Source organism: Yoonia sp., assembly GCF_036007805.1.
Classification (GTDB): Bacteria; Pseudomonadota; Alphaproteobacteria; order Rhodobacterales; family Rhodobacteraceae; genus Yoonia.
Window position 1 is genome coordinate 1 of sequence record NZ_DASYOK010000135.1, and the last position, 55,528, is coordinate 55,528.

The window sequence follows — 55,528 nt, forward strand, 5'->3', positions numbered from 1 at the left end:
GCCAGAGCACCTGCGGCCCGTAAGGCATTTCCATCATGCTCATCGGGGCCGCATCATGCGTAGATGCAAATGAAGAATGGCCTGCAGGGTGCCAGTCTTGGGTCAGGATCACCGCATCGAAACTGGCCATGGCCGTGTTGATGCCTGCGACAATCTCATCGCCACCCGCGACCGCCAATGCGCCACCGGGGCAGAAATCATTTTGGACATCGATTACGAGTAGGGCATGGGTCATGGCGGGCTCCGAATTGTTGATGGCCGCAAGCTAACCTGTTCGGCCCCGACCTGCGACCGCTTTATTGGATTTGGAAAACAGCGCTTGTCAGTGGCAGCTTATTTTCCTATCTGCAGCCTCTTTCACGCAAGGATCAGGTGGTAGAAATGGCGGTTTTGGGCATCGACTTTGGCACCTCGAACACCGCTGCGGGCATCATGGCTGCCGGCCGCCCGCATCTGATTGCGGTGGAACAGGGGCGCACGACGCTGCCGACTTCGGTCTTTTTTGATTATGACCGCAAGGTCACGACCTATGGCTCAGTCGCCAATGCCGCGTTAATCGAGGGGCGTGAAGGGCGGTTCATGCGGGCCCTGAAATCGGTGCTGGGCACGCCTTTACTGCGTGAGCGGCGCCAGATTGCCTATGAACGCATGACGCTACTAGAGGTCGTGGCGCGGTTTCTGCAAATGATCCGTGAACGTGCCGAGGCAGAGACCGGCCAGAATTTTGAGGTCGCCTTGTCAGGCCGCCCGGTGCGGTTTCATTCCAGCGATCACGCCCGCAACGCGCAGGCCGAGATTGACCTGCGTGAGGCCTATCTTTTGGCAGGCTACAAAGACGTGGCGTTTATGTACGAACCCGAGGCCGCCGCCCTTGCCAGTGGCCCGATAGATCGCGGTGAACTGGGGCTGATCGTGGATATCGGCGGCGGTACGTCGGATTTCTCCATCTTTGAACGCGACGGCGAGACAACGCGAATTATCGCAAGCCACGGCGTGCGCGTTGGTGGTACCGACTTTGACCGCGCGATCAGTATCGCACAAGTCATGCCGCTGTTGGGGCGCGGTGCCGAGGTGCGCAATGCGATGGGCCAAGGGCGGCACACGGCCCCCAACGCAATTTTCAACGATCTTGCCACGTGGCAAAAAATTCCTTTTCTCTATACCCCCGAAAACCGGCGGATGGCGGCGGATTTTGCAAAGCTTGGCGTTGATCCCGCGCTATTCGCACGGCTCAATACCGTTCTTGAGATGGAATTGGGCCATGACATTGCCTTTGCTGTGGAAGCTGGGAAAATTCAACTGAATCAGCCGGATCGCGCGGATGTGGGGATTGATCTGCGCGTGATCGAACCCGCGCTCTGGGCGCGTTTGACCCAAGAGGCGATGGAGAATGTGCTGGCAGATCAGGCCGCACAAATTGGGACCTGCGCGCGCGAAACACTCGCGATGGCCGACATCGGACCGGACCGGATTACCAAGATCGTCTTTGTGGGCGGCTCCAGCCTTCTGACGGTGGTCGAGGATACGATGACAGCGCTTTTCCCGCAGGCCGCGCATGAAAGGGCCGAGGCCTTTACCGCTGTTGCGGACGGTCTGGCAATTGCTGCATCCCGCGACTTGCCCCTTTCGGCGGACAGGCGTATTTGAGTGCCTATGTATACTGTCGCTGCGCTCTATCACTTTACCCGCTTTGATGACCCCGCCGCCCTGCGGGGGCCATTGTTGGATTTGTGCAAGTCCGGCGGGATCATGGGCACCCTGCTTTTGGCGAAAGAGGGGATCAACGGCACGATTGCCGGACCGCGCGCTGGCATTGATGCCGTGCTTGCGCATATCCGCGCCCTGCCCGGCTGCGGCGATCTGGAGTGGAAGGAAAGCACGGCAAGCACGCCGCCCTTCCACCGCATGAAAGTGCGGCTAAAAAAGGAAATCGTGACGATGGGCCAGCCCGATGTCGATCCGGTGGCGCGGGTCGGCAATTATGTGGACCCTGCCGATTGGAACGATCTGATCAGCGCCCCTGACGTGGCTGTGATTGATACGCGCAACGATTACGAAGTGGCGATTGGCACCTTTGAAGGTGCCGTCGACCCCGAAACCAAAAGCTTTGGCGAATTCCCCGCATGGTGGGAAAAGAACAAGCACCGGTTCCACAACAAAAGGATCGCAATGTTCTGTACAGGCGGGATTCGCTGCGAGAAATCAACGAATTACCTGATGGGTCAGGGTGTTGAAGATGTCTATCACCTGAAGGGCGGCATCCTCAAATACCTCGAAGAAGTCCCCCAGGAGCAAAGCAAATGGGACGGCGAATGTTTCGTTTTCGATGCGCGGGTGAGCGTGGGACACGGGCTTTCGGAAGGGCCGCATATCCTGTGCCATGCATGTCGTCGTCCGCTACGGCCCGAAGACCGCGAACATCCGGCGTTCGAGCAAGGCGTATCCTGCCACCAATGCATTCACGAGACGTCAGAGGCGGATAAGAGCCGTTTCCGCGAGCGGCAGAAGCAAATGCAATTGGCCAAGGCGCGTGGCACGCACCATATCGGTGGGGTTTAAGGCCTCAGTATGCACGGTTCGCACCCCTTCATGCCGCAGTTTCTGGCGCTGACGATTGGGCTGTGCGGTGGATTGGCCGCCTATTACTTCGCATTACCTTTGCCATGGATGCTCGGACCGATGGTGGCAAACACAGTGGCCGCGATGCTGCGGGCACCAATCGCTGGCCCGGACAGGCTGCGCCCCTATGTGATCCCCGTGATCGGCGTGATGCTGGGGTCTGGTGTCTCGGCGGACGTGCTGGGGCTATTGGGAAGCTGGCTCATCACGCTGTTGTTGCTGCCACTATTTTTGATCTGCGCGGCTGGGATTTCATATGCCGTTTACCGCAGGCTTGGCGGCTACGATCCGGTGACAGCTTTCTATTCCGCGATGCCCGGGGGGATCAATGAAATGCTGATCCTCGGCGCTGCGGCGGGCGGGGACGAGCGCCGGATCGCTTTGGCCCATGCGGCGCGCGTCTTGATTATCATCGTATTTGTGGCACTGTTCTTTGGTTTGGTGCTGGGTGTGACAAGCGGCGGCGAGGAGGCGCGCGCGCAGTGGATCGGGCTTTATCAGATTACCGCGCTGGATTACGCGATCTTGGGCATTTGCGCTGTGCTGGGCGCGATTTTGGGCAAGTGGCTTGGCCTGCCTGCCGCACCCATTTTCGGCCCCATGATCCTGAGCGGTGTGGCCCATATCGCGGGTTGGGTGACGGTGGCGCCGCCGACGATTTTTGTGATCGCCGCACAGGTGACGATTGGAACGATTATCGGGACACGGTTTGTCGGGGCAACTTTGCGCGAAATCAGAACCGATATCGGGCTGTCGGCGGTCGCATCATTCCTGATGCTGATCGCCGCCGTGGGGTTTGCGGAATTGATTGTCAGAATCAGCGGCATCCCCCTTGCGCAGGCCTTTCTGGCCTTTTCGCCCGGTGGTCTGACCGAGATGTCCTTGCTGACGCTCGCCATGGGCCAGGACGTTGCCTATGTTTCGGTGATGCATATCATCCGCATCACGATGGTCATCGCGCTGGCGCCTTTCCTGTTCACGCTGACGCGGACCAGAAAAGGCTAGCAGGCGCTAAAAATCAAGGTTCTCGACGTTCAGCGCGTTGTTCTGGATAAATTCGCGGCGCGGTTCAACCACGTCACCCATCAGCTTGGTGAACAAATCATCCGCTTCAGCCAGATCCTCGACCTTGACCTGAAGCAGCGTGCGCGCGTCAGGGTCCAGCGTGGTTTCCCAAAGCTGATCCGGGTTCATTTCGCCCAACCCCTTGTAGCGCTGATATGACAGGCCTTTTTCGCCCTCCTCAAGGATCGCCTTGAGCAGGTCAAGCGGGCCGTGGATCGCCTGGCTGCGGTCCTTACGGATCAGTGTAGCAGGCAGGTTGTAAACGTCCTGCAGGCTTTGGGTGAAGGTACCCGTGCGCCGTGCTTCGCCACCGCGCAGCATCGGGCCGTCAAGCGTGCGCACCTCTTCGACACCGCGCAGCATACGGGCCAGCCGCATACCGTGGTCTTGGGTGATGCGCCCTTGCCAGCCGCGTTCCCATTCCAGCGCAATCAGGTTCAGCCGCTCGGCCACGCGATCAGCCGTGCCTTGCAGGTCGTTTTCCACAACACCGGGGACAAAGGCGCCGGCGATGGCGGCCTGTTCGAGAATGTGGCGCGGATAATGCGTCGGGAAGGCTTCCAGCACACGTTTGAGCTGGCGGGCCTCTTCCACGACACGGCGCAGATCAGCGCCTGCGATTTCTTCGCCGTTGCCTTGGCGTAGCATCGCGCCATCAATGCCCTGCTCAATCAGGTATTCATCCATCGCCTGCTGGTCTTTGAGGTAAACCTCGGACCTGCCGCGCGACACTTTGTAAAGCGGTGGCTGTGCGATGTAGAGGTAGCCACCTTCGATGAGCTGCGGCATCTGCCGGAAGAAGAAGGTCAGCAGCAAAGTACGGATGTGCGCCCCGTCGACGTCCGCGTCAGTCATGATGATGACTTTGTGGTAGCGCAGCTTTTCGATGTTGAATTCGTCGCGGCCAATGCCGGTGCCAAGCGCCATGACAAGGTTGCCGATTTCCTGACTGCCGAGCATCCGGTCAAAGCGGGCACGTTCGACGTTCAGGATTTTACCCTTCAGCGGCAGGATCGCCTGTGTGCCGCGATCACGCCCTGTCTGGGCAGAACCACCAGCGCTGTCACCCTCGACAAGGAAGACTTCGGTTTTCGAGGGGTCTTTTTCCGAGCAGTCCTTCAGCTTGGAGGCGTTAAAATTCACGTCCATCGCCGATTTGCGGCGGATTTCGCGGGCCTTGCGCGCGGCCTCGCGGGCGGCGGCAGCTTCAACGATCTTCGAGATGATCGACTTTGCCATCTGCGGGTTCTCTTCGAACCATTCGTTGAGCTTTTCACCCATGAGATTCTCGACGGCCGGGCGGACTTCCGAACTGACCAGCTTGTCTTTTGTCTGGCTGGAAAATTTCGGGTCCGGCACTTTGACGGACAAAACGCAGGTCAGACCTTCCCGCGCATCATCGCCGGTCAGAGACACTTTTTCCTTCTTCGAAATCCCCGTCTCGGTCGCATATTTCGCAATAGCGCGGGTCAGCGCGCCGCGGAAACCGGCCAGATGGGTGCCGCCATCACGCTGCGGGATGTTGTTGGTGAAGGGCAGTACCATTTCGTTATAGCTGTCGTTCCACCACATCGCGACTTCGACGCCGATCTCGTCACGTTCGCCGGTCACATAGATGGGTTCTTCCATCAAAGGGGTCTTGGACCGATCAAGGTATTTCACAAATTCCTTGACGCCGCCCTCATAGAACAGCTCCGATTTGAGCGGCTCGGCAGGGCGCAGATCCTCAAGGATGATGCGCACGCCGGAGTTCAGGAAAGCCAGTTCGCGCAGACGCTTTTCCAGAATGCTGAATTCAAAGTCACGGTTGCTGAAAGTATCGGTCGAGGCAAGGAACGTCACCTCGGTGCCTTTGCGCCCGTTTGCGTCACCCACAACGCGCAGGTGTTCTTTGGTAAAGCCACCTTCGAAGCGTGCGTAGTGTTCTTTGCCATCGCGCCAGATGCGCAGCTCAAGGAAATCCGAAAGCGCATTTACAACCGACACGCCCACGCCGTGCAGACCGCCTGACACCTTATAGGAATTCTGGTCAAATTTGCCGCCCGCATGCAGCTGGGTCATGATGACCTCGGCGGCAGAAACACCCTCGCCCTCGTGGATGCCCACAGGAATCCCGCGCCCGTTGTCGCCAACAGTGACCGATCCATCAGCGTTGATTTTCACATAGACATGGTCGGCATGACCGGCCAAAGCCTCGTCAATCCCGTTATCGACGACCTCATAAACCATGTGGTGCAGACCGGATCCATCATCGGTGTCACCGATATACATGCCCGGGCGCTTGCGTACCGCCTCTAAGCCCTTGAGAACTTTGATGGAATCTGCGCCGTAGTCTTCTTGTTGTTGGGGCTCATTGGCCATGTCGGAAATCCTGTATTCTTCTGCCCAAAATATACGCTTTTGGGGGGCGTTTGTCACGCAAATGGCACAATATTTTGTGGTTTTTGCGGTCTGGCGCTTAGCGGCTCAGGTCAGCCCGATAACAACGCCCACACCGATCAAAAGACAGCCCGCGATGATGTTCATCCGGCGCACTGCAGCGGGTGATTTCAGCACACCGCGCACACGATCCACAGAGGCGGCCAGTACAAGATTTCCGACCAAAGGCACCATGAAACTCAGCGTGCAGATCGCAACCATATCGAAAGGCGTGACCCTGCTCAGATCAAAAAATCCGGGCAGGATACCCATATAGAACAGCGCCGCCTTGGGGTTGCCAACGATGACGGCGACACCGGCCAGAAACCCTGCCCATCTGCCCGGCCGCATCAGCCTGCTGTTGGCATCCAGCCCATGGTCGGCGTTGCGGATCAATGCCGCGCCCATCAGCATGAAGACAAGCACCGCGACGTATTTCAGGACATCCATGAAGCCTGCAAATTCCGACACCAGCCATGCCACCCCCAACACCGCGACCAGCGGCCAAAGAATATCGCCAATCGCCACACCAATCGCGAGCGGCCAAGCCCCCTGAAACCCGCCCGACAGTGACCGTGCGAGAAGCGCAACCCACACAGGGCCGGGTGTCATGAACAAGATGATCAGCGCTCCTGCATAGAGCAGGAGTTCGTAGGCCGAGATTGTCATGCGGTGTCCAACGCCAGGCTGCCGTCGGCGTTCAGGGTCCAGAACGGGTTTTGCGCAACTTCCCAGACGTGACCGTCAGGGTCCGCGTAGTAACCCGAATAGCCGCCCCAAAAGACCTTTTCCGGTGCTTTGAGTGGCGTTGCCCCTGCTGCAAGGGCGGCGGCATAGGCGGCATCGACATCTGCGTCTGTGGTGAAATTCTGCGCCAGCGTGACGGCACCGGTGCCCAGTTTCGCATCAGGCCGCCCCTGATCTTTCGCCAAGGGAGCAAGACCAAAAAGACCAAGCACCATGCCGTTGATCTGGTAGAACACAACTTCCCCTTCGTCATTGGTCGGGGTCCAGCCGAGAGCCGCGTAGAAGGCTTTGGAACGCTCCAGATCCGCCACCCCGAGGGTGATCAATGTGACGCGTTGTGGTGTCATAGTGCATCCCTTTGCGTGACGGTAGATTGTCCGTCTACCTCAGTGATTTCCGCGTATTGCGCCCGCGCGCCGAGTTCGGTGAAAAGTTCGGGCCCTGTGCCGGTCATGAAGGCCTGTGCGCCGAGGCTGCAGATTTCATCATAGAGCGCTGCGCGGCGGCCTGCGTCAAGATGGGCTGCGACCTCATCAAGCAACAGGATGGGTGGCGCACCGAAATCGCGGGCAAGCGCGCGGCCATTGGCAAGGATCAGGCTGATCAGCAGCGCCTTCTGTTCGCCGGTCGAGCAGTCCTTGGCAGGCACGCCCTTGTCGGCAAAGACAGCGTCCAGATCGGCGCGGTGTGGCCCAATCAGTGTGCGGCCTGCCGCCATGTCGCGGGCGCGGTTGTCGGCGAGCGCGGACTGTAGGTCGTCCGGCACCGGCTCGGGGGATGTGAGCGCGAGCGTGGCGGTGGGAAAGGCTGTCGTGGCGGAGGCTTGCGCCGTGGTCAGTGCGTCAATTGCATCATGGCGATTGCGCTGGATAGTGGCGCCCGCCTCGGCCATTTGCGCCTCGATCGCGGTATACCAATGGGCGTCGCGCACCATGTCTTTGAGCAGGCGGTTGCGTTCGCGCATGGCCTTTTCATAGGTCAACACCGCCTCTGCATGGGTCGGCTCGAAACTGAGCGTCGCGCGATCAAGAAAGCGCCTGCGTCCTTCGGCACCTTCGATCCAGAGCCGGTCCATCGCAGGCACCAGCCAAAGAACGCGCCCGATCCGCCCCAAGGCTGTTTGCGGAGCGGCCTTGCCATCAATGCGGAGCTGGCGCGGATTGCCTGCCTCGGCCCATGTTTCGACCTCGTGGGTTTGGTGCAAGGATTGCAGGATACCGGTGATTTTCCAGCCCAAGGCCTCGGGACGGCGCGGCAAGTCCTCGGCCCCTGCGCGGCGCAGGCCACGCCCGGGAGAAAGAAGCGAGACAGCTTCAATGATGTTGGTCTTGCCCGCACCATTGGGGCCGAATATCGCCATGGGGCGCGGATCAAGCGCAAGCGATGCGCGTTTGTGCGAGCGGAAATGCGACAACGTCAGCTCTTGCAGGGCGAGCGTATTCACAAGCGGTTGTCAGGATTTTGGAAAATCCTGCCTCCAAAATTTTGAAAAATTTTGGGCCCCGTCACACGCGCATCGGCATGACGACGTAGACGGCAGAGGTGTCGTTGCCTTCGCGCATCAAGGTCGGATCGCCTGCGGTGTTGAACATGAACACCGCGTTTTCGCGGTCTACCTGGCTTGCGATTTCTAGCAGGTATTTCGCGTTGAACCCGATTTCCAACCGCTCATCGCTATAGGCCACGGCAAGCTCTTCCTCAGCCGCACCGCTGTCAGGTGCATTGACGGAAAGGATCAAACGGTCCTCATCGAGCGACAGTTTTACCGCGCGCGACCGCTCGGATGATACAGTCGCCACGCGGTCCACGGCGCGGGCAAATTCGCTGGCGTCCACTTCCAGCTTGCGGGTATTTCCTTGCGGGATCACACGGGTGTAATCTGGGAACGTTCCGTCGATCACTTTCGAGGTCAGCGTGATATCCGGTGTCGCAAAGCGCACTTTGGTTTCCGACACGGATACCGCAATCTGCATATCGTCATCATCAAGCAGCTTGCGCAATTCGCCCACGGTTTTGCGTGGCACAATCACACCTGCCATTTCGGCCGCACCCGCAGGAAGATCGGCATCAATCCGTGCAAGGCGATGGCCGTCGGTGGCAACACACCGCAGCACTTTGCCGCCTTCGCCATCAGCAACGTGCATGTAGACACCATTGAGGTAATAGCGGGTTTCTTCGGTCGAGATCGCAAATTTGGATTTATCAAACAGGCGGCGCAGCACGGGGGCAGGCGCTGAGAAATTGGCGGCATAGTCAGACGAGGCCATCACAGGGAAATCCTCTTTCGGCAACGTCGCCAGAGAGAAGTTCGAACGGCCTGCCTCGATCGTCAGCCGCCCGGATGCGCCATCTTCGGTCAAGGTGACCAAAGCCCCATCAGGCAGTTTGCGCACGATTTCATTCAGGGTGACCGCAGCAACCGTTGTCGCCCCTGCGCGTTCCACCTTGGCAGGCGCGCGGTCGACGATCTCGATGTCGAGATCGGTCGCGCGGAACTGGACAGTGTCACCTTCTGCTTCGATCAGAACGTTGGCGAGGATCGGGATTGTGTTGCGCCGCTCGACCACGGACTGCGCTTGCGCCACAGCCTTAAGTAGCACCGCACGTTCAATGCTGAATTTCATGTCCCAATCTCCGCATATCTTGGCATCTGACGCCATCGGGACGCAAAATGTACTCTATTTTGCGCCACCCTCAAGCGTTTTCTGGACTGTTGACGATGGGTGTGTCCGCGTCAAGCTTTGGGCCTGTTTTACAGGGCTATTCCTGCAAAGCGCGGCGCAAGAGTTCCAGATCATCGGCAATCTGGCTATCCAGCGCCTTGAGCTCTTCGATCCGCTTGACCCCGTGCATGACCGTTGTGTGATCACGACCGCCGAAACGCCGCCCGATCTCAGGCAGTGAGCGGCTGGTCATCTGCTTGGCCAGATACATCGCGATCTGGCGTGGGCGGGCATAGTTGCGCACGCGCTTGGGGCCGATCATGTCCGACAGGCGGATGTTGTAATGCTCGGAGACTTTGCGCTGGATCTCTTCGACCGTCACCTTGCGGTCCGACGCCTTGAGCACGTCAGACAGGCAATCCTGTGTCAGGTCCAGCGTAATTTCGCGGCCCACGAGCGACGCAAAGGCGAAAAGACGTGTCAGCGCCCCTTCGAGCACGCGCACATTGGTCGAAATGCGGTGCGCGAGGAACTCCAGCACACCATCGGCGATCTGAAGTTCGGGGTATTGGGCGGAGTAGACCTCGACCTTGGACTGCAAAATGCCAAGGCGCAGCTCATAATCTGTCGGGTGCAGGTCCACGACAAGACCACATTGCAGGCGGGATTTGATCCGCTCTTCAAGGTCCTTGATTTCACCCGGCGCGCGATCAGCAGAAATGATGATCTGTTTCTGACCATCGACAAGCGCGTTGAAGGTGTGAAAGAATTCTTCCTGCGTGCTGTCCTTGCCGCCGATAAACTGCACATCATCCACCATCAGCACATCGACCGAGCGGAAGAGCTGTTTGAAGTCCATCATCTTGCGTTCACGCAATGCGGTGATGAAGCGGTACATGAACTGCTCTGCAGAGAGATAAAGCACGTTCAATTCGGGCGAACGTAGTTTCAATTCATGCGCGATCGCATGCATCAGGTGGGTTTTACCCAGCCCGACACCCCCATAAAGAAACAGCGGGTTGAATGTAACAGGGCCGCCTTCTGCCACGCGGCGGGCGGCCGCATGGGCCAGCTCGTTCGGTTTGCCGACGACGAAGGTATCAAATGTAAACCGGCTATCAAGAGGCGCGCCTGATCCACCTTCGGGCTCGACGGTTTTTCTGGTCGCATTCGGTTTGGTTGTGGGGCGCATTTGCGACGGGACACGGAATTGCAGGCGCTGGACCTCTTGGCCCAGATTATTCATGTGATACAGAATCTGGTCGCCAAAGTTCTGTGAGACATAATTCCCGATAAAATTCGTAGGCACATCAAATACTGCCACACCATCTACCAATTCTTTGAATTCGAGCGGTTCAATCCAGCTTGAATAACTGTTCTTCCCCAATGCACTTTTCAGAGCAGCCAAAACCGTCGCCCAAATTTCATTCGTCATTTTATGCCTTTGTCCCACATTCGCAGCAACCACGTGAGACGCGAAGATCGCGCCTGCGCCACAATGCCCAGGACAAAAAAGATCGCCTCGATCAAGTTGCCCAACTTGATCCCTGCGCCTTTTACCCAAAACCATAGACCGAGACGACAGCCGGCATCGCAACGATACAGACAGACGCCAAACGGCAGCTCAACGGGCCACGAACAGCAGACAGAAACCAAAGAGCAGACCTTGGCCCTGACGCAGACACACAATGACATGGGTTCACAGTTTACACTGAAATCTCCATGGCACCGTCGCATGAGATTTGCTTTCTGCTTTGGTGAAAAAACCCGTCATCAACGATGTCTTATCACCCAATCAGTCGCAAATCCCCTCATGTCCCCCCGGAACGATGTGAATCGCAGGGCCAAGGTAGCAAGGGGTTTGGGGCCTCTTCAACATAACATCGCGCTTGACTCAGAGATTGTCGGAAAAGAATCTCTCGGCCCTTTGAAATGTCTCATTTTCTGCGCAGACAGACCACAGTGGCACAAAAAAAGCGCGCCCAGTCTGGACGCGCTTGAACTTTTTAGCTTTTGCCGATTGCGGCAGAATCAACCGACAGATTTGACGCGTGCCGCCAGACGGGACATTTTGCGCGAAGCTGTATTCTTATGCATGACACCTTTGGTCACACCGCGCATCAGCTCTGGCTGCGCCGCCTTCAAGGCCGCTGCTGCAGCCTTTGGATCGCCGGATGCAATCGCTTCTTCAACAGCGCGCAGGTATGTACGAATGCGCGAACGGCGCATTTTGTTGACTGCAAAGCGTGCTGCATTCTGACGGGCGCGTTTTTTCGCCTGAGGTGAGTTTGCCATGTGTTCGTTTCCTAGCTGGGCCTTGATCGGGCCAAATTGAATATCATTCGCGCATCAAGCCCAAGCCCCGGGTTTTCGAACCGGTGATTCTGGCCAAAGCGGGCCTCACGCGCATGTATGGCGCCGCGTTTAAGCGAGACAACACAGCGTTTCAACCCCTAATCACAAGGCAATGATCCCGACTGAGCCTGTTAGAAGGCCACTTTTGAATGGTCCTGATAAAGATAGAGCAAATCAAGCAAGACCACTTTCTCGTCAATCAAGGTGTAGTAGAGGTCAAATCGCTGTTGCTCGGATATCTCTTCATCCACAGCAACGAGATTGAGCACTGGCTGATTTCGCACCCAGATCCTGCCGATCTCTGTCAGTTTGTCCGCGATCCCGGGTGTCTGCGGAGGCAAAATGCTCATCTGCGGCAAACCATTGCTCAAGGCGCTCAAGGTGCCATTGTAGGCTTGGATCGTCTGCTTGAGTTCATCAGCTATTGTCTGGTCCATCCCTTCCGACCAGAGCAGGCAGGCCTGAAGTGCCATTTGTTGATTCAAAGTGACCAGTCGGCCCGCCAGCTGAATGAACATGATATCCCGCGCCTGGATTTCAGCCGAGCTCGAATACTGTGCATCCAGCATTGTCGCCAATTGATATGTTCGTTCGCGAAGGTCATCCGCTGCTTGCGCGAGGGTCAATGCAGCGTCTTTGTCGGTTGGCGTTTCCAAAAGCCGCCTTGCCGCCTGTTGTGCAGGGGCCCAAGCGGCGCGCAGTTGTTCAATTTCGGCAATTGTCTTGCGGCGTGTTTCAGATGTTTCAATCCCCCAAAAGATATCACCCTCCAAGAGCGCGTTCAGCACTTCCTCCACCTGCGCATCGCCAACAGCAAGGAGCTCTGCCGCATCTCCGACATTGACCTGATTGTGCAGGTGGCAGGCCGCAGCAGGCAAAGCCTGCGTCCATGACAACAGCACTTGGGCAGCCGCAAGCCGGTTCGCAACGCCCGTGTCCTGAATGATGGACTGCGCACTACCCGCGGATTGAAAGGAAGAGTCAGCGTAAAGACCGCTGACCGGCATGATCATAGCACCCGTCAGGAAGACGGAAGCCAGCAAAGAAGAATATCGCATAATTTTGGCCGCTTTAGTTGTTTCGCGCCACCACCCGCCGCCTGATCTATTCAACCTGCGGCCGATGGTCCATGACCTAAATCAAGTGCGCAGATTGCACACACGACTTCCGCGTGGATTTGAAGGAACAGGTCTACTTATCGCGGAATTGCGCTTCACGTTTTTCGGTAAAGGCCGCCATGCCCTCGGCTTGGTCCTCGGTTGCAAAGAGCGACTGGAACAGCCGCCGCTCATAATTCAGACCTTCGGCAAGCGTGGTTTCATAGGCGCGATCAACCGCATCTTTTGCTGCCATCGTCGCAATCTGGGATTTCTCTGCGATCTTTTCTGCAGCCGCTTTCGCTTCGCTCAGCAACTTCTTGGCGGGAACAACACGGCTCACAAGACCGCTGCGCTCGGCCTCTTCGGCATCCATGAAGCGGCCTGTCAGATGCATGTCCATCGACTTGGATTTGCCCACATAGCGGGTCAGGCGCTGGGTGCCACCGATCCCGGCAATGACACCAAGGTTGATCTCGGGCTGGCCGAATTTGGCGTTGTCGGCTGCGATAATAAAATCGCACATCATCGCCAGTTCACATCCGCCGCCCAGCGCATAGCCTGCAACAGCGGCGATGATCGGTTTGCGTGTGCGGTTGAAGCGATCAGTTTCGTTTTCGAAAAAGCGCTTGGTGTACATCTCGACGAATGTCTTGTCGGCCATCTCGGCGATATCGGCACCTGCGGCAAAGGCCTTCTCGGATCCGGTGATCACGATGCAGCGCACCTTTTCGCTGGCGTCGGCGTCTTCCAGCGCAGTGCAGAGTTCGCCCAGCAAGGCGCTGTTCAGCGCGTTCATTGCGTCGGGTCGGTTCAGCGTAATGGTCGCGACATTGTCGCTGATATCTACGATGATCTTGTCAAAGGCCATGCTGCTCATCCTGTTGCGCCGGTCAGACCCCAAGGCTTAGCAAAGCGGGCGGGCGGATCAAGCTATCTTTGGCATTGCGGACAAAAGAAAGATGATCTTCCGGACTGCACGATTCGGGTGATTGTCTTGTCGCATCCGTGGGTTACGCAGGGTTTTCCCGCGCGGTCGTAGACCTGAAAAACATGCTGGAAATACCCAAGTTCACCATCGGATTGCCGGTAATGGCGCAAGGATGACCCCCCCGCGGCGATGGCTTCGGACAAGACATCGCGAATGAGGGGGACCAGAGAGGCAGCACGCGCAGCACTAATGCGCCCTGCCTTGCGTGCAGGATGGATGCCTGCGCGGAACAACACTTCGCAGACATAGATGTTGCCCAACCCCGACACGATCCGCTGATCCAGCAGCGCCGATTTTATCGGTGTGTTGCGCCCCTTCAGACGTTCCACCAGATAGGTTTCATTGAATGCGTTGCCCAAGGGTTCCGGCCCCAGATCGCGGATCAGCCAATGATCGTCCTGACGCGCTGTTTGCATCAGGTCCATCGCGCCAAAACGGCGGGCATCATTGAAGGTAATGCGCGCGCCGTTTTCCATATGGAACACAACATGATCATGTTTGGCGGGTGCCGGATGAGGGTGATGGAATTCACCGATCATCTGCCCCGATACCAACATGCGTCCCGACATGCCAAGGTGGATCAAGAGCGTTTCCGCGCTTTCCAGATCAACAAGGATATACTTCGAGCGGCGGCGCAGACCCAGAACCCGCTGCCCCGTCAGCCGTTCTGCCATCCGCTCGGGAAACGGCCAGCGCAGGTCGGGGCGGTTCACCTCGGCGCGCGCAATCACGCGGCCCTCCATCACGGGGGCAATGCCGGCTTTGACGGTTTCGACTTCGGGCAGTTCGGGCATTTTATGTCATCTGTTTTTGCTGTGGCCCACTACATAAGCTTTGCAGCGCCCCTTGTCGTCCCCATTCGTGCGCCGTGGCACATTGACAGTTTGTCTATTTCGCCGCTTGGGTATAACCCCTTGCGGGACAGTATTCAGGCGAAAGCATGACATGACCGACAAGGCAGACAATACCACACACTTCGGGTTCGAAACCGTCCGCGAGGATGAAAAAGCAGGCCGCGTGCAAGGCGTGTTTTCATCCGTGGCCAGCAAATACGACATTATGAATGACGTGATGTCGGGCGGTGTGCACCGGATCTGGAAAGATGCGATGATGGATTGGCTGGCCCCGCGTCCGGGACAGCGGCTTTTGGATGTGGCTGGCGGGACCGGTGATATCTCGTTCCGCTTCCTGAAACGTGCAGGGCGTGGTCATTCGACCGTTCTCGATATTACTGAATCGATGCTGGTCGAAGGCCGCAAACGGGCTGAGGCGGCGCAGATGTCAGACAGCCTTGATTGGGTTGTGGGCGATGCAATGGCCCTGCCTTTCGAGGCGAATACCTTTGACGTCTATACCATCAGCTTTGGCATCCGGAACGTGACGCGCCCGCAAGAGGCGCTGAACGAAGCCTACCGTGTCCTGAAACCCGGTGGCCGTTTGATGGTGCTGGAGTTCAGCCAACTGCCCAACCCGATGATGCAGGCCGCATATGACGCCTATTCCTTCAACGTCATTCCACGCATGGGCCAGATGATTGCGGGGGATCGCGACAGCTACCAGTATCTGGTCGAATCGATCCGCAAGTTCCCCGATCAGGAAACCTTTCTCGGGATGGTGCGCGATGCCGGTTTCGGGAACGCCAAATATCGCAACCTGACGATGGGCGTGGCGGCGCTGCATTCGGGGTGGAAGCTCTAGCATGCGCGGCCCTCACAATATCATCCGTCTGATCCGCACAGGTGCCACATTCGAACGCACTGGCGCGATGAAAGTTGTGCTGGATGCGTTCGATGCAGGGCCGCTGCTGCGCATTACGTTCCGGACATTGGTCTGGCCGTTTCAATGGCTTGGCTACAAAGGCGATGTGTCGATGCCGCCCGCGGTGCGCGCGCTGCAAGCACTGGGTCCGGCCTATATCAAATTCGGTCAGATTCTTTCGACCCGCCCTGATGTGGTTGGTGACGAACTGGCGGTGCAACTGCGTGTTTTGCAGGATAAATTGCCGCCGTTCTCCATGGCCGAGGCAAAAAAGGCGATCCAGTCTGAACTGGGCAGCAGTTTTGACAGACTCTTTTCGTCCTTCTCCGAACCTGTCGCTGCCGCCTCTCTTGCGCAGGTGCACAAGGCGCATCTGGCCGACACCGGCGAGGCCGTCGCGGTGAAAATCCTGCGTCCCGGGATTGAGCGCGCGTTCCGGACCGACATTGATGCGTTCTACTTTGCAGCACGTGCCATTGAATTTCTATCGCCTGCGTCGCGCCGTCTGCGCCCGATGGATGTGATCACCCATTTCGAGGGCGTGGTCATGGGTGAATTGGACCTGCGGTTGGAAAGCTCCGCAGCCGCGGAGTTTGCCGCGAATACCGAAAATGATAGCGGTTTTCAGGTGCCCAAGGTGCATTGGCATCTGTCGGGGCGCCGTGTGATGACGATGGAATGGGCCGAAGGCACGAACATCGGGATGAACGAAGCGCTTGACGCCGCGGGCCACGACCGTGTCGTCTTGGCCACGCGTGTGCTGCAACTTTTCCTGAACCATGCACTGCGCGACGGTTACTTTCATGGCGACATGCACCAAGGCAACCTGAAGGTCGCGGCCAACGGGGATATCATTGCCTATGATTTCGGTATCATGGGGCGGATTGATGAATATACCCGCCGCGTTTATGCCGAGATCCTCTTCGGATTTATCCGCAAGGATTACCAGCGCGTCGCAGAGGTCCATTTCGAGGCGGGCTATGTGCCTTCAAACCGCGATGTTGATGAGTTCGCTCGCGCATTGCGTGCTGTGGGCGAGCCGATTTTCGGCATGGACGCGAGCCGCATTTCGATGGCCCGCCTGCTGAGTTACCTGTTTGAAGTCACCGAACGTTTCGGCATGGAAACCCGCACCGAGCTGATTTTGCTGCAGCGCACCATGGTGGTGGTCGAAGGTGTGGCGCGGTCGCTTGATCCGCGTATGAACATCTGGCACGTCGCAAAACCCGTCGTCGAAGACTACATCAAGGAAAGCATCGGCCCCAAGGCATTGATGCGCGATCTGGCCAAGACCGCGCGCATTCTGTCGCGATTTGGTCCGCAGTTGCCCAAACTGGCAGAGGACGCACTGATCCGGCTGAACAATCCGCCACCGCCGCCCAAACCGCAACGCCGCATTGCGCGGTTGTCGTGGATGGCGCTTGGCGCAGTGCTGGCGAGTGGCGCAATTTGGGGCATCTCGCTGCTTTAGCTGTCTGCATCACGTAGGGCTGTGACCTGATCGCTTGCGACGGTGATGCCCCCGGTCATAACCAGCATGGTCACGCCACCCTCAATCCGGACCTCGTTGACAGTGTTGTAAGTTGCCACAGGGTTCTGGGCGATCACCTGACCATTCGATTTCGACTGGATTTCGAATTGATAGACCCCGGCAGGCATGGGCGTGCCATTGGGGCCGACACCTGCCCATTGCACCGTCTCGGCACCTGGCGGGACCGCCTGCCGCTGCACCTCGTCTCCTGCGGCATTGCGCACGACAAGCTCGGCGCTGTCAGCGGCCACGGTTCTGGTGGCAAGCAATGTCATTGGCTGCCCGTTAAAGTAGGCAGGCCCCTCTGTGCGCACTTCTTTGCCGACAAGTGCTGCCATTTCAACCAGCCCCCCTGTCGTCATCTGGCTGCTGAGCGATCGCAACAAGTCATTCGTCAGCACCGCCTGTTCGACCCCTGAGAAGGTTGCCAACTGCGTCGCATAATCGGTCGAGTCGATCGGGTTTAGAGGATCCTGATATTGCATTTGCGCCGTCAGCATCTTCAAGAAGGTTTCAAAATCAGAACTGATCTGCGCCGTCGCACCTGCCATGCCCGCGTTAGGCGGTGTGACAGCCGTTTGTGAAAGTTGCGTGATGTCCATGTGTGCTCCTTAAATGCGCAGATCGAGGCCCGTCACAGCAGCTGCTGGCGTGGCCTGGGGGATTGAAGCGGTGTCGTGTCTCTCTTGCTCGACAGGTTGCTCATCAGGCCGGGCCTCTGGCCGGGCTTGCCCCTTTTGTTCGCCAAACGAGAATGAAATTGACGTATAGCCAAGCTGGCGGAACTCCTGCGCCAGCATATCAATGTGCCGCCGCAGCAGATCCTGTGTTTCGGGACGATCGGCCAGCAGATTCACCGTGATAACACCGTCACCCGCAGAAAGACTTAGCTTTACCCGCCCCAGTTCTTCTGGATTAAGCGCTATTTCCGTCATCTTGCCATTGCTGTTGGTCACAGCCACCACAATTTGCGCCGCCACCTGACGTGCAGTTTCCGGTGTGGCAGCGACAGCGACAGGGGCTGACGTGCCGGTTGCAGCCACATGCCGTTCAGCAGGCATAGCCGACAAAATACTATCCACATCGGCCGGTTTAAGTGCTTTTTCTGTCATCTCGCGCTGCGCATGTGTCGCAGCCTGCGCCAAGGCCACGGCGGGCGGCTGTGCCGCAACACCATGCGCGATCGCGGGCGCAGGCGCGTTTGGCGTTGCCCGTGATGTCGCCTCTTCACGCAAACGCCGTGGTTGTTCTTCGGCTGTATGAAACTGGAGTTTTCGCGGATCTTTAACCTGACCCACGATTTCCGCCTTGGGTTTATCGGGGGTCAATAAAGGTGTCGCAGGTGGCGGCGTTTCCGCCTTTGACGCTTCAGGCCGTGTTGGCTGCGGCGGTTGCACGGGTGGCGTGTCGGCAAGGCCCTTAGGCGGCAAGCGCCCCTCGACCACAGATTGGGCGACAGACGCGCCTGTTGATTTGCTTTCGCGCACCACCGGAACGGTCTGATCGGGCTGATTTTCTGTGACCCCCTCACGCAGCAACACGGGCGTTTTTTCTGACTTTGTGACCGGCAACGCAGGCGCACGATCTTGATCCGCTTTCCCCACTTTCACTGGCACAGAGGTTGGCGCAGAGTTTGGCAACTCACCCTCGCTCAGAGCATCCTTTGTCAACGCGGGTGAAGGGGTCACTTCATCCCCAGGCACGTCAGGGTCGACAGCGACGGCCGCAACCCATGCCCCGTGGCCCGCATCGCTTTGCATATCATCGCCCGTCTGCGGTGCCGCCAGCATCATCTCATCGAAAGTCGGGCCATCATCAGGGGCCGCACCCGCCTGGGTGACAGGCAGGGTTTGTGCGGTGGTCGTTCCCGAATGGGAAAGGATCAAGGGAATCATCGGTTCTCCGATTGTGTCTGTTCGATCATCTGTTTGACGCAAAAAACTTACTGAATGTTTAGGAAGGTCGGTCAAGTTGCACGGATCACAAACCGGAGAATCCGATGACAATAATCACTGATCTGGCACCGTCACGGCCCGCACCCGCGATGCCGGACTATATAAAATCCGATGAAAAATTACGTGATGCCGCCCAAAAGATGGAGGCCACCTTTCTGGCGGAAATGCTGAAATCCGCCGGTGTCGGCACTCCGCGCGAAACATTCGGTGGCGGCGCAGGCGAAGAACATTTCGCTTCGTTCCTGCGAGAAGCGCAGGCGCAGGAAATGGTGAAGGCCGGGGGAATCGGGTTGGCCGAGGCGCTTTTCGAGGCCATGAAGGTCCGAAGCATTGCTTAATACTGTGATCACCCAATTGCATCAGTTGCTGGATCTGGAACGCGAGGCGCTGATAGCGGCAGATTTCGAGGCGTTGGCCACGTTCGTGCAGCAAAAAGAGGACCTGCTGGCACAGCTGGAAAAAACGATTCCCGCGAAAGATATTTTGCGGCCGGTGCGTCAAAAGATGGACGAAAACCTTGCGCTGATGGCGGCTGTAATCAAAGGGGTCGCAGCCGCGGGCGAGCGTCTTGCCGCGCTTCAGAACGTCAAAAGCGGTTTGAGCGTTTATGACAACGCCGGCCGGCTGGAACATGTCCGCACCCACAACCCAGCACTCGAGAAAAAGGCCTGATTTCAGTCAAATTCTCTTTATTTTGAAGGGTTGAGTTAAGAGGTTGTTCAGCGTGGACTGGATATTCATCAGCCATCGCCACAAAGGCGCACCGGTACGAAGTCACCGGTGATTTCCGTCAGAATGACGCATCGCACCGCAGTAAATTTGCGGAGTTTCCAATCAACCCGGTGCAAAGCGCCACACATGAAGGACCATAGTTTATGTCCAGTATTTTGACCAACAACAGCGCGATGGTTGCGCTGCAAACGCTTAAGTCGATCAACAACGATCTCGCCAAAACACAGTCAATGATCTCAACAGGAAAAGAGGTTGCTTCGGCCAAGGACAATTCGGCCGTTTGGGCGATTTCCAAGGTGATGGAATCAGACGTCAAAGGCTTTAAAGCCATTTCCGAGAGCCTGTCTTTGGGTGAATCATCGGTTGCCGTGGCCCGCAATGGCGCCGAAACAGTGACCGACCTGCTCAACAACATGAAGGAAAAGATTGTTGCGGCGCAGGGTGAAAACGTTGATCGCACCAAACTGCAGGCGGATGTAAAGGCGATCTCTGACCAGATCGCATCGGTGGTCGGTGCAGCGCAGTTCAACGGGTTGAACATGCTGTCGGGCACGCAAAGCGTGAACATTCTGTCCTCGCTGGATCGGTCCAGCAATGGCACCGTCACGTCGTCCAACATCACAGTCGACCGCCAAGACCTGACCACTGACGCAGGGGTCTATGGGACCGGGGCAACACTGGCGGACAATGTCACAACCACACTTGGCGGCAACATTGCTGCTGACGGGACCGGCGATGCATTCTCGAATGGCGCAAACATTCTAGAAGCAACTGTTGCGGGGACAATTGTTGCCGGACAGACCTACAACTTCCAGATCGCCGGCGAAACAGTCAGCTTTACAACAACAACGACAGCTACCGCTGACTTGGCGGCTGGCTTGACTGCCGCTATCAACGCAGCTGGCATTGAAGACATCACAGCAGATGTAAACGCATCGGTGATTTCGATTAGCTCAACATCGCGGTTCGATAACGTGGAAGTCAATACAAGCGGCAACGGTGCTGCGACATTCGCCCTTGAGGCAAATGGCGTGACAGCGGGAGCTGCAACAACAAATACACAGACGATCAACGCCCGTGCGTCCGAGCTTACCTTTTCAACGACGGCAGGTGTTTCCGAAGGTGACAGCTACCGCGCGAGCATTGGTGGCGTAAGCTATGACTACATCGCAGGTCCAAACGAGACCTTCGAAGACGTCGCGCGTGGCTTAAAGACTGTGATTGATGGCGCGGGTATTGAAAACATCTCGACACGTGTCAGACAGGATGAAACAACAGGTGCATGGATCCTGCAGATCGACAATGATGGCGCCGCTCAGACACTGACAGATGATGGTGCTGCGGGTGGCACGGCCACTGGCGGGCTCGTCGGGCTCGATAAACTGGACGTGACGACAGATGAAGGCGTGGCCGCAGCCCTTGCCAACATCGAAACATACATCAACACGACAATTGATGCCGCTGCATCTTTTGGTTCCAGCCAAGGCCGGATCGAAACCCAGTCAGACTTTATTTCACAGCTGACAGATTCGCTCCGGTCCGGCATCGGTGCGCTGGTTGATGCCGATATGGAAGAGACATCCGCACGGTTGCAGGCCTTGCAGGTCCAGCAGCAGTTGGGTGTGCAATCGCTCTCTATTGCGAACCAGGCACCGCAGACAATCCTGTCTCTGTTCCGGTAAAATTAAGCGGTGGCGCCATTGTATCGGCGCCACCCTTACCTTCATGGCCACGATAAAATCGGGCCTCGTCCACATTGCGCCGGAAAGGACCCACGCGTGAACGTCATTGAACAAGCCCAGCAGGGCTATGCCCCCACACAATTTGCCATTCGCACAACACGCTCAGTTGAGGCACAGTTAATTACCCAGATAACGTCACGCCTGCAAAAGTTGCGCTACGCCAGCCGCCAGGATTTCCCGAAACTGATGGCCGCTCTCCACGATAACCGCCGCATGTGGACCACGATGGCGATTGACGTGGCTGATAAGGGCAATGCCCTTCCAAAAGAATTGCGCGCCCAGATCTTCTATCTTGCAGAGTTTACCGATCAGCATACCCAGCAGGTTATTCGCAAAAAAGCCGATATTGCTGCGCTGATTGATATCAATATGGCTGTGCTCCGCGGCCTCAACGGACAGGAGCGGCCTTGATGTCAGGCCTTGTGCTCAAATTGAACCCAAGAGAGCGGGTTTTGGTCAATGGTGCCGTGATTGAAAACGGTGACCGTCGCAGCAGGTTATCGATCCTGACTCCAAATGCGAACATCTTGCGCCTGCGCGATGCAATCCGCCCGGACGAGGTGAACACCCCCGTGCGTCGGGTCTGTTACATCGCGCAGCTCGTGCTGTCCGGTGACGTCGCAGAGGACGACGCGAAACTGCAAATCCTGCGCGGTATCGAGCAATTGAGCCAAGCGCTCCGCGATGATGATAGCCGCACCCACCTTGACCATGCGACCGAGGCTGTTGGCCGTCTGGATTTTTATCGCGCTCTCAAATCACTGCGCAATCTTCTACAACGTGAGGCCCGTCTTCTAGGGACAGCTCCACAATGAGTTTTCAACCGGTGCTTCCCCTGACGGGCTATGTTGGTTGGCGTTTTTTGGAACGCACAGCTGCGGCGCAAGAAACCGCCTTTGCCGAAAGCCGTCCGATCCAGCGCGCAACGGATTATTTCCGCGAAAAGATCGGCACAGTGCGCACTGCCGCCGATCTGGTCAGTGACCGCCAGCTTTTGGCGGTCGCGCTCGGTGCCTTTGGTCTGGATGACGACATCAACAACCGTGCCTTTATACAGAAGATTCTGGAGGACGGCACGACGGCAGATGACGCACTTGCCAATCGCCTCGCCGACAACCGCTATGCCGATTTCAGCCGCGCCTTCGGCTTTGGGGACAGTGCCATACCGAACACAGTGTTGAGCAGTTTTGCGGGTGGCATCATTGATCGTTTCGAAAGCCAGCAATTCGCGCGCGCGATCGGCGAACAGAACAACGACCTGCGTTTGGCCCGCAATGTCAATTCCGGCCTTGCGGATGTGCTTGATCGCACAACAACCAAGAATGGCCAGTGGTTTGCGATTATGGGGAACGCCCCGCTTCGGTCTGTCTTTCAAACCGCACTCGGATTGCCTGACAGCATTTCGGGCATTGATATTGATAGACAACGTGAGATTTTCCAAGAGCGCGCCAGGTCGGTCCTTGGGACAGATGATTTATCCCAGATTGCGACCCCCGCAGAAGAGGAAAAACTGATCCGCCTGTTTCTGATCCGCTCGGAGGCAAATGCCATCGCGACCACCTCGGCGGGGGCGACGGCACTGGCATTGTTGCAAGCAGCGCCAAGGCTCTTCGGTTAGGGCATATCAGGCCGCATTGGCGATGCTGCAATTGCCTGCCGCAGCTTGGCGAAATGCGCCAGCGTACCGCGTGCATCCTTGATCTTCTGAAAATCCTCTAGCGCTGGTGCTGTCGCAATCGCCGCATCCAGCGCCGCGTCAGACCCTGCAACATAGAGCCCTGCCTGCACCATCATTTCAGACCGCGCATAAGTCCCCAAAAGTGACCGTGCCTTGGCAATAATCTCGTTTTCCTTGTCATTCGCCGCCGCAGGCAGGGCGCGTGACACCGACCGCACCACATCAACGGCAGGAAAACGTCCGCGTTCGGCAATCGTACGGTCCAGCACAATGTGCCCGTCCAGGACGCCGCGCAGCATATCCGCCACAGGTTCATCCATATCCGAGCCTGCGACCAGGACAGAGAAAACCGCTGTAATATCGCCCGCATCCCCGACACCGGGCCCCGCCCGTTCGCAAAGCCGCGCGATAGCGGGGCCGGTCGAGGCGGGGTACCCACGCAAATTGGCGTTTTCGCCGCTTGCGACGGCCAGTTCCCGATGGGCCTCGCAGAACCGGGTCACCGAATCAATCAAAAGCAGGACATGCTGGCCTGCATCGCGAAAGTACTCCGCCACAGCCATAGCCGAAAGCGCACAGCGCCGCCGTACCTGTGGACCTGTGTCCGACGTGGCGGCCACGACAACGGCGCGCCTCATACCATCTGGCCCCAGCACCTCTTGCACGAAATGCCCCACCTCGCGCCCGCGTTCACCCACAAGCGCGATGACAATAACATCGGCCTCAACACCGCGCGCAAGGTCTGCCAGCAGTGTTGATTTCCCCACACCGGAGCCTGCAAAAAGCCCGATCCGCTGCCCACGCACCAAGGGCAGCAGTGTGTTGAACACCGCCAGCCCCGTCTCCAACCGCGCACCCAGTTGCCGGCGCTGATGGGACGCAGGTGGTGACGCGTTGAGATCGCATACCTTCATGCCAGGCAAAAGAGGCCGCCCATCAAGCGGCTGACCATCCGGATCAATGACACGCCCGATCCATCCGTCATGGGGTGCGAGTTGCGGTGCGGGAAAGAACACCACCGGATCGTTGATTGACACACCATCGGTTGTGCCATCCAGCATCAGATGCGCCCCGCTTTGATCAAGTTTCACCACTTCGCCACGCCGACGTGTCTTTTGGGTATGAATGACGCCGCGGTCACCGATACGCAGATCGTTTGCCGCGCGCATGGAGTGTACCGTGCCGGAGGAGACGCCGATCACATGCCCCGCTTTGTGCATCTGTGCGCAGGTTTTAATCGCCCGGCACATCTGATCGAGAAGGTTTTCTTGCATTAAGGTTGTCCATTCAAAAGCCACACACTTCTTTTTAAGGAATCACCCTTAATCCTTCGTTGAAACCAACCGAGGGAGAATCCCCGATGTATAATTCTCTGGATCTTTTCCAGACAGCGGGCGCCATGGCGCGTCACGCAGGTGCCAGACAGGCCGTGGTTGCGCGCAATATCGCAAACGCAGACACGCCTGACTTTCAGGCGCAGTCAATCGCCGCTTTCAAAGATGTCTATGCCGGGTCTGCCACAACGACGATGCGCGCCACCCGCGCCGGGCATCTTGGTGGCCAGATCGGACAACACACAACGGATTTGCGGCAAACCGTGGTCGGCGAACCGTCACCCAACGGCAACACCGTATCCATTGAGGACGAAATGCTGCGCGCCGTTGAAGTGAGCCGTGAACACAACCGCGCCCTGACCATCTATCGCCACGCGATGACGGTGCTGCGCACCAGTCTTGGCAGAAGTTAAGGAGGCAAAATGACCGATTTCAGTGATGCCATTTCCGTCGCAACCAGCGGGATGAAAGCACAGGCCAGCCGTTTGCGGCATGTGTCCGAGAATATCGCCAATACCGACACGCCCGGTTACCGCCGCAAGGCGATTACCTTCGAAGAGATGGTCAACTTGGGCCGCACTACCGGTGAAGTTGCGGTTGGCGAGGTCCGGCTGGACCGATCCGAACTGAGCCGGATTTATGACCCCGCCCACCCCATGGCCGATGCGGCGGGATATTACCAAGGCTCGAACGTCAACCTGCTGATTGAAATCGCCGACGCGCGTGAAGCGCAGCGTAGCTATGAAGCCAACCTCAAAATGTTCGATCAGGTACGACAGATGTCGACAGCCCTGATGGATCTCTTGCGTAGATAAGGAAAATACCATGGATATCAGTGCACTCGTCGCCCAGAACTATGCCGCGAGCAAATCCATCACCGCCCCCGAGGCCGGTGGCGCCGGTGCCGCCTTTGGTGCTGCCGCGGAAAGCTTTCTTGCGACCATGCAGGCAAGCGAAAACACCGCAATGCAGGCGATGACCAGCGGGGCCGACCCCCATGCGCTGGTCGAGGCCTTGGCACAAACCGAATTGGCTGTGCAAACGGCGGTAACGGTTAGGGACCGCGTGGTCGAAGCCTATCAAGAAATCTTGCGGATGCCTGTCTGATGAGTGATGCGCTTTTCTATGACACCTTGCGACAGGGGCTTTGGGTGACATTTGTCATCTCTGTGCCGATCCTGGCCGTGGCACTGGCCTCAGGGTTGCTTGTGGGTCTGTTTCAGGCGCTGACATCCATTCAGGAAATGACGCTGACCTTTGTGCCGAAACTAGCGGCAATTGTCGTCACCTTCTGGATCACCATGGCCTTCATGACAGAAGCCCTTGTCGCGCTGTTTCAAACAACACTGATCCCGATCATTTCAGAGGGCTTTTGATGGATAATGCGTCATATACCGCGCTGACACGGCAGTCAGGCTTGCTCCAAGAGATGCAATTGCTGGCCAACAATATCGCCAACGCATCCACCACGGGCTTTCGGGCCGAGGGCATCTTGTTTGCCGAACATGTCAAGGCGCTGGGGCCGGACGCCCCGTCCCTGTCAATGGCGAGTGCCGGAGTGCGTGACACAGTGATGACGCAAGGCACATTGGCGCAAACCGGCGGCACCTTTGATCTGGCAATAGAGGGAGACGGGTTCTTTCTGGTCGAAACGCCTGACGGTCCGCGCCTGACACGGGCCGGGGTCTTTGGGCCTGACGCGAACGGGACGCTTGTAACACCAGACGGCCATGCCGTTCTGGATGCAGGCGGCGCGCCTGTTTTTGTCCCCCAAGGGTTGGGCCCTGTCGGAATTGGCGCTGACGGCATTATCAGCGCAGGCGGGCAACCGGTGGGGCAAATAGGATTGGTCCTGCCCATTGACCCGACACAAATGGTCCGCGAAGGCAGTGTGCTGTTCGACGCCCAAGGCGGATTTGAACAGGCCGCCGATGGCCGCGTTCTGCAGGGATTTCTGGAAGGCTCAAACGTGAACCCGATCCTTCAAATCGGCCGTTTGATCGAAGTCCAGCGCGCCTATGAGCTGGGCCAAAGTTTTCTCGACAAAGAAGATGAACGCATTCGCAGCGTCATTCAGGCCATTCGCACATAAAGGAGACGATTGATGCGCGCACTACAGATTGCAGCGGCAGGTATGACCGCCCAGCAAATGCGGGTTGAAGTGATTTCAAACAACCTCGCGAATATGAACACCACCGGTTATAATGCGCGGCGGGCCGAATTCGCCGACCTGCATTATCAACAAGTGGCCCGTCCCGGCGCGATCAATGCCTCTGACGGCACGGTCCTGCCCACCGGTGTGCAGCTTGGGCTAGGTGTGCGGGCCAGCGCGGTTTCCGTGATGCTGAGCCAAGGGGCACTGGGCGCCACAGGCGGTGATCTCGACCTCGCGATCGAGGGCGATGGATATCTGGAAGTGACCTTACCATCCGGTGCCTCGGCCTATACCCGCGATGGCGCGCTCAAGTTGACAGGCGACGGGCTGATCGTCACGTCCGATGGGTATCCGGTTGTGCCTGATCTGACGATCCCGCGCGATACACGGTCGATCTCGATCAATGCCGACGGCGAGGTTTACGGATATTTCATTGATGAAATCCAGCCACAGCTTTTAGGCCAATTCAGTCTGGCCGGCTTTACCAACCCGAAGGGGCTTGAGGCGATTGGATCGAACCTGTTTCTGGAAACCCCCGCATCAGGGCCTTCGGTCGTTGCGGCACCGGGTGAGGACGGATTGGGCGTCTTGCGTCAGGGCTATCTTGAGGACAGTTCGGTCGATCCCGTGCGCGAAGTCACCGACCTGATCGAGGCACAGCGCGGATATGAGCTCAATTCCAAGGTCATCACTGCTGCAGACCAGATGCTGAGCGCGATGGTGCAGTTGCGGTGATACGGCTGGCGTTTATATGCACGATGGCCGCGTCGCCGTTGGCCGCCGAAACCGTGGTCGCAACCCGCACGATCCCCGCGCAAACCGTGATTTCAGCCGACGATATCCGCATTGTCGGTGATCCGACGGGCGAGGCGCTGCAAGAGGCGCAGAGCATAATTGGCATGGAAGCACGCGTTGCCCTTTTTGCAAACCGGCCCATCCAGTCCGGCAATATCGGCCCGCCCGCAGTTGTCGAGCGCAATGAAATCATCCCGCTGCTCTTTGAAAGGAACGGTTTGACGATCTCGACCGATGGCAGGGCGTTGGGGCGGGCCGGGCCCGGTGACGTTATTCGGGTCATGAACCTTGGATCGCGCACAACAGTCACGGCGCGGATCGGCAGTGATGGGGTAGCGTATGTCCAAAGGTAAATTGACAGCAGCACTCCTTGCAGTGCTGATCACGGGCTGCGGCAGCAGCGATATCGGCCAACCCCCACGGTTTTCACCCTCGGCCGAAAACACCGAGCGCGCGGCCATTCTGAACCCCGCCATGCCAATGCCAGTTTCGGCACGGGTTCTTGGGCCGTCTTCGCATGCCTCACTCTGGACTGGCGCACGCGGATCGCTGCTCGGTGATCGCCGCGCAATGCAACGCGGCGATATCATGACGGTCGTTATTGAAATTGATGACCGTGCGGAAATCTCGAATTCGAGCGATCGGTCGCGGTCTGCGTCGCAACAAGCGGGCGTGCCCCAGCTCCTGGGAATCCCGCAGCGGCTTGATCCGCGCCTGCCAGAGGGGGCGTCATCTGCGGCACTCGTGGATCTGAATTCGCAAAGTTCCGCATCAGGCGACGGCACGGTGCGCCGCAACGAAAGGCTAACATTAAGGGTTGCTGTCACGGTCACGGACGTATTGCCAAACGGTATATTGGCGATCGTGGGCCAGCAAGAAGTGCGGGTAAATTTTGAACTGCGCGAACTGATCGTCACGGGCTATGTGCGCCCCGAAGACATCACACGGCAGAATGAAATCACCTATGATAAAATCGCCTCGGCAAGGATTTCCTACGGGGGGCGCGGCCAGATCACGGACATGCAACAACCCCGCCTTGGACATCAGTTGCTTGAATCCATCCTGCCGTTTTAACAAAGGTCAAAGCATCGCATGAAAGCTATTTTGATACCTGTCATACTGCTACTTGCCGGAACGGGCGCCGGGGCCGGTGCGGGGTTCTTTCTGATGCCGCCGAAACAGGAAGACGCAGAGCACGCACTTGACTGCCCCACACCCGAAGGGTCAATCGAGACATCCGGTGTGTCAGACCCCGCTGCCGCTTCGCCCGAACGGGAATATGCAAAACTGAATAACCAGTTCATCATCCCCGTTGTAGAAGACGAAATGGTTGCCGCTCTGGTCGTTATGTCGCTGAACCTTGAGGTGACAGTGGGAAGCCGCACCGCCATTTTTGCCGCAGAACCCAAATTACGCGACCGCTTTCTGCAGGTGATGTTTGATCATGCCAATAACGGCGGCTTTTCGGGGAATTTCACGACAGGCACAAAGATGCGGGCTTTGCGCAACGAATTGCTGCGGGTGGCCCAAGATATCAGTGGCCCAAGCGTTACAGACGTTTTGGTCATTGATCTGGTACGTCAGGATTCGTAGCGCGGCCGCAGGCGCGCCATCTGCACCTTTTTCAATAGCTCCTGGGCAGCCTGATCCTGCCCAAAGGACCTTTGCACCCTTGCCAGACAATCAGACTTTTGCGCCAGAAGCTGGGCAAGTTCGGTGTTGATCGTCTTGCGCCGTTGATCCACCCAAGCATGCCACTGCACATCGGCCCCAGCGATCGTGGCCGGATCATCCGCTCTGGTCGCCGAAGCTGCACGTGCATTCCGTTGCCGCACCAGATCTTGCAGGTTCTTGCGTAAATCACGCTCTTTTGCGAGTAACTGCGCCAATCGGGCCTGATCGGCCTGAAACCGCAGGGCCGATACCTGAACCAATGCTTTGATCCGATCTTCCTGCATTATCTGCGTGCGGCCTTTCTGCGAATACTCTCCGCAAACCGGATTGCCGCCGCCACGGCACGATAGTGATCTTGCGAAATCTCTTGCCCCAGATCGACCTCTGCATGGAGCGCACGGGCCGTGGGCGGATCTGAATGTACCGGCACGCCATGTTCATGCGCAAGATCACGGATCCGCGCGGCGACCTCATCAACACCTTTGGCCACACAGACAGGCGCACGCCCTGTGGACTGATCCCATTTGAGTGCCACGGCATAATGTGTGGGGTTCACAACCACGACATCGGCGGTCGGGACATCTTGCAGCATTTTGTTTGTTGCAATTTCCTGTCCGCGCTGGCGGCGCTGTTGTTTGATAAAGGGGTCACCCTCGGATTGCTTGAGTTCATCCATCAATTCCTTGCGGCTCATCCTATTTTTGCGGATGTGTTCGGCGCTTTGCCACATAAAATCGACACCGCCCAAAACCAGCGCCACCAGCAACACGATCGCCATCAGCACAACAAGCATACGGCCCAGTTCCGCCAAGATCAGACGCGGCGGCAACTGCATGCTACCAATGATCTGCTCAATCTGGCCCACCAGAAAAAAGCCCAGGATCACGCAGTAAATGATCAGTTTCGAACTGCTCTTGGCGAATTCAAACAGACCCTGCCGCCCGAGCTTGTTCTTGATCCCCGAAACCGGTGAAACACGGTCCAGCTTGGGCGCAACCTTGCTGGCTGTGAACAGAAAACCGCGCTGCAAAGCCACGCTGACAAGCGCAAATATCGCAGGCACCCCGAACCAGGGTGCGACCGCCCAGATCACCTGCTGTTGAATGCCGCCATGCAGGGCCGCACCCCCACCGCCAAAGATCACCGCGGACAGATCATTGGACTGCTCCAGAAGTACAGCAAGCGTAGTGGCCAGATCATCCAGCACCGGCGGGCCAATCGTCAGCATCACCAACAAAAGCCCCCCATAGGCCGCCGCTGTTGTCAGATCAGCCGATCGCGCGATTTCACCCTTCTTGCGGGCGTCATCAAGCTTTTTCTGTGTCGGCTCGTATTGTTTGTCGCTGTCTTCTTCCGCGCTCATGGCATGGACCCGAAGGGCATTTCCATGAAGGCGGAGAAGGCGGCCAGCCAAATCGCCAGCATAATCGGTGCCGCAAGGAAGAAGAGCAAAAGCCCCCCTGCGGTGAGTGCAGGCGCGCCGACAAATGACACCATCAGCTGGGGCATGGCGCGGTTAATGACACCCAACACAACGTTGTAAACCAGCGATGCAATCAGGAAAGGTGCCGCCAGAATGAAGCCCAAGGTAAACGTGCGCCCCACTTCGGCCACCCCGACCTCGGCCACCAGAGCGGGTTGCAAGGCCACACCAAAGGGGATCAAAACATAACTGTGGATCATGTAACTGGCCACTTGCACATGCAGCCCGGACAATGCGGCAAGCGCCGTGCCCGCCACCACCAGCATATGACCAATGGCAGGCTGCGGATCGACGACCGCCGTGCCACCGAAAATCTGTGACAGCGATGTCGCCTGCGCTGCGATGGACCCCGCAATCTGTAGCACCAGAATAAAGAAACGCAGGAACAGACCGAAAAAAAGACCCGTTAGCGCCTCCATCCCCAAAAGGCCGAAGGCGGCCAGCATGGATGCGGGCGGCGCCGGAATCGTCTGCACCACGGTGGGTGCAACGATCAAGGTGAACATGACTGCCAAAACCAGCCGGACGCGCGTAGGGACAGGCTGATCACCAAAGGCAGGCAAGACAGCCATGAACGCAACCAAACGGGTGAAGACAGCAAAACCACTCCAGAGCGCGGATTGGGAATAGGGCAAGAGTTCCAACAAAAGGTCCATCACGCAGGGACCAGCCCAACAAGAGCGGGCCGCGCATCGATGCCGATTTCCTCGAATGACAGAACCGGGTTCATAATCCCCTTGGCCGCCATGACAGTACGCAAAAACCGCCTGCGTCGGGTGGATGTCACGACTGCGGCATAAGCACCGGCATTCGCGGCCTGACCCAGCTTTTCCGCGATTCCGTCGGCCAGCCGGTTAAAGCTCTCGGGTGGCAGGGCTACGTCACCGCCGCCGCGGTCGGTGCGTATTTCATAGGTGGCAAAGGTATCTTCCCACTCCGGCGCAAGCTGCACCAAAGGGATCGTCCCGTCCGGTCTGCGCATCTTGGCCACAAGCTGAAAGCCAAGCCGCTGGCGCACATGTTCGGCAATGGCATCAGCACTTTGGAACAGCTGCCGTCCTTCGGCGACAGCCTCGATGATGAGCCCGAGGTTGCGGATCGACACCCGCTCTTCCAGCAGCAATCGCAAAACAGAAAGCAGCACATCAAGCGGCACCTTGTCAGGGACCAGTTCATCCAGCATCCGCCGATTGGCTGCGGCGCGATCCGGATCGCTCAGGTTTGTCATTTCATCCAGCCGCCGCCGCAGCGCCTTGAATGTCAGCAAGCGGGCGAAATTTCGTTTGACGATTTCAAGTAGATGCGTCGCCAAGACCTCTGTGGGTTGCACCGTGGTCAAACCGGCAACAGCCGCCTTTTCCTGATCCGATGGATCAATCCACCGTGCGGGCGCGCCATAAACCGGCTCATTCACCGCCTCCCCCGCCATATCGCTGGCGCTGCTATCGTTCATCAGCGCCAAGATCTGGTTTGGTCGCAGCCGATCACGCACCTGTTCAACACCCTGAATATGGACAACATAGTATCCGGGCGGCAGTGCAGGATTATCGGTCAACCTGATTTCCGGCAACATGACCCCAAATTCACTGGCAACGTGACTGCGCATATTCGCAATCCGCGCATCCAGTCCGGTACCGGGATCAAGCACCATATCCACAAGGTCTGGCGCGAATTCGACGTGAATGTCATCAAGATCAAGCATATCACCGAGCGAATTCCGAACAGGTTTTTGCTCGGTAGGCAGCGCAATATCCGCATGCCCTGCGGCCTTGCGTTGCGCAGCAGATGCCATGGCAAAGGCGCACCCCCCCAAGGCAACCGCGCCAAGGATGAAAGGCATAAATGGCAAACCCGGCACCAGCGCAAGCAACGCCATCAGGATGCCCACAGTCATCAGCGCCGCCGGATGACGTCCAAGTTGTGTGACCAAGGCAAGGTCAGTCGCACCCGTGGCCCCACCCCGCGCCAACAGGAGCGCAGACGCAATAGAAATCACAACAGCAGGTATTTGGGATACTAAACCATCACCAACCGTCAAAATAGAATATGTCTCGAATGCACGGCCAACTGGCATGTCATGCACGGTAATGCCAACGATCAGCCCGACAATCAGGTTGAGCGCTGTAATCAACAGGCCTGCAATCGCATCGCCCTTCACAAATTTCGATGCGCCATCAAGTGAGCCGAAGAACGTTGTCTCGGCCTGTTCACGCTCACGTCTTTCTTTGGCTTCGTTGTGGTCGATCGCGCCGGCAGCGACATCGCTGTCAATTGCAAGTTGCTTGCCCGGCATAGCATCAAGGGCGAAACGCGCACCCACTTCGGCCATGCGCGTGGCCCCTTTGTTGATCACCACAAAGTTAACGATCAGCAAAACACAGAAAATCACAACACCAAGGATGACGCTGCCACCCATGACAAACATTGCGAACCCTTCAATCACTTCGCCGGCCGCATCTGTACCGGTATGGCCTTCACCGATGATAAGCTTTGTCGAGGAAACATTCAGCGATAGACGCAAAATCAACGAGGCCAGAAGCACAGTTGGAAAAGCCGAGAAATCCAGTGGGCGGTCAATGAAAAGCGTGACAGTGAACATAAGGATTGCCAGCGCAAACGAGGCCGCAAGGCCGATATCCACAACCCATGACGGCATGGGTAGAATCATCATCACGATCACAGCCATCAGCGCCACGGCCAGCAGAACTGTTGGCTGAAAGACATTCTTGACAGAGAGGCTGTTCACGCGACATCACCTTTGGCCGCCCAACCCGGGATCGCGCGGGAGCCGTCACAGACGTGACTGAGATACGATTGTGTCACTGGCATTCTGCCCGCCTCGGTTTGGGGATGACTTCTGTCACTACCCCCTCATGCTAAGCTGAATTGCTTTACAAACTGTAAGCAGCAATCAGAAGTCAGCAGGCGCAGGCGCACTTTGCAATAGCGTACGAATGCTCTCGCGCGACTGCGCGGCACTGTCGATCAATGTGCGACTGTCGCGCAATGTCGGGCGATTAATGGGATTGAACGCTTGCGGCATTGCACTTTCAAAACCATCCACATCAGCGTCGCCAGATAGAGGAATGGTTGCATCCTCCACCGCTGCTGGCCGGGTCGCCACGATCGCCTGCAGTGCATCTGCAACGAGCAGATCCCTTTGTGCGGCAATTTCACCTACAGCAGGTGACGTCAGAACCGAGAGGGCGCGATCGGGGAAACCCAGTTCCACCAATCGCTGTGCAATCAGGTTTTGCGTTGCCGCGTCTTGCATTGTCAGATCTTGCTGCCAGACGAATTCCAGAAATGAAGCATCCGGCATTCTCTGCGCGGCTTGCTGATAGACGGCAGAGACTCCCGCAGCATAGACTTCTGGCGAAAGAGCATTCTGACGCGTCAACAGCAGGGTGCGCGCGTCTGCAAATCGATCAACAGATAGATAGCCAACAAACTGGGCATCGGCGAGATCGGCAGCCGCTGGCGTGTCTGTGTTTTCGAATCGAAGCGCATCAGCGAGCAAAAAATCTTCATCGGAAAAACCGATTCCACGCGACGCACCATCACGGAAAAAACGCGCCATGGCTTCAGGGCTTATGCGGGGGGCATTTCGCGCGGCGTCCTTTATCTTATCCATCGCAAGAGTGTCCTCGCCCAGCGCATCGGCCAGCGAAGCTTCGGCAAGCAAGCGTGCGATATCACCGCTGTCTGCAGTGGCCTGAGGGCCAAGCACTTGCAACGCTTCATCCTCCGCGCCAATTGCCAAAAGTGCGCGAGAAAGGCGCGGGGCAATGGCCTGCTGCACGTAATGCGGCAACGCGCGATAGGCATTCACCACAGCAGTACGGTTCACTTGTGCATCTGTCGGCGCATTAGGCTGCGCCAAAAGCGCCCAGAGCGCAACATTTGTCGGACAGCTGACCTGGCCCGCGAAGACCATGGGCACGACGGGTTCATCATCAATAATTTGCGCAATTGTACGCAAAAATATCCGATCCTGAGATTGCACACCTTCCAATTCCAGCGCCTGTTGCGCTTCGCGACCAAACCCCAAAAATACGTAGAGCCGCGCCAAAGTGACAAGAGAACCTTCTGCGAACCGGCCATCCTCTGCGGCCAACCCATTGCGTGTCACGTTGAGCTGCTGACCGGGCGGGCTGTCATTCCCCCACGAGGCAACATCAAATGCGGCTTCTGGCAAACACCTCTGTCCGTCTTGCGTCTGGGGCGAAGGGGCCGCGCTTTCGATCGCGAGCGGATCAATGCTGGTTCTTGCCGTCACGCCGGGCAGGGCCGCGCGCGCCAGCAGCGGCGGAACGCCGAAATCATCGTTGAGAGTGGACGGCTCAGATACAGTATTCAGCCCCTCCTGCAGCAGCCCCTCGGTCAGGCCACGTCCGACGCTTTCCGTAAGCGACTGTGCAATCAGGCGCAACGCTTCGTCTGCGGAAGCTGCCGATATAACTGGAGCAGGACTGTCTGCAACTTCCTGATTTTGCTCTGCATTGTCTGCTGGCGGCTCTGATTCCGGCCCCATAAAGCGTGGCGTGATCAGTGGAAGCAGACGGTTCTGCGCCGGTCGGTAAGCGAGCCCAACAGGAGCCGGCAAGGGTGGATCCGGATCCACCGATGTTTTTAGAACCAGAGCCGCCTCAAAAGGCGAATTTGGCGGGGCAGGCCCATCGCGGATGTCAATCACAAGAAAATTTGAAAGGTGGATACTTGCGACCGCATGACAGACGCAATCAACAATCAGCTGCAACTCTCCCTCGTCAGGGTCTTGGGAGACCGCAGAAATCCGGTCCCGCGGGATAAGCGTAAAGAACTCGTCAAGTATGAAGCCATCAGTAGCTGAAACGCGAACCGTATAACCTTCAGGCGTGCGGCCGATTTGCCAGTCAGCGCCTTGCGGCAGGCCAATAACGACCCGCGTAAAATCCGCATGCTCACCTGTCTGTACCCGCAACGGTGCCGCAGCCACCAAATGCGGCCCGACAACCAGCAATGACAGCAACAGAAAATATCTCATGCGGCGTCCTGTTTGGTCGCCTTCAACGCATCTTCCATCTCGGCAAAGCTGGGGCGATAATGACCCGGCATATTCTGGCGCCCGACTTCGACGCAGATATTTGGAGCATGGGCATATAGATTAGCAATCAGCACTTCACGAATAAGCTGGTGAAAATGGGCGTCTTCCTCAATCACAGCTTTCACCTTGGCCGAGAAAGGCCCGACAAATCCGTAGGCCAGAAACACGCCGAGGAATGTCCCGACAAGCGCGCCACCAATCAGCTTGCCCAGCACCTCAGGCGGCTGGTCGATAGATGCCATGGTCTTGATCACGCCCAAAACCGCCGCCACGATGCCTAGCGCCGGCAAACCGTCAGCAACGGTTTGCAGCGCATGGGTCGAGTGGAGCTTGTGATGCAATGTCGCCTCGATCCGCTTTTCGAGAATCTCTTCGACCTGATGCGGATCATCGTAATTCATCGAGGCCGAGCGGAGCGTATCGCAGATCAAGGCGATCGCCTCACCATCATCAAGAATTTTCGGATACTTGCCAAAAATCGTTGAAGAATCAGGCGCCTCAATATGGCTTTCCAGCGCGACAGGATTTGTTTTCGCGACGCGAAGCAGCTCGAACAGCAAGCACAACAGATCACGATAATCCTGCGCCTTCCATTTCGGCCCTTTGACGATCTTGCCCAGATCCTTGAGCGTTGCCTTGATCGCAGAACTGTCATTGCTGATCGCGAATGCGCCGATCGCAGCCCCGCAGATCATGATCATCTCATAGGGCAATGCGGCAAGGATGATGCCCATTTTGCCGCCGGCCAAAAGGTATCCACCAAAAACTGTGACGAAGACAAAGACGATACCGAATAGACCGACCATTGGGCGCGGCTCCCTGCTCAAAAGAAGTGGATGTTACCGAATCCCTTCTAGTGTGAAGGGATTAATGATTTCTCTGCGGCTACTCGGTCGGGACGTCCGCGTTACGGCCAGCGAGGACAACGCTAAACGAATAGGCGATCTCCGGATCAAGTTCGGTCATAATGGCTGCGGCGGCATCAGGCCGCATCAGCCCCAGAAATCCGGCAGCAAACCGTGGGGGCATCTGCGCAAAAAGATCCGCTGCTTCGCGCGGTTTCATATTCTCGTAAACCGTCGTCAGCTGCGCAAGATCAGTTTCCGCCGCCGTGTCAGCCAAGGCGATTGTCGCGCTCAGCCGCGCTTCTGCCGCGATAAGTTCCTCCAGCTTCTGATCAATCTCATCTTCTGCAACGCGCAGCGCCTCCAGACGAGCGGTTAACTGGGCCTCTCTTTCTGTCAGGCGCCGTTCACGGGCCTGCAATGCGGACAAAAGAGAATCTGTTGCGCCCGTATCCGAAGGAACGCTTACCTCTTCAAAAGGGGTATCCGCACCTTCATTGGCCATCGCGGGCCCTACTTCTGTTGCAAGACGCAGAACAGCGGAGGCAACCAGCAAACAGGTAATAACCTGAAGAACGCCGGGGCCCGTTTTCTTGCGGCGTGGCTGTTTCATTGTTTCGCAACATCCCCGGTTTGCCGTCTTACAAAGAAGGGGCTTTGCGTCACGTTTGGCTGCACTTTTTGCGGAAGATCATGCATGGACGCGATCGATAACTCGAGCCGCTTATGCGCGAGTTCGGCCCGTTCGCTGACCGCGTCAAGCTGCGCGACCGAGGCCTTCGCTGTCGTCTGGGCCTTTGTGAGGATTGCAGTCAGATCATCAACCTGCACGGACAAGACCGCCACCGCGCCACCGACGCCTTTTTCAAGGTCGGTAAAACGGCGCAAACGGCGTGACAGCACAAGGCAATAAAGCGCAGCGCCCAATGCGCCAGCCACCAGTAAAACATCGGCAATCATGCTCATAAACGGCACCTTTCTAGCTCAGAACAAATTCCATAATCAGCAGATCCGTCACCCGACCCGGCCCCGACACAACCTGAATGCGGCGGAGCATTTGCGCGCGCAACCGGACCAGCGCAGCTGGATCTTCAAGAGATGCGATTTCCACGGCGCGCAGATATCCGTTCAGGACATCAACGATGCGCGGTTTAATCGCCTCAACTTCGGCAGCATGGACAGGTGGCACCTCTAACTGCGCGGAAAAGCGCAGAAAATTACGCCCGCCTTCACCGGGCAACGAGATGACAAGCGGATCAATCGGGACAAAGGAAACGTCAACATCACGTGCATCCTCGGCGCCTGACGCGACTTCGGCCTCTTCCACTTCGGAAGAAGCACCGCCACCCAGCATCCCTGATTGGACCGCAAAAAAACCGCCACCGCCACCAAGCAAGGCCAGAAGCAGCCCCAAAAGCAAAGGCAGCTTTGACGCTTTGCGCGGTGCATCCTTGTCCACATCGGCATCGGTTGTCATGAGACTGCTCCTGAAATTTCCATGACATGGTGAATAAACCGAAAAGCCCTAACCGATTGTTAAGTCTCATCAGCCAAACACGACACATCGGCAGAATGCCAACGGAATGGAGAAACCAACTTGGAAAACTTTGGCAAGCTCTGGTCCGCGCTCAGTGTGCAGCGACGGATCGTAGTCATATTTGTCACGGTGGCCGTGTTTGCGGCCGTTCTTTTGCTGGCCCGCGGCGCGGGAACACGGGACATGTCCCTGCTTTTTGGCGGATTAGAGGCAGCAGCAGCAGGCGATGTCATCACGGCACTGGACCAACAGGGTGTCGCCTATGAGGTGCGGGGCAATGCGATCTATGTGCCCACTACAGAACGCGATTCGCTGCGGATGGCGCTGGCCGGTCAGGGCCTGCCTGCGACAGGTCGTCAGGGGTACGAGCTACTCGATTCGCTGTCAGGGTTCAGCACGACTGCGCAAATGTTCGACGCGGCCTATTGGCGCGCCAAAGAGGGCGAGCTTGCGCGCACCATCCTTGCCAATCCGCAGATCCGCGCGGCGCGCGTCCATATCTCAACACCCACCCAACGGCCATTCCAGCGCGAACAGGGCCAAACAGCGGCTGTCACCGTCACCACTGACGGAGTGGGGCTTTCAGCACAACAAATCAAGGCGTTACAGTATCTGATCGGCGCGGCTGTGCCAGGTCTGTCGCCCAATGATGTCGCCGTGATTGATGACGCGGGCGGGTTGCTGTCGCAAAGCGACGCCACGCAGAATGGTGCAAGCGGCAATGAACAGGCCGAGAGCCTGCGACAGCGCGCAGAGCGGCTCTTGGCGGCACGGGTGGGCGCAGGAAACGCTGTTGTCGAAGTTTCGGTCGATCAGGTGACAGAGACAGAAATGATCACCGAACGCCGGGTTGATCCGGACAGTCGCATCGCAATCAGCACCGATGTGACCGAAAGTACCGGCACAGCCACCGATAGCCGTGGCGGCGATGTAACCGTGGCATCGAACCTGCCCGAAGGCGACGCGGGCGCGAATACCGGTTCATCCAGCAATGAAAATAGCGAAAGCCGGACTTTGACCAACTATGAGGTCTCGCAAACCGAGCGCCAATTGACACGCGCGCCGGGGGCGATTCGGCGGTTGACCGTCGCGGTGCTTGTCAACGATGTGGTCGAGACCGCCGATGATGGTACCGTCACGATCACCCCAAGATCCGCCGAAGAGCTCGCGGCACTTGAAGCGCTGGTTGCCTCTGCTGTCGGGCTGAACCCGGAACGCGGGGATATTTTGACACTCAGATCAATGCCGTTTGAACCTTTCGAGGCCTTGGGCACCGCGGCCGTCAGCCCGATCGCGGCGCGGCCGCTCGACATGATGCAACTGATCCAGATCGGTGTGCTTGCGGTTGTTGCCCTGATCCTGGGCTTATTTGTCGTACGCCCGATTTTGACATCCGCAGGCGCGCAAGCGCAGCCACTGGAATTGCAAGATCGCGCCGAACCGGTCGACATCAATCCACCGATGGCCATGGCAATGGACGACGCGGATTTTGGCGGCTTCATGGGGGGTGATATGTTGGGAGTTGAGGCAGACAACGATCCTGTCGCGCGGCTCAAGCGTATCATTTCCGAGCGCGAGACCGAAACGCTTCAGGTGTTACAGGACTGGATCGAAGAGCCATCGGCAAAGGCGAATACGTAGGCCATGCAAAGAATGCAGTTTGAATCTTTTGACGACGACGCGCTGCAAGTGGCGCATGCCCCCGAAGGCTATGAACAAGGCTTTGCCGAGGGCTATGCCGAAGGGCTTGCTGCGGCGAAATCCGAGCAGACGACCTTGCAACAAGAGCTTGTCCAAAACATTGCCGATCTGGAGTTCAAATACCAGGAGGTGCGCGGCGAACTCACGCGCTCGCTCGCGCCACTCTTTGACACGTTGTGTAGAAAACTGCTTCCGCACCTCGTAGAGCACGGATTTGCTGGCCAGATTAGCCAAATACTCATGCAGGCTGCGGCCGAACACTCCGCATCTAAGTTCACCCTGGCAATCCACCCTGACCAGCACGATGCGGTGGCGTCAGCTCTCGAAGCGAGCCCCATCAACGTCATGCTCATGACTGATCAAGAGCTTACACGAAATGAAGCATGGGCGCGCTGGGGGCAGGAAACCCTGCATGTCGATCTTGATCAGATGTTGGACGACATCCGCCTGATCCTTTCTGCCGCAGACTTCATAGAAACAAGGACCAAACCGCATGGATAATCCTGCCGAAACCTCCAACAAGGCGCACCCTCTTCACAATATCCCGATAGAGGTGACTGTGACCGTTGGCAAAGCGCGCCCCTTGGTACGCGACCTGCTGCAGCTCGGCGAAAACGCCGTACTGCCGCTCGACAGCAAGATCGAAGATCCGGTTGAGCTTTACATAGGCGACCGGCTCATCGCGCGCGGTGAACTCCAGGAAGCAGAAGGCGCAGAGCCAGGACATCTTGCCGTGCGTTTGACCGAAGTCGCGCATGACAAGGGTGATCTGTCCTAGCATGGGTCGCCTGCTCATAATCACGTTGCTTTTGTCAGGGACGCTCGCAGGCCCCGCGATGGCGCAAGAAGTCTCTATAACCTTCGGCGATGACGGATCGTTGGCAACGCGATCCGTTCAGTTGCTTGTCCTGATCACCGTGCTGAGCCTTGTACCCGGCATCGCGATTATGGTGACCTGCTTTCCCTTTATTGTGACGGTGTTTGCAATCCTCAGGCAGGCCATCGGTTTACAGCAATCACCCCCAAATATGCTGATTGTCAGCCTCGCTATGTTCCTCACATATTTCGTCATGGAACCCGTCTTTCGCGCAGCATGGGACCAAGGAATCAATCCCTTGATCCAAGGGAACATCGCGCTGGAAGAAGCCTTTGCAAGAACGATCGTCCCTCTTCAGGAATTCATGCTGACCCGGATCAACCCCGATACATTCCTGGCTTTGGCTGACCTGCGCCCCGACATCACAAACACTCTACCTGCGCGGGATGCACCTCTGTCGATTGTGGTGCCATCCTTCCTGCTGAGCGAAATGGAACGCGCTTTTCAGGTTGGCTTTCTGATTTTTATGCCCTTTCTGATCATCGACTTGGTCGTTGCAGCCGTGTTGATGTCGATGGGCATGATGATGGTCCCGCCGGCGATTGTTTCACTGCCTTTCAAACTTGCTTTCTTCGTGGTGGCCGACGGGTGGACCTTGATCGCAACAAGCCTGGTACAAGGCTATGGAGTCTGAGCCCCGCCGTTTCTGTATCCTTGCGATGATGAACGCGTACTCTGTTCAAACACGCAGCACATGATTTAGTACAGGTGCCGACCTCCCATTACGAATAGACCATCACCCAATCATCCGCGCGACAGTCCCGCATCTTGCAGAAAATCGAACCGGCCTGGCCAGTGTTAGGGCAGATTCAAGATCATAGGCATAAAGACAACCAAACACTCCTGCACAGGAATGCACAGGAAAATGTCGTCCCGCACATTTGAACCCTCCATGACCTTGCACCTTCAAAATCAGTCACACACAGGCGGCGCCTATCTCACAATGAATTCCGCATGCAGGGCACCGCTGGCTTTAATACTTTTTAGGATATCAATCATATCGCGAGGCGCGACGCCCAGCGCGTTCAACCCTGCAACAACTTCGCTCAAGGATGTGCCACCGTTGACTTCTGCAAGGCCAATCCCGGGCTCTTCAATGATATTCACATCCGTCCGAGGCACGACAACGGTTTCACCCTCAGCAAAAGGATTGGGTTGGGAGACAAGTGGCGCTTCCTGAATACGCAGCGTAAGATTGCCCTGGCTAACGGCCACACGGCTGATCCGCACGTCTTCTCCCATGACAATGGTACCAGAGCGCTGATCCACCACGACCCGTGCGCGCCTTTCCGGTTCGACCATGATATTTTCAACGCGCCCCAACGCATGCGCTGGAGAACGCATCTGGGTCGCGTGGATATTCAATTCGACCGTTCCAGCATCCAACATTACAGCGACATGGCGCGAAAATGCAGCATTGATAGCACGTTCGATCCGTTCCGCCGTCGTGAAATCCGGCGTACGCAATGCCAAACGCACAGTCGCAAGCCCAGAAAAATCAAAGGCCACTTCACGCTCGATCGTGGCGCCGGAAGGGATGACGCCCGCCGTTGGCACCCCTTGGATTACAGCCGCGCCATCACCTGTGGCAGAAGCACCTCCTGCGATGATCGTTCCCTGGGCAACAGCATAGATATCACCATCCGCAGCTTTCAATGGGGTCATAATCAAGGTGCCGCCAAGCAAGCTATTGGCATCGCCGATGGCCGAAACGGTCACATCAAGAGAACTGCCCGTACGCGCAAAGGGCGGCAACGCGCCAGTCACCAGGACAGCCGCAACATTGTTGGGGCGGAACTGCTCACCGGTGACGTTAACACCAAGACGTTCAAGAATATTGCCTAAAATATCCTCGGTGAAAGGGGAGTTCCGTAATCCGTCACCCGTACCATTCAGACCCACAACCAGACCGTACCCAACCAAATCATTTGATCGCACACCATCAAACTCAACCAGATCTTTGATACGGATCGGGTTCGCTTGCGCCAGTTGTGGCAAAAGCACCGTTGCCAGGACGCAGAGCAGATTCACCATCTTCATCTAGATGTACCGCAGCAGGCTGAGTTGGGACATGCGCGCGGTCAGACTAAAGAATGTCTCCAATTGAACCTGTGTCGCTTGTATGCGCGACGCTGTTTCGAAGGGATCCGCAAGCGATAGATCGTTTTGTGCCATTTGCAGAGCGGTTTGCTGCGCATTGGTTTCAGTCAACGCCCTCTCAACACCAGCTTCGGCAAAGCCGACGCGCGCTTGCACCGCAACCAAGTCGCTTGCCGCACCATATAGTCCGGCCGCGGCTTCTTGCAGCAGGCTGGACTTCGTTTCCCGGCTGAGACCGGGTAGATCATTGGCAAGCGCCGCAAGGGCCGCACCTTTCAGCACGTCCCTGATTGCCGGATCATCAGCCCGCGCATTCAGCGTCACGGTACGGCTTTCTGACACGCGCCGTTCCAGTAAAGCACCTGTATCGCCTTGATAGCCGAGGGTTGCAAAGCCGCCTGCGGGATCATTGAACCAAGAGGCGACAACCGCACTTATGGTTGCTTGATCCACAGCCCCACCAATCGCAGCCTGCAAATCGGTCAGCATTGCTGTTCCAGAGGCAAGCGGCGCATTACCAACACGGGTACCGCCCATCAATGCGCGATCTGCAACCTGTGTGTTCAGGGCCAGAACCATATCTTCAAAGGCACTCCGCGATGCCAGCGCCGCTTCATCAATTTGGGTGGATGTGCTAGTATCATTAACCAAGAGCAACCGCTCTGCGGTGGCGCCGCGCGCACTGTCAACCTTACCCAAAATGATTTGCACATTGGCGAGCGTTTGAAGCGTTTCCGATGCAATCTGACCATAGCCATCAAGCTGCGCCAGGCTATACCGGATTCCGGAAAATCGCGCGGTCTCCCCATCGAGGTTTTTCGTAAGATCAGCCACTTTTCCAGAGGACAGGCTATCAACCAATTCCGCAAGTTCTGTCTTGATCGCATTTCCATTGCGCAGCGACGTAAACTGTCGCGCCATATCCCCGATTGAAACAACTGACATCTAAAGCTCCATCAATCTTTGCATCATAAAATCAACAGTCTGGATCACCTTTGCGTTTGCAGCATAGGCTTGTTCGATTTGCAGCAGTTTTTGCAGTTCCACGTCTGTATCCACACCATCGGCAAGTTCGGCTTCGCGCAGTGTTTCCCACCGGGCAGTGGTGAAGCTGAGTTGTTCTTGCGCCAAAAGCCGCGTCGTGCCGACCTCGGAGACAAAGCTTGCAATCCGCCCGGACGCGGATTGTGCAGCCATGCCCGGTACGTCGGCACGTGGCGCGCTAAGCGCTGCAATCCAGCGGTTGAGCTGCGTCGCATCGCCAGCAGGGCCAGGCCCCGCAGCATTCAGACCATCGCGCAACAAGGCCGCGTTGCCGCCATTCGCCGGCGCAATCAGCGGGTTCAACGCAATCCGGCCCGCAAGCCCGGCCAGATCGGCCAGATCCAGGACCCCGCCTTCGTCAGTCAAAAGCCCGAGATCGCCAGCCGTGAGTGACGGATCGTTTGTTGTATCTTGAAAGCGAGCCATCAAATCCGCCGCGATCAGATCAAGAGATTCTTGTGATTCAACCAGTGTTTTGTCACGCAAAGCAAAAGCCGCACCGAGGGAACCGCCATCGAGCCGTCCAATCCCGGTCGCGGCGTCTACGACGTCGCCATCAATTGTGATGACGCCAAGCGCGCCGCCAGCCAAGGTCATATCGGCGGTGATTGTCGGTGTGCGTTGAAACCCGAATTCAACCGGTCGCGACTCCAGAAGCTGAGTACCACGCGTTGTCTGAAGGCCAATCGTGCCATTATCGCGCGGGATTTCGCGAATCGGCACAATTTTCGCGATTTGATCAACGGCCCGCTGTCGTGCATCCAAGAGCGCGGATGGGTCATCGCCAGATCCTTTGATCCGCAAGATGTCGGCGTTCAGCGTCGCGACCTGCTTCAATGCTGTATTCAGCACGTCGATATCGCGCGCAATCGCACCGTCAGCCTCTTGCCTCAGGGCCTGGATACTCTTGGTGTTGGATTGCAGCGTATTTGCGACGTCCTGCAAACGGCTGACCACTGACGCGAGCCGTGTCTCGGATGCGGGATCACTGCTCGCGCTGATCAATGCGCGTTCGAACTCGGCCAGTCGTGCGCCCAGACCTGCCGCGTCATCCGGACCACCGATTGTCTGCTCGAGCCGCACCACCATCGTGGCACTGCGGTCTTGTCCACTCAGCGATGCATCTGCCAAGCGTCGGTCGGCCAAAAGCCCCGCGTCGACAAAGCGATTGATCGCGTCAATGCGTACTCCGCCGCCACGGCCGCCGACCTGCACAGAAGAAAGCTCGACCGAGCGCCGCCCATAACCATCTGTCATGACGTTCGAGAGGTTTGAGGACACCACCTCGGCCATGCGCGCGTTGGTCGTCAGACCGGTCACTGCGTTATTGAGGGCGCTCGACATGCTCATATCAGGTCAATCCAATCTGCGTTAGCGTTTGATGTTGGTGGTTTCTTGCAGCATCTCGTCCACAGTCTGGATGACCTTGGCGTTTGACGAATAGGCCCGCTGTGTCTGAATCAATTCTGTCAATTCTCCGGCAACATCCGTGGCAGATTCCTCGCGTGCAAAGCCGACGATATCACCGGTCGGCCCATCACCCGCATCCCACAGGAAGAAAGAACCACTGTCGGGCGTCACACGGTAGCTCTGCTGATCAAGCGTTTCCAACCCATTGACGTTTGGCACGTCCACCAGAGGAATTTGATAGAGAACGCGGTTGATCCCGATATCAAAGGACGCGCGCACGAAACCGTTCTGGTCCACTTCGATCGATGTCAGACTACCCACCGGCGTGCCGTTCTTGGAGATAGAAACGGGCGCGAAGGCATCGGACAGTTGGGTCAATCCGATCGAACTGCCCAATTCGCCGATATTGATTTCCATTGGGCCGCCATCAACCGCAATCGTCAGCGCACCGGTGGACGGGTCGTAGGCCCCACCGATCGGGTTCAGGGGGTCTGCAAAATCGACGTTTGCAAGCGTACCGCCACCGCCGCGTGTCGCATCAAAAGTCAGTGTATATTCGCCGACAACATCAGGAATGCCGTCAAGATCGACATCGGACTCACTGTCGCGAATTTCCATCGTCCATGTATTCGATGAGCCATTTGCCGGCACGGTTGGCGTAAACAGGAAGCTCAGGTTCGAAGACGCACCCAGGTTGTCGAAATATTCAACCGAGAGCGTTTCGGAATCACCCGGCGATCCTTCGCGCGTTGACGTGGCCGGCAGGTTGACCGACAGATCGACGCGTGTTGTCGCCTCGCCCGCGAATTGGTTGGCGTTGATCTGGACAGGCACCAGACCGTCGATGGAATCGCGCGGATAGTTCGGGATTGTACCGTCAGCCGCCGCCGGCACACCCAGCAAAACCAACCCCCCCGGCGTGCGCAGGTATCCAAGGGCATCGGGGCGGAAAGATCCGGTCGTGGTCAGGAACAAGGGATTGTCCCCGTTATTGACGGCCACAGATGTTTCCGATGTGACCGGCAGCATTCCACGGCCCCGCACGGCAAGATCGGTGGGGTTTGACGTCGAAACCAGCGCACCACGTTCATCAATCAAGCGCGATGTTGTTGTGCGTACACCACCCGCAGAATAGGTTCCCTGACCGCTCTCAATCACCATAGACTGAAAATCGGTCACCGCCCTTTTATAGCCATAGGTTGATGAGTTCGAGATATTGTCCGAGATCGTGGCCAACCGAGAGGCATTTGCCGCCAAACCGGCAACGCTGGCGTTCAGGGAAGAGGAAATCGTCATATAGATGAGCCTTTCTGCGTCAGAGATGACTAATGTTCACACCACCTCTAAGCCCCGCGCCTTAACACCCCCCTAACGGCTAAAATTCGAGTGATATCGCCCTAGCGGTCTGATCGCAGCAAAATGACCTCGATGCGGTTGTTGCGCGGGGCGGTTGCGTCCCGCACGGCCGGATCACGGTCACCTGCACCCGTCTGGCGGACAATGCGCATCGGATCGAGCCCACCACTTTGCAGCATCAGGCGCATCTGGGCAGCCCTGCCGGTTGACAGCTCCCACACAGGGTTGTCGACCTGCAGGACAGACTTGGCGCTGAGGTGCCCTTCAATGGCGACACCATTGCGGACAGTTTGAAACAGCCGCGCCATGATCGCGGCAATCTCGGCGATCACAGGATTGGGGACGACCGTGTCCTCCACAAAAAGCGAGACATCAGGCAGATCAAATATCTCGATCACAAGGCCCTCATCGGTGAGGCGGGTGATGATATGGCGCAGCGCCTGATCGGACAGCATGCTTTCACCCCCCTGCCCCAGAAGTGCCGCCTCGATTTCGCGCAGTGCGGCGACTTGGGCCGCCGCCAAGGCGTCTGCCTCGGTCTCGCTTTCGCTGCGCAGTGGTTCATTGCCAACGTTTGGTTGGCTGACGCCAGTGCCGCTTTGCGCCAGGGTATCTTCGGTAAAGATATTGTCGCCACCAAAGGCGCCGGACCCGCCGCCTGAAATGCGGTTGATGGGAATTGTTGGCGAAAAGTAATCCGCCAGCCCTTTGCGCTGCTGTTCGGTTGTGGCGTTGAGCAACCACATCAGCATAAAAAACGCCATCATCGCCGTGACGAAATCGGCGTATGCGACCTTCCAGGCACCACCATGATGCCCCCCACCAGCGATTACCTTCTTGCGTTTGATAATTGTTGGTGCGTTTGGTCCTTTGCTCATCTCACTACCTCATGTTGTCACCCGGTACAGGCATAGATGGGCAGAAGTGAAAGCAGGCTTAACGGGACAATTCGATGAAAACCACACACGTTTGGCAGGACTAGCAGGCGCGCCAGGGCGGCTGCCCCGCCAGGTGACAAGATGGCGCAGTGTCAACTGACCTTTACACTTGCCCAAATACCATATGTCACATTAAACTGACAGAATGAGTGTAACGTCAGATTTACAGATTGAACCCGCCATACGCCGCTGGCCCGAGCCTCGCGCGATGCTGCGGCTGATCAAGCCTGTGACCTGGTTTCCCCCGATGTGGGCCTATCTCTGTGGCGTTGTTTCATCGGGCGTAAGCCCCTCTGGCCAATGGTTTTTCGTGGTCTTGGGTGTCGTGCTTGCCGGCCCGATCGTCTGCGGTATGTCGCAGGCAGCGAATGATTGGTGTGACCGCCACGTTGATGCGATCAACGAACCTGACCGCCCGATTCCTTCAGGGCGCATTCCCGGGAGGTGGGGCCTTTATATCGCACTCGCGATGACGGTTTTGGGGCTAGCGGTTGGGTATCAACTGGGGCCTTGGGGTTTTGGTGCCACTATATTGGCCGTTGCAGCGGCTTGGGCCTATTCGGCCGAGCCGATCCGCGCCAAAAAATCCGGCTGGTGGGGGCCGGGGCTTTGCGGTCTCGCGTACGAGACCCTGCCGTGGATCACGGGGGCGGCTGTTGTGGCCGCTGGCGCACCAAGCCCGCAGGTGATCGCGATCGCCGTGCTTTACGGCATTGGCGCGCATGGCATTATGACGCTCAACGATTTCAAAGCGATCGAGGGCGACCGTGCCACCGGCCTGCGGTCGCTGCCTGTCACACTTGGGCCAGACCGCGCGGCGCGCGTCGCCTGCTGGATCATGGCGGTGCCACAGGTCATTGTCATCGGCCTGCTGGCCTATTGGGACAAACCCGGTTTCGCACTGGGCGTCATGGCGATGCTTGCGGTGCAACTGGGCGCGATGCGCGTTCTGCTGCGCGATCCCGAAGGCAAGACGCCTTGGTATCAGGGGATGGGTATTCTGTTCTACATCAGCGGCATGATGATCAGCGCCGTTGCTTTGCGGAGCATTGGAGGCTGATATGACACTTTCATGGTTCCAGATCTTCCGGCTCGGTTTTGTACAAATGGCACTGGGGGCGATTGTCGTCCTGACAACCTCGACACTGAACCGTCTGATGGTGGTCGAGCTGTCGCTGCCTGCAATCCTGCCCGGGCTTTTGGTCGGCCTGCACTACGGTATTCAACTGACACGCCCGCATTGGGGGTTCTACTCTGATACCGGCGGGCACCGGACACGCTGGATTATCGGTGGTATGGTGGCGCTTGCACTGGGCGCTTTCGCTGCGGCCTGTGGTATCTTGGCGTTCGCGCAATCCTTTGCGCTTGGTTTGACCATTTCAATCGTCGCCTATACGTTGATCGGCCTTGGCGTTGGCGCTTCTGGCACATCATTGCTGGCGCTTCTGGCCACGACGACGGCACCGCACCGGCGTGCGGCCGCCGCCACGATTACATGGCTGATGATGATCTTCGGCATCGCAATGACCGCAGGGATCGTGGGGCAGTTGATTGACCCCTACACGCCCATGCGCTTGATCGAGATCGTGGGCTTCGTCGTCACCATCGCAACGCTCGTGACCTGTCTGGCCGTCTGGCGGATCGAACGCAATCTGATCGCAGTGCGTGAACCGGACCCGACACCCTTCATGGAGGGGTTGAAAGAGGTCTGGTCGGAACGCAAAGCACGCAACTTCACGATCTTCGTGTTCCTGTCGATGACCGCCTATTTCATGCAGGAACTGATCCTCGAGCCCTATGCAGGTCTCGTCTTTGATTTCACACCTGGGCAATCGACCTCGCTTTCAGGCGCGCAAAACGGCGGCGTGTTTGTCGGCATGCTTGCGGTGGGCATCTTGGCCACTGGCCTCAAGATCGGCGCATTGCGCAACTGGGTGATGACGGGCTGTGTCGGTTCCGCCGCAGCGCTGATCCTGATCACGTTCCTCGGGCCGATTGGACCAAGCGCACCGCTCGTCCCTGCTGTCGTCCTGTTGGGGTTCTTTAATGGCATGTTTGCTGTCGCCGCCATCGGTTCAATGATGGCACTTGCCGGGGCAGGCACCGCGCGCCGGGAAGGGACCCGCATGGGGCTTTGGGGTGCAGCACAGGCCATCGCCGCAGGGTTCGGCGGATTGGTCGGGGCAGGCATGGTTGATATCTTGCGCGTCAATATGACCGACACACAGGCCTTCGGGATCGTCTTCATCGTCGAAGCAGCCGTCTTTATCGCCGCTGCCGCAATGGCTGCCAAAATCATGGATCGCAAAATGCCGTCCGCCACGCTCGTTCCGGGAGAATAGCACATGCAATATGATGTCGTTGTCGTGGGCGGAGGCCCGTCAGGGGCCACCGCCGCAGAAGACCTTGCACGGTCCGGTCACAAGGTCGCTTTTATCGACCGTGACGGACGGATCAAACCGTGTGGCGGGGCCGTCCCCCCGCGCCTGATCCAAGATTTCTTTATCCCTGACGCCCAGATCGTGGCCAAAGTGAACACCGCGCGCATGATCTCGCCCACCGGACGGCAGGTCGATATTCCGATCGAGAACGGTTATGTCGGCATGGTGGATCGCGAACATTTCGACGAATTCCTCCGCAAACGGGCCAAGGACGCCGGCGCGCATCGCTACACAGGGACATTCACCAAGATCGAACGGGACGCCGATGGCACCCATGTGGTCTATCGCGACAAGGTCAGCGGCAATGAGATGAAACTGACCACGAAGCTGGTCATCGGCGCTGACGGCGCGCGCTCCAACGTGGCACGGGCCGAGATCAAAGACGGCGATAAAATCCCCTACGTCATTGCCTACCACGAGATCATCGAAGCACCGGCGGCCACTGCCACCTATGATCCGGCGCGCTGCGATGTGATCTATGATGGCCGCATCTCGCCCGATTTCTACGGCTGGGTCTTCCCCCACGGCGGACAAGCCAGCGTCGGCATGGGGTCCTTGATCAAATCGGTGGACGTTAAAAAAGCCACCGCCGATCTGCGCGCAGCATCAGGCCTGACCGATTGCAAGACGATCCGCAAAGAGGGCGCGCCGATTCCGCTCAAACCATTGGATTGCTGGGACAATGGTAAAGACGTGGTACTGGCAGGCGATGCGGCGGGCGTCGTGGCACCGTCATCGGGCGAAGGCATTTACTATGCGATGGTTGGTGGACGCGTGGCCGCGACCGCCGCAGCGGCCACTTTGGCATCAGGTCGCGCAAAAGATTTGCAACTGGCCCGCAAACTCTTCATGCGCGAACACAAACAGGTTTTCCGGGTTTTGGGCGCGATGCAAAACGCCTATTACCGCAGCGACGAACGGCGTGAGCGGTTTGTGTCCCTGTGTCATGATGTCGACGTGCAAAAGCTGACGTTTGAGGCTTATATGAACAAGAAACTGGTAAAGGCACGGCCCATGGCTCACTTGAAGATCGGCATCAAGAACCTCGCGCATCTGACGCGACTGGTATCACCGTTGCGCACATGACGATCATGATCCCGGCCTGGGAAAACGGCAAACTCAAACCGGTCGAGAAACTGGATGCGCACCTGCGCGGGCTCAAGCACAAGGCGGTCAGTGTCTTTGTGATCAACCGTGGCCGCGTCTTGATCCAGCAGCGCGCGCTGGGCAAATACCACACGCCCGGGCTTTGGGCGAACACCTGCTGTACCCACCCCGAATGGGACGAAGACCCGACCGACTGTGCGATGCGGCGTCTGGACGAAGAATTGGGGATCACGGGGCTTTACCCATCGCACCGTGACCAGATCGAGTACCGGGCCGATGTGGGTGGCGGATTGATCGAACATGAGGTTGTCGAGGTCTTCGTCGCGGACGCCCCCAATAATCTGGTGGTCAAACCCAACCCCGACGAGGTGATGGATACCCGCTGGGTCGATTTTTATGAACTCTCTGCCGATGTGGCGCGGCACCCTGCGCAATACACACCCTGGCTGCGGATTTACCTGCAAGATCACACCACTGCGATCTTTGGCGACCTGCTCCGCGCGGTCTAGTTCCGTTTCCTTCAAACCGGTGTTATGGGCATGTCCAAGGAAGGGACACGCACTATGGCACTTTGGGTTTTCGGATATGGTTCACTTTTGTGGAACCCCGGTTTTAGACCGGTGCGGCAGGTCAAGGCGCGACTGCCCGACTATCACCGCAGTTTTTGCATGCTCAGCATCCACCACCGCGGCACCGAGGATGACCCCGGCCTTGTACTTGCGCTTGATGCGCAAGCGGGCGGGCAATGTACCGGCGTGGCCTTTCAGGTGGCCGAAGATGAGACCGACACCGTTCTTGCGCAACTGCGCGAACGCGAATTAATCTCGTCTGCTTATTACGAAGAAACCGTTAATCTGATCGACGACCAAGGCGCACCATTGCAGGCACTGACCTATGTGGTTGACCGCGATCATGTGCAGTACTGCCAGTTCGACCTTGAAAGGCAGGCTCAGATGATTGCACGTGCGGTCGGCGGGCGCGGGCCGAACACGGAATATCTCTTCAATACGGCCAACCACCTGGTGGAGCTCGGGATCACTGACGCCGATATGGACTGGCTGGTTGCCCGTGTGCGTGCTTTGACAGCAACAAAGTAAAACCTCGAATTTGTTTGGGTTTGCGCAACTTCAGCCATATGCTGTTATGCGAGCGAAGCAGTCACACAATATGAGGCGCCCATCCGTGTTGGACAAACGGGAACCCAAACCACAACCGCAGTTTACACTGCCCATTCGTCAGCTCCTGTTCATGCTGACCGTGATCGGGCTGGTTGGCGCGGGCTTTTACCTTGGGCTAGAACAGATCACAGGGATCTATCAAACAAACCCCTACCTGAACGGGGTCATCGTCGGGGTCTTCGTGCTGGGCGTGCTGTCCTGCTTTAACCAAGTCTTTGTGTTGATGAATTCGGTGCGCTGGATCGAACGGTTCGCACGGGAACAAGGCGGACATTCCTATAGCGCGGCCCCGTCGCTCCTTGCACCGCTTGCTACGCTCTTACGCTCACGCGGGGCGCGCACGCAGGTATCATCGACCTCTGGCCGGTCGATCCTTGATTCCGTTGCACAGCGGATCGACGAAGACCGCGAAATCACGCGCTATATAGGCAATGTCCTGATTTTCCTTGGCCTTTTGGGCACATTCTATGGTCTGGCCACGACCGTGCCCGCACTTGTTGAAACCATCAGCTCGCTCAACCCCGGCGAAGGGGAAAGCGGCGCTGATATTTTTGCCCGCCTGCAATCTGGCCTCGAGGCGCAGTTGGGCGGCATGGGCACGGCTTTCTCAAGCTCGCTTCTGGGGCTTGCCGGGTCTTTGATTGTCGGCCTGTTGGAACTCTTTGCAGGCCACGGTCAAAACCGGTTCTACCGCGAACTTGAAGAATGGCTGTCAACGATCACCCGCGTGGGCATTGATGGCGAAGAGGGTGCCCTTGGTGCCGACCTCAGCGCGATGGGCCCCTTTGTGGAACAATTGGGCGAGCTGATGGACACCATCCAGATGATGATGGGGCAGACAGACACGGACCGCGAAGAAAACGACAAGAAATTCAACGCGCTGGCCACAGCGATCGAAAGGATGGCACAAAGCACTACGGCCAATGCGACATCGGAGATGCTTGAACGTGTTGCCATTGGCCAGGAAGCGCTGATCCAGAAACTGGACGACAGCGGGATGGAAGGCATTGATGCCGAAAGCCGGATGCGCTTGCGATCCATCGACGTGCAATTGCTACGGATTCTGGAAGAAATGTCGGCAGGCCGCCAGGAGAGTGTCGGCGACCTGCGCAGCGAAATCGCCAATCTGGCAAGTGCGATCAGGGACAGAGGCTGATCCATGGCGCTGAGCCGCAGATCATCGAACCGTTTTCAAAACGCGATCTGGCCGGGTTTCGTGGATGCGATGACCGGGCTTTTGCTGGTCCTGATGTTCGTGCTGACGATCTTTATGGTGATCCAGTTTGTGCTGCGCCAACAGATCACTGGCCAAGAGACAGAGTTGGGCGCGCTCACCAACGAAGTCGCAGCACTAACCGCCACGCTTGGGCTTGCACGCGATACCAATGCGGCGCTGACCGCCGATCTTGATGCCGCCAACGCAGAGGCCACGCGGCAGGCAGGAAGGATTGCCGCCCTGATCGCAGAACGGGACGCACAGGATCAGGCACTGGCCCAGGCACAAACCCAAATCACCCAATTCGAGGCACAGGTCGCTGGGCTTCTCAGCGAACGCCGCGACGCGCTTGCCAATATTGCAGGGCTGGAAGCCGCGCAGGAGCGATTGTTGACACAGCAAGAAGCGCTCAACCTCGCCCTTGCGCAGGCCCGCACTGAAATCGACGAAGGCGCAGAGGCCGCGCGCCTTGCCGCCGCCCGCCGCGAAGCGCTGGAAGCACTGATAGCCGATCTGGAAAGCGAGAATGACGCCAATACTGCACGCATCACGGCACTTGAGGCCGATCAGCTGACCAGTGCCGCCGCCGCCGAAGCACTCCGCGAACGGCTGGCGAATGCCGACACCGAACTGACGGCGATGACCCTCAACCTTGAGCGGCAGCGGCAAGAAGCAGAGAACACGCTGACCCTGCTGGCCGCCGCACGCGCAGCACAGGCCGAACTTGACGCGCGGAACGCAACGCTGACCAGCGAGCTAGAAGAACTACAGGGCGATCTTGGCGAAGAGACAAGCGAAGCAGAACGGCAAGCGGCCCTTCTCGCCCTCGCGAATGAGGAACTTGCGGCGCAAGAAGCCATATCTGCCGAGAGCCAGCGTCAGGTGGCTTTACTGAACGAACAGATCACCGAATTGCGCACACAGGTGGGCAACCTGCAGTCGCTGCTCAACCTCGCAGAAGAGGCCGACCGCGAAGCGCAGGTCCAGATCGAAACCTTGGGCGCTCAGCTGAACACTGCCCTTGCCCGCGTCTTGTCAGAAGAGCGCCGCAGACGCGCGCTGGAAGAGGCGGAACGCAACAGGCTTGAGGCAGAGGCCGCGCGACTGGAGGAAGAAGCCGAGCGGTTGGCCGCCGAGGCCGAGAACCTGTCACGCTTTAAATCCGACTTCTTTGGCGAATTGCGCCAGATCCTCGAAGGTCAGGACAGGATCCGCATCGAAGGCGATCGCTTCATCTTTGCGTCCGAGGTGCTTTTTGAACCAGGAAGTGCCGATCTCTCGCCGGCAGGTGAAACGGAAATTGCCAATATCGCCGATATTTTGCGTAGCATTGCTGATGATATTCCCGAAGGCATTGACTGGATTATCCGTGTGGATGGCCATACCGATGATATCCCTCTCAATCCCGGCGCGCGCTTTGCCGATAACTGGGAACTTAGTCAGGCGCGTGCGCTGTCGGTTGTGCGCTTTATGAACACCGACTTGGGGATTGATCCACGCCGTCTCGCTGCGAACGGGTTTGGTGAATATCAACCGCTGAACCCCGCCGACACGCCAGAGGCGCGCGCCCAGAACCGCCGGATCGAGCTGAAGCTTACCGAGCGTTAGACGCAACGTAGCGTGCAAAATATCCCGACAGGTCCAACTGTGCGCCCAACTGGCTGGCCAGTAAGAACATTCCCCCGAACTTGCGTTGCAACAGCAAGACATCAATCGGCAAAGGCGGCGGGACAAACCCGTCTTCAGCCAAGGCTATCCCCGCATTCTGCATCGCGCGCGGCAGGGTCTTGTCGGTGAAATCAAACGGTCCGTCCGCGCGCAAGGCGGTAAAGGCCATCTGCATCATGTCCATAATCGCCATGCGGTGACGGTCGGCTGTATCGGGTGCAATAAACCCGAT

General features: G+C 57.6%; 60 protein-coding genes (1 of these 60 cut by a window edge). 31 read left to right on the forward strand and 29 right to left on the reverse strand.

From position 1 onward, the window contains the following. Positions 1-235: cysteine hydrolase family protein (locus VGP75_RS07515; protein WP_526025504.1), on the reverse strand; the 235-nt coding region annotated here is incomplete at its 3' end. A gap of 146 nt (positions 236-381) precedes the next feature. Between VGP75_RS07515 and VGP75_RS07520 the strand changes: the two genes are divergently transcribed. The 3 genes from VGP75_RS07520 to VGP75_RS07530 are packed head-to-tail and all read left to right on the forward strand — an operon-like array spanning position 382 to position 3,624. Then, complete coding sequence (locus tag VGP75_RS07520) at positions 382-1,647, forward strand: Hsp70 family protein (protein WP_327543066.1); 1,266 nt, start codon at positions 382-384, stop codon at positions 1,645-1,647. Positions 1,648-1,653: 6 nt separating this feature from the next. Further along, positions 1,654-2,559 (forward strand): oxygen-dependent tRNA uridine(34) hydroxylase TrhO, encoded by a 906-nt coding sequence (trhO, locus tag VGP75_RS07525; RefSeq protein WP_327543067.1) that lies wholly within the window; start codon positions 1,654-1,656, stop codon positions 2,557-2,559. 9 nt (positions 2,560-2,568) lie between these two features. Continuing rightward, on the forward strand, positions 2,569-3,624 hold the full coding sequence (locus VGP75_RS07530) for an AbrB family protein (protein WP_327543068.1): 1,056 nt from the start codon (positions 2,569-2,571) through the stop codon (positions 3,622-3,624). Positions 3,625-3,630: 6 nt separating this feature from the next. Here the strand turns inward: VGP75_RS07530 and gyrB are convergent, their stop codons facing one another. The 10 genes from gyrB to mutM all read right to left on the reverse strand — a co-directional run bounded on the left by gyrB (position 3,631) and on the right by mutM (position 14,749). Then, positions 3,631-6,045, reverse strand: a complete 2,415-nt coding sequence (gyrB, locus tag VGP75_RS07535) for a DNA topoisomerase (ATP-hydrolyzing) subunit B (RefSeq protein WP_327543069.1) — start codon at positions 6,043-6,045, stop codon at positions 3,631-3,633. A 105-nt stretch (positions 6,046-6,150) separates the two neighbouring features. After that, positions 6,151-6,771, reverse strand: a complete 621-nt coding sequence (locus tag VGP75_RS07540) for a LysE family translocator (protein WP_327543070.1) — start codon at positions 6,769-6,771, stop codon at positions 6,151-6,153. Further along, a complete protein-coding gene (locus VGP75_RS07545) occupies positions 6,768-7,196 on the reverse strand; it encodes a VOC family protein (protein ID WP_327543071.1) in 429 nt (142 codons plus the stop codon). Before VGP75_RS07545 ends, VGP75_RS07540 begins: the two co-directional genes overlap by 4 nt. Continuing rightward, entirely contained in the window at positions 7,193-8,293 is a 1,101-nt protein-coding gene (gene recF / locus VGP75_RS07550; protein ID WP_327543072.1) for a DNA replication/repair protein RecF, read from the reverse strand. The genes VGP75_RS07545 and recF overlap by 4 nt, the downstream gene beginning before the upstream one ends. A gap of 61 nt (positions 8,294-8,354) precedes the next feature. After that, on the reverse strand, positions 8,355-9,473 hold the full coding sequence (dnaN, locus tag VGP75_RS07555; RefSeq protein ID WP_327543073.1) for a DNA polymerase III subunit beta: 1,119 nt from the start codon (positions 9,471-9,473) through the stop codon (positions 8,355-8,357). A gap of 136 nt (positions 9,474-9,609) precedes the next feature. Further along, positions 9,610-10,947 (reverse strand): chromosomal replication initiator protein DnaA, encoded by a 1,338-nt coding sequence (dnaA, locus tag VGP75_RS07560; protein WP_327543074.1) that lies wholly within the window; start codon positions 10,945-10,947, stop codon positions 9,610-9,612. Between the two features lie 596 nt (positions 10,948-11,543). After that, positions 11,544-11,807: a 30S ribosomal protein S20 gene (gene rpsT, locus VGP75_RS07565; protein WP_055296927.1), complete on the reverse strand. Its 264-nt coding sequence runs from the start codon at positions 11,805-11,807 to the stop codon at positions 11,544-11,546. 191 nt (positions 11,808-11,998) lie between these two features. Beyond that, positions 11,999-12,925 carry a type IV pili methyl-accepting chemotaxis transducer N-terminal domain-containing protein gene (locus VGP75_RS07570; protein WP_327543075.1) on the reverse strand — a complete coding sequence of 309 codons (927 nt, stop codon included), beginning with the start codon at positions 12,923-12,925 and terminating at the stop codon, positions 11,999-12,001. 133 nt (positions 12,926-13,058) lie between these two features. Then, a complete protein-coding gene (locus VGP75_RS07575) occupies positions 13,059-13,835 on the reverse strand; it encodes an enoyl-CoA hydratase (RefSeq protein WP_327543076.1) in 777 nt (258 codons plus the stop codon). 62 nt (positions 13,836-13,897) lie between these two features. Further along, positions 13,898-14,749, reverse strand: coding sequence for a bifunctional DNA-formamidopyrimidine glycosylase/DNA-(apurinic or apyrimidinic site) lyase (gene mutM / locus VGP75_RS07580; RefSeq protein WP_327543077.1), 852 nt, complete (start codon positions 14,747-14,749; stop codon positions 13,898-13,900). Between the two features lie 151 nt (positions 14,750-14,900). Between mutM and ubiE the strand changes: the two genes are divergently transcribed. Then, positions 14,901-15,653: a bifunctional demethylmenaquinone methyltransferase/2-methoxy-6-polyprenyl-1,4-benzoquinol methylase UbiE gene (gene ubiE / locus VGP75_RS07585; RefSeq protein ID WP_327543078.1), complete on the forward strand. Its 753-nt coding sequence runs from the start codon at positions 14,901-14,903 to the stop codon at positions 15,651-15,653. Position 15,654: 1 nt separating this feature from the next. Continuing rightward, positions 15,655-17,184, forward strand: coding sequence for a 2-polyprenylphenol 6-hydroxylase (gene ubiB, locus VGP75_RS07590; protein WP_327543079.1), 1,530 nt, complete (start codon positions 15,655-15,657; stop codon positions 17,182-17,184). On the opposite strand, the gene VGP75_RS07595 is transcribed toward ubiB, so the two are convergent. Beyond that, positions 17,181-17,846, reverse strand: a complete 666-nt coding sequence (locus VGP75_RS07595) for a flagellar hook capping FlgD N-terminal domain-containing protein (RefSeq protein ID WP_327543080.1) — start codon at positions 17,844-17,846, stop codon at positions 17,181-17,183. The genes ubiB and VGP75_RS07595 overlap by 4 nt on opposite strands. 9 nt (positions 17,847-17,855) lie before the next feature. Further along, positions 17,856-19,139, reverse strand: a complete 1,284-nt coding sequence (locus VGP75_RS07600) for a flagellar hook-length control protein FliK (protein WP_327543081.1) — start codon at positions 19,137-19,139, stop codon at positions 17,856-17,858. A gap of 104 nt (positions 19,140-19,243) precedes the next feature. Here VGP75_RS07600 and VGP75_RS07605 point away from each other — a divergent pair, with 104 nt between their 5' ends. The 6 genes from VGP75_RS07605 (at position 19,244) to VGP75_RS07630 (ending at position 23,291) form a co-directional block, all read left to right on the forward strand. Then, positions 19,244-19,537 (forward strand): rod-binding protein, encoded by a 294-nt coding sequence (locus VGP75_RS07605; RefSeq protein WP_327543082.1) that lies wholly within the window; start codon positions 19,244-19,246, stop codon positions 19,535-19,537. Positions 19,538-19,562: 25 nt separating this feature from the next. After that, positions 19,563-19,871, forward strand: a complete 309-nt coding sequence (locus tag VGP75_RS07610) for a hypothetical protein (protein ID WP_327543083.1) — start codon at positions 19,563-19,565, stop codon at positions 19,869-19,871. A 203-nt stretch (positions 19,872-20,074) separates the two neighbouring features. Then, positions 20,075-21,613 (forward strand): flagellin N-terminal helical domain-containing protein, encoded by a 1,539-nt coding sequence (locus VGP75_RS07615; protein WP_327543084.1) that lies wholly within the window; start codon positions 20,075-20,077, stop codon positions 21,611-21,613. Between the two features lie 96 nt (positions 21,614-21,709). Then, positions 21,710-22,084, forward strand: a complete 375-nt coding sequence (flaF, locus tag VGP75_RS07620) for a flagellar biosynthesis regulator FlaF (protein ID WP_327543085.1) — start codon at positions 21,710-21,712, stop codon at positions 22,082-22,084. Further along, entirely contained in the window at positions 22,084-22,488 is a 405-nt protein-coding gene (gene flbT / locus VGP75_RS07625) for a flagellar biosynthesis repressor FlbT (RefSeq protein WP_327543086.1), read from the forward strand. Before flaF ends, flbT begins: the two co-directional genes overlap by 1 nt. After that, positions 22,485-23,291: a DUF1217 domain-containing protein gene (locus VGP75_RS07630; protein WP_327543087.1), complete on the forward strand. Its 807-nt coding sequence runs from the start codon at positions 22,485-22,487 to the stop codon at positions 23,289-23,291. Before flbT ends, VGP75_RS07630 begins: the two co-directional genes overlap by 4 nt. On the opposite strand, the gene VGP75_RS07635 is transcribed toward VGP75_RS07630, so the two are convergent. Continuing rightward, positions 23,288-24,625: a FliI/YscN family ATPase gene (locus VGP75_RS07635; RefSeq protein ID WP_327543088.1), complete on the reverse strand. Its 1,338-nt coding sequence runs from the start codon at positions 24,623-24,625 to the stop codon at positions 23,288-23,290. The genes VGP75_RS07630 and VGP75_RS07635 overlap by 4 nt on opposite strands. 86 nt (positions 24,626-24,711) lie before the next feature. On the opposite strand from VGP75_RS07635, the gene VGP75_RS07640 reads away from it, so the two are divergent. Genes VGP75_RS07640 through VGP75_RS07680 form a run of 9 tightly spaced genes read left to right on the forward strand, consistent with a single transcriptional unit; the run spans position 24,712 to position 29,228 of the window. Beyond that, complete coding sequence (locus VGP75_RS07640; RefSeq protein ID WP_327543089.1) at positions 24,712-25,098, forward strand: FlgB family protein; 387 nt, start codon at positions 24,712-24,714, stop codon at positions 25,096-25,098. 9 nt (positions 25,099-25,107) lie between these two features. After that, positions 25,108-25,500, forward strand: a complete 393-nt coding sequence (gene flgC, locus VGP75_RS07645; RefSeq protein ID WP_327543090.1) for a flagellar basal body rod protein FlgC — start codon at positions 25,108-25,110, stop codon at positions 25,498-25,500. Positions 25,501-25,510: 10 nt separating this feature from the next. Continuing rightward, the gene (fliE, locus tag VGP75_RS07650) at positions 25,511-25,792 is read left to right on the forward strand and encodes a flagellar hook-basal body complex protein FliE (RefSeq protein ID WP_327543091.1); all 282 of its coding nucleotides are present in this window, start codon (positions 25,511-25,513) and stop codon (positions 25,790-25,792) included. Further along, a complete protein-coding gene (locus tag VGP75_RS07655; RefSeq protein ID WP_414727786.1) occupies positions 25,792-26,061 on the forward strand; it encodes a flagellar biosynthetic protein FliQ in 270 nt (89 codons plus the stop codon). The genes fliE and VGP75_RS07655 overlap by 1 nt, the downstream gene beginning before the upstream one ends. Beyond that, positions 26,061-26,777 carry a flagellar hook-basal body complex protein gene (locus VGP75_RS07660; RefSeq protein ID WP_327543092.1) on the forward strand — a complete coding sequence of 239 codons (717 nt, stop codon included), beginning with the start codon at positions 26,061-26,063 and terminating at the stop codon, positions 26,775-26,777. Before VGP75_RS07655 ends, VGP75_RS07660 begins: the two co-directional genes overlap by 1 nt. 12 nt (positions 26,778-26,789) lie before the next feature. Further along, the gene (flgG, locus tag VGP75_RS07665; RefSeq protein ID WP_327543093.1) at positions 26,790-27,575 is read left to right on the forward strand and encodes a flagellar basal-body rod protein FlgG; all 786 of its coding nucleotides are present in this window, start codon (positions 26,790-26,792) and stop codon (positions 27,573-27,575) included. A 23-nt stretch (positions 27,576-27,598) separates the two neighbouring features. Continuing rightward, positions 27,599-27,988, forward strand: a complete 390-nt coding sequence (gene flgA / locus VGP75_RS07670; RefSeq protein ID WP_327543094.1) for a flagellar basal body P-ring formation chaperone FlgA — start codon at positions 27,599-27,601, stop codon at positions 27,986-27,988. Further along, positions 27,975-28,709: a flagellar basal body L-ring protein FlgH gene (gene flgH / locus VGP75_RS07675; RefSeq protein WP_327543095.1), complete on the forward strand. Its 735-nt coding sequence runs from the start codon at positions 27,975-27,977 to the stop codon at positions 28,707-28,709. The genes flgA and flgH overlap by 14 nt, the downstream gene beginning before the upstream one ends. 18 nt (positions 28,710-28,727) lie before the next feature. Then, positions 28,728-29,228 (forward strand): flagellar basal body-associated protein FliL, encoded by a 501-nt coding sequence (locus VGP75_RS07680; protein WP_327543096.1) that lies wholly within the window; start codon positions 28,728-28,730, stop codon positions 29,226-29,228. Here the strand turns inward: VGP75_RS07680 and VGP75_RS07685 are convergent. From VGP75_RS07685 to VGP75_RS07725, 9 genes are all read right to left on the reverse strand, one after another. After that, positions 29,216-29,593 (reverse strand): hypothetical protein, encoded by a 378-nt coding sequence (locus tag VGP75_RS07685; RefSeq protein ID WP_327543097.1) that lies wholly within the window; start codon positions 29,591-29,593, stop codon positions 29,216-29,218. The two genes, VGP75_RS07680 and VGP75_RS07685, sit on opposite strands and share 13 nt — an antisense overlap. After that, a complete protein-coding gene (locus VGP75_RS07690; protein WP_327543098.1) occupies positions 29,593-30,672 on the reverse strand; it encodes an EscU/YscU/HrcU family type III secretion system export apparatus switch protein in 1,080 nt (359 codons plus the stop codon). The genes VGP75_RS07685 and VGP75_RS07690 overlap by 1 nt, the downstream gene beginning before the upstream one ends. Further along, complete coding sequence (locus tag VGP75_RS07695) at positions 30,669-31,448, reverse strand: flagellar biosynthetic protein FliR (protein ID WP_327543099.1); 780 nt, start codon at positions 31,446-31,448, stop codon at positions 30,669-30,671. Before VGP75_RS07695 ends, VGP75_RS07690 begins: the two co-directional genes overlap by 4 nt. Then, on the reverse strand, positions 31,448-33,478 hold the full coding sequence (flhA, locus tag VGP75_RS07700) for a flagellar biosynthesis protein FlhA (RefSeq protein ID WP_414727788.1): 2,031 nt from the start codon (positions 33,476-33,478) through the stop codon (positions 31,448-31,450). The genes VGP75_RS07695 and flhA overlap by 1 nt, the downstream gene beginning before the upstream one ends. 225 nt (positions 33,479-33,703) lie before the next feature. Further along, entirely contained in the window at positions 33,704-35,818 is a 2,115-nt protein-coding gene (locus VGP75_RS07705; RefSeq protein WP_327543101.1) for a hypothetical protein, read from the reverse strand. Then, positions 35,815-36,684 carry a flagellar motor stator protein MotA gene (gene motA / locus VGP75_RS07710; protein WP_327543102.1) on the reverse strand — a complete coding sequence of 290 codons (870 nt, stop codon included), beginning with the start codon at positions 36,682-36,684 and terminating at the stop codon, positions 35,815-35,817. The genes VGP75_RS07705 and motA overlap by 4 nt, the downstream gene beginning before the upstream one ends. 79 nt (positions 36,685-36,763) lie before the next feature. Continuing rightward, positions 36,764-37,336 (reverse strand): MotE family protein, encoded by a 573-nt coding sequence (locus VGP75_RS07715; protein WP_327543103.1) that lies wholly within the window; start codon positions 37,334-37,336, stop codon positions 36,764-36,766. After that, positions 37,333-37,689 carry a hypothetical protein gene (locus tag VGP75_RS07720; RefSeq protein ID WP_327543104.1) on the reverse strand — a complete coding sequence of 119 codons (357 nt, stop codon included), beginning with the start codon at positions 37,687-37,689 and terminating at the stop codon, positions 37,333-37,335. The genes VGP75_RS07715 and VGP75_RS07720 overlap by 4 nt, the downstream gene beginning before the upstream one ends. 13 nt (positions 37,690-37,702) lie before the next feature. Then, a complete protein-coding gene (locus VGP75_RS07725; RefSeq protein ID WP_327543105.1) occupies positions 37,703-38,200 on the reverse strand; it encodes a flagellar basal body-associated FliL family protein in 498 nt (165 codons plus the stop codon). A 120-nt stretch (positions 38,201-38,320) separates the two neighbouring features. Between VGP75_RS07725 and fliF the strand changes: the two genes are divergently transcribed. Genes fliF through fliP form a run of 4 tightly spaced genes read left to right on the forward strand, consistent with a single transcriptional unit; the run spans position 38,321 to position 41,472 of the window. After that, positions 38,321-39,901, forward strand: coding sequence for a flagellar basal-body MS-ring/collar protein FliF (fliF, locus tag VGP75_RS07730; protein ID WP_327543106.1), 1,581 nt, complete (start codon positions 38,321-38,323; stop codon positions 39,899-39,901). Between the two features lie 12 nt (positions 39,902-39,913). Further along, positions 39,914-40,462 (forward strand): FliH/SctL family protein, encoded by a 549-nt coding sequence (locus VGP75_RS07735; RefSeq protein WP_327543107.1) that lies wholly within the window; start codon positions 39,914-39,916, stop codon positions 40,460-40,462. Then, complete coding sequence (locus VGP75_RS07740; RefSeq protein WP_327543108.1) at positions 40,455-40,739, forward strand: FliM/FliN family flagellar motor switch protein; 285 nt, start codon at positions 40,455-40,457, stop codon at positions 40,737-40,739. The genes VGP75_RS07735 and VGP75_RS07740 overlap by 8 nt, the downstream gene beginning before the upstream one ends. Before the next feature lies 1 nt (position 40,740). Next, entirely contained in the window at positions 40,741-41,472 is a 732-nt protein-coding gene (gene fliP / locus VGP75_RS07745) for a flagellar type III secretion system pore protein FliP (protein WP_327543109.1), read from the forward strand. Between the two features lie 299 nt (positions 41,473-41,771). Here the strand turns inward: fliP and VGP75_RS07750 are convergent, their stop codons facing one another. The 5 genes from VGP75_RS07750 to VGP75_RS07770 all read right to left on the reverse strand — a co-directional run bounded on the left by VGP75_RS07750 (position 41,772) and on the right by VGP75_RS07770 (position 47,626). Beyond that, positions 41,772-42,878, reverse strand: coding sequence for a flagellar basal body P-ring protein FlgI (locus VGP75_RS07750; protein WP_327543110.1), 1,107 nt, complete (start codon positions 42,876-42,878; stop codon positions 41,772-41,774). After that, positions 42,879-43,883, reverse strand: a complete 1,005-nt coding sequence (locus VGP75_RS07755) for a flagellin (RefSeq protein WP_327543111.1) — start codon at positions 43,881-43,883, stop codon at positions 42,879-42,881. It lies immediately after the preceding gene. Next, on the reverse strand, positions 43,884-45,332 hold the full coding sequence (flgK, locus tag VGP75_RS07760; RefSeq protein ID WP_327543112.1) for a flagellar hook-associated protein FlgK: 1,449 nt from the start codon (positions 45,330-45,332) through the stop codon (positions 43,884-43,886). A gap of 21 nt (positions 45,333-45,353) precedes the next feature. Beyond that, the gene (locus VGP75_RS07765; protein WP_327543113.1) at positions 45,354-46,688 is read right to left on the reverse strand and encodes a flagellar hook protein FlgE; all 1,335 of its coding nucleotides are present in this window, start codon (positions 46,686-46,688) and stop codon (positions 45,354-45,356) included. A 101-nt stretch (positions 46,689-46,789) separates the two neighbouring features. Further along, a complete protein-coding gene (locus VGP75_RS07770) occupies positions 46,790-47,626 on the reverse strand; it encodes a flagellar motor protein MotB (protein ID WP_327543114.1) in 837 nt (278 codons plus the stop codon). A 205-nt stretch (positions 47,627-47,831) separates the two neighbouring features. Between VGP75_RS07770 and chlG the strand changes: the two genes are divergently transcribed. The 7 genes from chlG (at position 47,832) to VGP75_RS07805 (ending at position 55,236) form a co-directional block, all read left to right on the forward strand. Beyond that, positions 47,832-48,746, forward strand: coding sequence for a chlorophyll synthase ChlG (chlG, locus tag VGP75_RS07775; protein ID WP_327543115.1), 915 nt, complete (start codon positions 47,832-47,834; stop codon positions 48,744-48,746). 1 nt (position 48,747) lies between these two features. Next, positions 48,748-50,028: a BCD family MFS transporter gene (locus VGP75_RS07780; protein ID WP_327543116.1), complete on the forward strand. Its 1,281-nt coding sequence runs from the start codon at positions 48,748-48,750 to the stop codon at positions 50,026-50,028. Positions 50,029-50,031: 3 nt separating this feature from the next. Then, complete coding sequence (locus VGP75_RS07785; protein WP_327543117.1) at positions 50,032-51,213, forward strand: geranylgeranyl diphosphate reductase; 1,182 nt, start codon at positions 50,032-50,034, stop codon at positions 51,211-51,213. Then, positions 51,210-51,743, forward strand: coding sequence for an isopentenyl-diphosphate Delta-isomerase (idi, locus tag VGP75_RS07790; RefSeq protein WP_327543118.1), 534 nt, complete (start codon positions 51,210-51,212; stop codon positions 51,741-51,743). Before VGP75_RS07785 ends, idi begins: the two co-directional genes overlap by 4 nt. Positions 51,744-51,797: 54 nt before the next feature. Then, a complete protein-coding gene (locus tag VGP75_RS07795; RefSeq protein ID WP_327543119.1) occupies positions 51,798-52,331 on the forward strand; it encodes a gamma-glutamylcyclotransferase in 534 nt (177 codons plus the stop codon). A gap of 151 nt (positions 52,332-52,482) precedes the next feature. Beyond that, positions 52,483-53,568 (forward strand): biopolymer transporter ExbB, encoded by a 1,086-nt coding sequence (locus VGP75_RS07800; protein WP_327543122.1) that lies wholly within the window; start codon positions 52,483-52,485, stop codon positions 53,566-53,568. 3 nt (positions 53,569-53,571) lie between these two features. After that, on the forward strand, positions 53,572-55,236 hold the full coding sequence (locus VGP75_RS07805) for a peptidoglycan -binding protein (protein WP_327543120.1): 1,665 nt from the start codon (positions 53,572-53,574) through the stop codon (positions 55,234-55,236). On the opposite strand, the gene VGP75_RS07810 is transcribed toward VGP75_RS07805, so the two are convergent. Continuing rightward, positions 55,223-55,528: the 3' end of an ABC1 kinase family protein gene (locus VGP75_RS07810; protein ID WP_414727787.1), read on the reverse strand. Its footprint extends 1,038 nt past the window's final position; only the last 306 of its 1,344 coding nucleotides appear in the window; its start codon lies off the right edge, out of view; the stop codon is at positions 55,223-55,225. The two genes, VGP75_RS07805 and VGP75_RS07810, sit on opposite strands and share 14 nt — an antisense overlap.

Excerpts from the sequence above, each read along its gene's own strand:
- mutM (WP_327543077.1), bottom strand. The coding sequence starts at position 14,749 with ATGCCCGAACTGCCCGAAGTCGAAACCGTCAAAGCCGGCATTGCCCCC.
- ubiB (WP_327543079.1), top strand. The coding sequence starts at position 15,655 with ATGCGCGGCCCTCACAATATCATCCGTCTGATCCGCACAGGTGCCACA.
- VGP75_RS07660 (WP_327543092.1), top strand. The coding sequence starts at position 26,061 with ATGGATAATGCGTCATATACCGCGCTGACACGGCAGTCAGGCTTGCTC.
- motA (WP_327543102.1), bottom strand. The coding sequence starts at position 36,684 with ATGGTCGGTCTATTCGGTATCGTCTTTGTCTTCGTCACAGTTTTTGGT.
- dnaA (WP_327543074.1), bottom strand. The coding sequence starts at position 10,947 with ATGACGAATGAAATTTGGGCGACGGTTTTGGCTGCTCTGAAAAGTGCA.
- VGP75_RS07750 (WP_327543110.1), bottom strand. The coding sequence starts at position 42,878 with ATGAAGATGGTGAATCTGCTCTGCGTCCTGGCAACGGTGCTTTTGCCA.
- flgH (WP_327543095.1), top strand. The coding sequence starts at position 27,975 with ATGTCCAAAGGTAAATTGACAGCAGCACTCCTTGCAGTGCTGATCACG.
- VGP75_RS07690 (WP_327543098.1), bottom strand. The coding sequence starts at position 30,672 with ATGAGCGCGGAAGAAGACAGCGACAAACAATACGAGCCGACACAGAAA.
- flgK (WP_327543112.1), bottom strand. The coding sequence starts at position 45,332 with ATGAGCATGTCGAGCGCCCTCAATAACGCAGTGACCGGTCTGACGACC.
- trhO (WP_327543067.1), top strand. The coding sequence starts at position 1,654 with ATGTATACTGTCGCTGCGCTCTATCACTTTACCCGCTTTGATGACCCC.
- flgA (WP_327543094.1), top strand. The coding sequence starts at position 27,599 with ATGGCCGCGTCGCCGTTGGCCGCCGAAACCGTGGTCGCAACCCGCACG.
- VGP75_RS07735 (WP_327543107.1), top strand. The coding sequence starts at position 39,914 with ATGCAGTTTGAATCTTTTGACGACGACGCGCTGCAAGTGGCGCATGCC.
- VGP75_RS07770 (WP_327543114.1), bottom strand. The coding sequence starts at position 47,626 with ATGAGCAAAGGACCAAACGCACCAACAATTATCAAACGCAAGAAGGTA.
- VGP75_RS07795 (WP_327543119.1), top strand. The coding sequence starts at position 51,798 with ATGGCACTTTGGGTTTTCGGATATGGTTCACTTTTGTGGAACCCCGGT.
- VGP75_RS07740 (WP_327543108.1), top strand. The coding sequence starts at position 40,455 with ATGGATAATCCTGCCGAAACCTCCAACAAGGCGCACCCTCTTCACAAT.
- VGP75_RS07780 (WP_327543116.1), top strand. The coding sequence starts at position 48,748 with ATGACACTTTCATGGTTCCAGATCTTCCGGCTCGGTTTTGTACAAATG.
- flbT (WP_327543086.1), top strand. The coding sequence starts at position 22,084 with ATGTCAGGCCTTGTGCTCAAATTGAACCCAAGAGAGCGGGTTTTGGTC.
- VGP75_RS07725 (WP_327543105.1), bottom strand. The coding sequence starts at position 38,200 with ATGACAACCGATGCCGATGTGGACAAGGATGCACCGCGCAAAGCGTCA.
- VGP75_RS07575 (WP_327543076.1), bottom strand. The coding sequence starts at position 13,835 with ATGGCCTTTGACAAGATCATCGTAGATATCAGCGACAATGTCGCGACC.
- VGP75_RS07530 (WP_327543068.1), top strand. The coding sequence starts at position 2,569 with ATGCACGGTTCGCACCCCTTCATGCCGCAGTTTCTGGCGCTGACGATT.
- chlG (WP_327543115.1), top strand. The coding sequence starts at position 47,832 with ATGAGTGTAACGTCAGATTTACAGATTGAACCCGCCATACGCCGCTGG.
- VGP75_RS07605 (WP_327543082.1), top strand. The coding sequence starts at position 19,244 with ATGACAATAATCACTGATCTGGCACCGTCACGGCCCGCACCCGCGATG.
- VGP75_RS07630 (WP_327543087.1), top strand. The coding sequence starts at position 22,485 with ATGAGTTTTCAACCGGTGCTTCCCCTGACGGGCTATGTTGGTTGGCGT.
- VGP75_RS07545 (WP_327543071.1), bottom strand. The coding sequence starts at position 7,196 with ATGACACCACAACGCGTCACATTGATCACCCTCGGGGTGGCGGATCTG.
- VGP75_RS07755 (WP_327543111.1), bottom strand. The coding sequence starts at position 43,883 with ATGTCAGTTGTTTCAATCGGGGATATGGCGCGACAGTTTACGTCGCTG.
- VGP75_RS07615 (WP_327543084.1), top strand. The coding sequence starts at position 20,075 with ATGTCCAGTATTTTGACCAACAACAGCGCGATGGTTGCGCTGCAAACG.
- VGP75_RS07765 (WP_327543113.1), bottom strand. The coding sequence starts at position 46,688 with ATGACGATTTCCTCTTCCCTGAACGCCAGCGTTGCCGGTTTGGCGGCA.
- VGP75_RS07540 (WP_327543070.1), bottom strand. The coding sequence starts at position 6,771 with ATGACAATCTCGGCCTACGAACTCCTGCTCTATGCAGGAGCGCTGATC.
- flgG (WP_327543093.1), top strand. The coding sequence starts at position 26,790 with ATGCGCGCACTACAGATTGCAGCGGCAGGTATGACCGCCCAGCAAATG.
- VGP75_RS07520 (WP_327543066.1), top strand. The coding sequence starts at position 382 with ATGGCGGTTTTGGGCATCGACTTTGGCACCTCGAACACCGCTGCGGGC.
- dnaN (WP_327543073.1), bottom strand. The coding sequence starts at position 9,473 with ATGAAATTCAGCATTGAACGTGCGGTGCTACTTAAGGCTGTGGCGCAA.
- VGP75_RS07805 (WP_327543120.1), top strand. The coding sequence starts at position 53,572 with ATGGCGCTGAGCCGCAGATCATCGAACCGTTTTCAAAACGCGATCTGG.
- VGP75_RS07570 (WP_327543075.1), bottom strand. The coding sequence starts at position 12,925 with ATGCGATATTCTTCTTTGCTGGCTTCCGTCTTCCTGACGGGTGCTATG.
- flgC (WP_327543090.1), top strand. The coding sequence starts at position 25,108 with ATGACCGATTTCAGTGATGCCATTTCCGTCGCAACCAGCGGGATGAAA.
- VGP75_RS07695 (WP_327543099.1), bottom strand. The coding sequence starts at position 31,448 with ATGGACCTTTTGTTGGAACTCTTGCCCTATTCCCAATCCGCGCTCTGG.
- VGP75_RS07680 (WP_327543096.1), top strand. The coding sequence starts at position 28,728 with ATGAAAGCTATTTTGATACCTGTCATACTGCTACTTGCCGGAACGGGC.
- VGP75_RS07600 (WP_327543081.1), bottom strand. The coding sequence starts at position 19,139 with ATGATTCCCTTGATCCTTTCCCATTCGGGAACGACCACCGCACAAACC.
- VGP75_RS07785 (WP_327543117.1), top strand. The coding sequence starts at position 50,032 with ATGCAATATGATGTCGTTGTCGTGGGCGGAGGCCCGTCAGGGGCCACC.
- VGP75_RS07720 (WP_327543104.1), bottom strand. The coding sequence starts at position 37,689 with ATGAGCATGATTGCCGATGTTTTACTGGTGGCTGGCGCATTGGGCGCT.
- rpsT (WP_055296927.1), bottom strand. The coding sequence starts at position 11,807 with ATGGCAAACTCACCTCAGGCGAAAAAACGCGCCCGTCAGAATGCAGCA.
- ubiE (WP_327543078.1), top strand. The coding sequence starts at position 14,901 with ATGACCGACAAGGCAGACAATACCACACACTTCGGGTTCGAAACCGTC.
- VGP75_RS07715 (WP_327543103.1), bottom strand. The coding sequence starts at position 37,336 with ATGAAACAGCCACGCCGCAAGAAAACGGGCCCCGGCGTTCTTCAGGTT.
- VGP75_RS07685 (WP_327543097.1), bottom strand. The coding sequence starts at position 29,593 with ATGCAGGAAGATCGGATCAAAGCATTGGTTCAGGTATCGGCCCTGCGG.
- VGP75_RS07655 (WP_414727786.1), top strand. The coding sequence starts at position 25,792 with ATGAGTGATGCGCTTTTCTATGACACCTTGCGACAGGGGCTTTGGGTG.
- idi (WP_327543118.1), top strand. The coding sequence starts at position 51,210 with ATGACGATCATGATCCCGGCCTGGGAAAACGGCAAACTCAAACCGGTC.
- VGP75_RS07705 (WP_327543101.1), bottom strand. The coding sequence starts at position 35,818 with ATGAGATATTTTCTGTTGCTGTCATTGCTGGTTGTCGGGCCGCATTTG.
- VGP75_RS07595 (WP_327543080.1), bottom strand. The coding sequence starts at position 17,846 with ATGGACATCACGCAACTTTCACAAACGGCTGTCACACCGCCTAACGCG.
- gyrB (WP_327543069.1), bottom strand. The coding sequence starts at position 6,045 with ATGGCCAATGAGCCCCAACAACAAGAAGACTACGGCGCAGATTCCATC.
- VGP75_RS07640 (WP_327543089.1), top strand. The coding sequence starts at position 24,712 with ATGTATAATTCTCTGGATCTTTTCCAGACAGCGGGCGCCATGGCGCGT.
- VGP75_RS07635 (WP_327543088.1), bottom strand. The coding sequence starts at position 24,625 with ATGCAAGAAAACCTTCTCGATCAGATGTGCCGGGCGATTAAAACCTGC.
- fliE (WP_327543091.1), top strand. The coding sequence starts at position 25,511 with ATGGATATCAGTGCACTCGTCGCCCAGAACTATGCCGCGAGCAAATCC.
- VGP75_RS07800 (WP_327543122.1), top strand. The coding sequence starts at position 52,483 with ATGCTGACCGTGATCGGGCTGGTTGGCGCGGGCTTTTACCTTGGGCTA.
- flhA (WP_414727788.1), bottom strand. The coding sequence starts at position 33,478 with ATGGCTGTGATCGTGATGATGATTCTACCCATGCCGTCATGGGTTGTG.
- fliP (WP_327543109.1), top strand. The coding sequence starts at position 40,741 with ATGGGTCGCCTGCTCATAATCACGTTGCTTTTGTCAGGGACGCTCGCA.